This is a genomic window from Pseudogracilibacillus sp. SO10305, from assembly GCF_037072005.1.
Taxonomy (GTDB): domain Bacteria; phylum Bacillota; class Bacilli; order Bacillales; family Amphibacillaceae; genus Pseudogracilibacillus; species Pseudogracilibacillus intestinigallinarum.
On the sequence record NZ_JAXHDE010000004.1, the window covers coordinates 1 to 57671 of the forward strand.

Annotated in this window: 49 protein-coding genes and 1 pseudogene (1 of these 50 running past the window's edge); 20 read left to right on the top strand and 30 right to left on the bottom strand. The window is 35.9% G+C overall.

Translation table 11 applies throughout. The features are described from left to right. Positions 1 to 495: 495 nt before the first annotated feature. Positions 496 to 612, bottom strand: a pseudogene (locus SPD45_RS05030) (flagellin); the annotation flags it as partial. Positions 613 to 953: 341 nt separating this feature from the next. Next, complete coding sequence (locus SPD45_RS05035; protein ID WP_336266625.1) at positions 954 to 1955, bottom strand: flagellin N-terminal helical domain-containing protein; 1002 nt, start codon at positions 1953 to 1955, stop codon at positions 954 to 956. Positions 1956 to 2182: 227 nt separating this feature from the next. Here SPD45_RS05035 and SPD45_RS05040 point away from each other — a divergent pair, with 227 nt between their 5' ends. Then, positions 2183 to 4540 (top strand): YheC/YheD family protein, encoded by a 2358-nt coding sequence (locus SPD45_RS05040; protein WP_336266626.1) that lies wholly within the window; start codon positions 2183 to 2185, stop codon positions 4538 to 4540. 218 nt (positions 4541 to 4758) lie between these two features. Here SPD45_RS05040 and SPD45_RS05045 read toward each other — a convergent pair whose 3' ends face one another. From SPD45_RS05045 to SPD45_RS05065, 5 genes are all read right to left on the bottom strand, one after another. Next, a complete protein-coding gene (locus SPD45_RS05045) occupies positions 4759 to 5073 on the bottom strand; it encodes a hypothetical protein (protein WP_336266628.1) in 315 nt (104 codons plus the stop codon). Positions 5074 to 5249: 176 nt separating this feature from the next. Beyond that, the gene (locus tag SPD45_RS05050) at positions 5250 to 6524 is read right to left on the bottom strand and encodes a TIGR02679 family protein (RefSeq protein WP_336266629.1); all 1275 of its coding nucleotides are present in this window, start codon (positions 6522 to 6524) and stop codon (positions 5250 to 5252) included. 9 nt (positions 6525 to 6533) lie between these two features. Continuing rightward, complete coding sequence (locus tag SPD45_RS05055; RefSeq protein WP_336266630.1) at positions 6534 to 10643, bottom strand: TIGR02680 family protein; 4110 nt, start codon at positions 10641 to 10643, stop codon at positions 6534 to 6536. Then, positions 10636 to 11799: a TIGR02678 family protein gene (locus tag SPD45_RS05060; RefSeq protein WP_336266632.1), complete on the bottom strand. Its 1164-nt coding sequence runs from the start codon at positions 11797 to 11799 to the stop codon at positions 10636 to 10638. The genes SPD45_RS05055 and SPD45_RS05060 overlap by 8 nt, the downstream gene beginning before the upstream one ends. Before the next feature lie 18 nt (positions 11800 to 11817). Continuing rightward, a complete protein-coding gene (locus SPD45_RS05065) occupies positions 11818 to 13296 on the bottom strand; it encodes a TIGR02677 family protein (protein WP_336266633.1) in 1479 nt (492 codons plus the stop codon). A 238-nt stretch (positions 13297 to 13534) separates the two neighbouring features. On the opposite strand from SPD45_RS05065, the gene SPD45_RS05070 reads away from it, so the two are divergent. Beyond that, a complete protein-coding gene (locus tag SPD45_RS05070) occupies positions 13535 to 14506 on the top strand; it encodes a nuclease-related domain-containing protein (RefSeq protein WP_336266634.1) in 972 nt (323 codons plus the stop codon). Positions 14507 to 15078: 572 nt separating this feature from the next. On the opposite strand, the gene SPD45_RS05075 is transcribed toward SPD45_RS05070, so the two are convergent. Continuing rightward, positions 15079 to 15861 carry an ABC transporter ATP-binding protein gene (locus tag SPD45_RS05075; RefSeq protein ID WP_336266635.1) on the bottom strand — a complete coding sequence of 261 codons (783 nt, stop codon included), beginning with the start codon at positions 15859 to 15861 and terminating at the stop codon, positions 15079 to 15081. A 115-nt stretch (positions 15862 to 15976) separates the two neighbouring features. On the opposite strand from SPD45_RS05075, the gene SPD45_RS05080 reads away from it, so the two are divergent. Further along, the gene (locus SPD45_RS05080) at positions 15977 to 16336 is read left to right on the top strand and encodes a Lin0512 family protein (RefSeq protein WP_336266637.1); all 360 of its coding nucleotides are present in this window, start codon (positions 15977 to 15979) and stop codon (positions 16334 to 16336) included. Positions 16337 to 16381: 45 nt separating this feature from the next. On the opposite strand, the gene SPD45_RS05085 is transcribed toward SPD45_RS05080, so the two are convergent. Both SPD45_RS05085 and SPD45_RS05090 read right to left on the bottom strand, forming a co-directional pair. After that, positions 16382 to 18529 (bottom strand): DNA topoisomerase III, encoded by a 2148-nt coding sequence (locus SPD45_RS05085; RefSeq protein ID WP_336266638.1) that lies wholly within the window; start codon positions 18527 to 18529, stop codon positions 16382 to 16384. 271 nt (positions 18530 to 18800) lie between these two features. Then, positions 18801 to 18986, bottom strand: a complete 186-nt coding sequence (locus SPD45_RS05090; protein ID WP_336266639.1) for a hypothetical protein — start codon at positions 18984 to 18986, stop codon at positions 18801 to 18803. Positions 18987 to 19419: 433 nt separating this feature from the next. Here SPD45_RS05090 and SPD45_RS05095 point away from each other — a divergent pair, with 433 nt between their 5' ends. The 6 genes from SPD45_RS05095 (at position 19420) to SPD45_RS05120 (ending at position 25289) form a co-directional block, all read left to right on the top strand. Continuing rightward, the gene (locus SPD45_RS05095; RefSeq protein ID WP_336266641.1) at positions 19420 to 20904 is read left to right on the top strand and encodes an MDR family MFS transporter; all 1485 of its coding nucleotides are present in this window, start codon (positions 19420 to 19422) and stop codon (positions 20902 to 20904) included. A 131-nt stretch (positions 20905 to 21035) separates the two neighbouring features. Continuing rightward, positions 21036 to 21848 (top strand): gluconate 2-dehydrogenase subunit 3 family protein, encoded by an 813-nt coding sequence (locus SPD45_RS05100; RefSeq protein WP_336266643.1) that lies wholly within the window; start codon positions 21036 to 21038, stop codon positions 21846 to 21848. Positions 21849 to 21865: 17 nt separating this feature from the next. Next, on the top strand, positions 21866 to 23587 hold the full coding sequence (locus tag SPD45_RS05105; RefSeq protein ID WP_336266644.1) for a GMC family oxidoreductase: 1722 nt from the start codon (positions 21866 to 21868) through the stop codon (positions 23585 to 23587). A gap of 25 nt (positions 23588 to 23612) precedes the next feature. Then, positions 23613 to 23807 (top strand): twin-arginine translocase TatA/TatE family subunit, encoded by a 195-nt coding sequence (gene tatA, locus SPD45_RS05110; protein ID WP_336266646.1) that lies wholly within the window; start codon positions 23613 to 23615, stop codon positions 23805 to 23807. A 263-nt stretch (positions 23808 to 24070) separates the two neighbouring features. Then, positions 24071 to 24754 carry an HAD family hydrolase gene (locus SPD45_RS05115; RefSeq protein ID WP_336266647.1) on the top strand — a complete coding sequence of 228 codons (684 nt, stop codon included), beginning with the start codon at positions 24071 to 24073 and terminating at the stop codon, positions 24752 to 24754. Between the two features lie 394 nt (positions 24755 to 25148). Further along, positions 25149 to 25289: a hypothetical protein gene (locus SPD45_RS05120; RefSeq protein ID WP_336266648.1), complete on the top strand. Its 141-nt coding sequence runs from the start codon at positions 25149 to 25151 to the stop codon at positions 25287 to 25289. Positions 25290 to 25381: 92 nt separating this feature from the next. Here SPD45_RS05120 and SPD45_RS05125 read toward each other — a convergent pair whose 3' ends face one another. Together SPD45_RS05125 and SPD45_RS05130 are read right to left on the bottom strand one after the other, a co-directional pair. Continuing rightward, positions 25382 to 25621 carry an indolepyruvate ferredoxin oxidoreductase subunit alpha gene (locus SPD45_RS05125; RefSeq protein WP_336266650.1) on the bottom strand — a complete coding sequence of 80 codons (240 nt, stop codon included), beginning with the start codon at positions 25619 to 25621 and terminating at the stop codon, positions 25382 to 25384. A gap of 117 nt (positions 25622 to 25738) precedes the next feature. Next, positions 25739 to 27358 (bottom strand): methyl-accepting chemotaxis protein, encoded by a 1620-nt coding sequence (locus SPD45_RS05130; RefSeq protein WP_336266651.1) that lies wholly within the window; start codon positions 27356 to 27358, stop codon positions 25739 to 25741. Positions 27359 to 27530: 172 nt separating this feature from the next. Between SPD45_RS05130 and SPD45_RS05135 the strand changes: the two genes are divergently transcribed. Further along, positions 27531 to 28097, top strand: coding sequence for a manganese efflux pump (locus SPD45_RS05135; protein WP_336266652.1), 567 nt, complete (start codon positions 27531 to 27533; stop codon positions 28095 to 28097). A gap of 83 nt (positions 28098 to 28180) precedes the next feature. Here SPD45_RS05135 and SPD45_RS05140 read toward each other — a convergent pair whose 3' ends face one another. Continuing rightward, a complete protein-coding gene (locus tag SPD45_RS05140; RefSeq protein WP_336266654.1) occupies positions 28181 to 28972 on the bottom strand; it encodes an SDR family oxidoreductase in 792 nt (263 codons plus the stop codon). 107 nt (positions 28973 to 29079) lie between these two features. Between SPD45_RS05140 and SPD45_RS05145 the strand changes: the two genes are divergently transcribed. Beyond that, positions 29080 to 29964, top strand: a complete 885-nt coding sequence (locus SPD45_RS05145; protein ID WP_336266655.1) for a CPBP family intramembrane glutamic endopeptidase — start codon at positions 29080 to 29082, stop codon at positions 29962 to 29964. Positions 29965 to 30044: 80 nt separating this feature from the next. Continuing rightward, positions 30045 to 30896 carry a CvfB family protein gene (locus tag SPD45_RS05150; RefSeq protein WP_336266657.1) on the top strand — a complete coding sequence of 284 codons (852 nt, stop codon included), beginning with the start codon at positions 30045 to 30047 and terminating at the stop codon, positions 30894 to 30896. Between the two features lie 43 nt (positions 30897 to 30939). Here SPD45_RS05150 and SPD45_RS05155 read toward each other — a convergent pair whose 3' ends face one another. Then, on the bottom strand, positions 30940 to 31227 hold the full coding sequence (locus SPD45_RS05155) for a hypothetical protein (protein WP_336266659.1): 288 nt from the start codon (positions 31225 to 31227) through the stop codon (positions 30940 to 30942). A 96-nt stretch (positions 31228 to 31323) separates the two neighbouring features. After that, positions 31324 to 32217: a fumarylacetoacetate hydrolase family protein gene (locus SPD45_RS05160; protein WP_336266661.1), complete on the bottom strand. Its 894-nt coding sequence runs from the start codon at positions 32215 to 32217 to the stop codon at positions 31324 to 31326. Positions 32218 to 32439: 222 nt separating this feature from the next. On the opposite strand from SPD45_RS05160, the gene SPD45_RS05165 reads away from it, so the two are divergent. Continuing rightward, a complete protein-coding gene (locus SPD45_RS05165; protein ID WP_336266663.1) occupies positions 32440 to 33354 on the top strand; it encodes a cation diffusion facilitator family transporter in 915 nt (304 codons plus the stop codon). Positions 33355 to 33413: 59 nt separating this feature from the next. On the opposite strand, the gene SPD45_RS05170 is transcribed toward SPD45_RS05165, so the two are convergent. Further along, positions 33414 to 35117: a methyl-accepting chemotaxis protein gene (locus SPD45_RS05170; protein WP_336266664.1), complete on the bottom strand. Its 1704-nt coding sequence runs from the start codon at positions 35115 to 35117 to the stop codon at positions 33414 to 33416. Positions 35118 to 35458: 341 nt separating this feature from the next. Here SPD45_RS05170 and SPD45_RS05175 point away from each other — a divergent pair, with 341 nt between their 5' ends. The 3 genes from SPD45_RS05175 to SPD45_RS05185 are packed head-to-tail and all read left to right on the top strand — an operon-like array spanning position 35459 to position 38025. Then, entirely contained in the window at positions 35459 to 36202 is a 744-nt protein-coding gene (locus SPD45_RS05175) for a metal ABC transporter ATP-binding protein (protein ID WP_336266665.1), read from the top strand. Positions 36203 to 36222: 20 nt separating this feature from the next. Then, positions 36223 to 37053: a metal ABC transporter permease gene (locus SPD45_RS05180; protein ID WP_336266770.1), complete on the top strand. Its 831-nt coding sequence runs from the start codon at positions 36223 to 36225 to the stop codon at positions 37051 to 37053. Between the two features lie 18 nt (positions 37054 to 37071). Next, positions 37072 to 38025, top strand: a complete 954-nt coding sequence (locus tag SPD45_RS05185; protein ID WP_336266666.1) for a metal ABC transporter solute-binding protein, Zn/Mn family — start codon at positions 37072 to 37074, stop codon at positions 38023 to 38025. Between the two features lie 97 nt (positions 38026 to 38122). Here the strand turns inward: SPD45_RS05185 and SPD45_RS05190 are convergent, their stop codons facing one another. From SPD45_RS05190 to SPD45_RS05205, 4 genes are all read right to left on the bottom strand, one after another. After that, positions 38123 to 39289, bottom strand: a complete 1167-nt coding sequence (locus tag SPD45_RS05190) for an acyl-CoA dehydrogenase family protein (protein WP_336266667.1) — start codon at positions 39287 to 39289, stop codon at positions 38123 to 38125. Positions 39290 to 39330: 41 nt separating this feature from the next. Then, positions 39331 to 40614: a TRAP transporter large permease gene (locus SPD45_RS05195; RefSeq protein WP_336266668.1), complete on the bottom strand. Its 1284-nt coding sequence runs from the start codon at positions 40612 to 40614 to the stop codon at positions 39331 to 39333. Further along, the gene (locus tag SPD45_RS05200; RefSeq protein ID WP_336266669.1) at positions 40611 to 41105 is read right to left on the bottom strand and encodes a TRAP transporter small permease; all 495 of its coding nucleotides are present in this window, start codon (positions 41103 to 41105) and stop codon (positions 40611 to 40613) included. Before SPD45_RS05200 ends, SPD45_RS05195 begins: the two co-directional genes overlap by 4 nt. A 144-nt stretch (positions 41106 to 41249) precedes the next feature. Then, positions 41250 to 42284: a TRAP transporter substrate-binding protein gene (locus SPD45_RS05205; RefSeq protein WP_336266670.1), complete on the bottom strand. Its 1035-nt coding sequence runs from the start codon at positions 42282 to 42284 to the stop codon at positions 41250 to 41252. 216 nt (positions 42285 to 42500) lie between these two features. Between SPD45_RS05205 and SPD45_RS05210 the strand changes: the two genes are divergently transcribed. Both SPD45_RS05210 and mdh read left to right on the top strand, forming a co-directional pair. Beyond that, positions 42501 to 43571 (top strand): branched-chain amino acid aminotransferase, encoded by a 1071-nt coding sequence (locus SPD45_RS05210; RefSeq protein ID WP_336266671.1) that lies wholly within the window; start codon positions 42501 to 42503, stop codon positions 43569 to 43571. Positions 43572 to 43677: 106 nt separating this feature from the next. Continuing rightward, positions 43678 to 44607 carry a malate dehydrogenase gene (mdh, locus tag SPD45_RS05215; RefSeq protein ID WP_336266672.1) on the top strand — a complete coding sequence of 310 codons (930 nt, stop codon included), beginning with the start codon at positions 43678 to 43680 and terminating at the stop codon, positions 44605 to 44607. A gap of 145 nt (positions 44608 to 44752) precedes the next feature. Here the strand turns inward: mdh and SPD45_RS05220 are convergent, their stop codons facing one another. The 10 genes from SPD45_RS05220 to argC form a co-directional block, all read right to left on the bottom strand. Further along, the gene (locus SPD45_RS05220; protein ID WP_336266673.1) at positions 44753 to 45319 is read right to left on the bottom strand and encodes an NADPH-dependent FMN reductase; all 567 of its coding nucleotides are present in this window, start codon (positions 45317 to 45319) and stop codon (positions 44753 to 44755) included. A gap of 1 nt (position 45320) precedes the next feature. Continuing rightward, positions 45321 to 46391: an LLM class flavin-dependent oxidoreductase gene (locus SPD45_RS05225; protein ID WP_336266674.1), complete on the bottom strand. Its 1071-nt coding sequence runs from the start codon at positions 46389 to 46391 to the stop codon at positions 45321 to 45323. Positions 46392 to 46394: 3 nt separating this feature from the next. Next, the gene (locus SPD45_RS05230) at positions 46395 to 46841 is read right to left on the bottom strand and encodes a MarR family winged helix-turn-helix transcriptional regulator (RefSeq protein WP_336266675.1); all 447 of its coding nucleotides are present in this window, start codon (positions 46839 to 46841) and stop codon (positions 46395 to 46397) included. Positions 46842 to 46955: 114 nt separating this feature from the next. After that, positions 46956 to 47153, bottom strand: a complete 198-nt coding sequence (locus tag SPD45_RS05235; RefSeq protein WP_336266676.1) for a hypothetical protein — start codon at positions 47151 to 47153, stop codon at positions 46956 to 46958. Positions 47154 to 47352: 199 nt separating this feature from the next. Continuing rightward, on the bottom strand, positions 47353 to 48312 hold the full coding sequence (argF, locus tag SPD45_RS05240) for an ornithine carbamoyltransferase (protein WP_336266677.1): 960 nt from the start codon (positions 48310 to 48312) through the stop codon (positions 47353 to 47355). Next, positions 48309 to 51458 carry a carbamoyl phosphate synthase large subunit gene (locus SPD45_RS05245; protein ID WP_336266678.1) on the bottom strand — a complete coding sequence of 1050 codons (3150 nt, stop codon included), beginning with the start codon at positions 51456 to 51458 and terminating at the stop codon, positions 48309 to 48311. The genes argF and SPD45_RS05245 overlap by 4 nt, the downstream gene beginning before the upstream one ends. Positions 51459 to 51491: 33 nt before the next feature. Then, the gene (locus SPD45_RS05250) at positions 51492 to 52631 is read right to left on the bottom strand and encodes an acetylornithine transaminase (protein ID WP_336266679.1); all 1140 of its coding nucleotides are present in this window, start codon (positions 52629 to 52631) and stop codon (positions 51492 to 51494) included. Positions 52632 to 52642: 11 nt separating this feature from the next. Then, entirely contained in the window at positions 52643 to 53428 is a 786-nt protein-coding gene (gene argB, locus SPD45_RS05255; protein ID WP_336266771.1) for an acetylglutamate kinase, read from the bottom strand. Positions 53429 to 53455: 27 nt separating this feature from the next. Continuing rightward, positions 53456 to 54661: a bifunctional ornithine acetyltransferase/N-acetylglutamate synthase gene (argJ, locus tag SPD45_RS05260; protein WP_336266680.1), complete on the bottom strand. Its 1206-nt coding sequence runs from the start codon at positions 54659 to 54661 to the stop codon at positions 53456 to 53458. 15 nt (positions 54662 to 54676) lie between these two features. Then, positions 54677 to 55711, bottom strand: coding sequence for an N-acetyl-gamma-glutamyl-phosphate reductase (gene argC / locus SPD45_RS05265; RefSeq protein ID WP_336266681.1), 1035 nt, complete (start codon positions 55709 to 55711; stop codon positions 54677 to 54679). A 407-nt stretch (positions 55712 to 56118) separates the two neighbouring features. Between argC and SPD45_RS05270 the strand changes: the two genes are divergently transcribed. Next, a complete protein-coding gene (locus SPD45_RS05270; RefSeq protein WP_336266682.1) occupies positions 56119 to 57060 on the top strand; it encodes an alpha/beta hydrolase in 942 nt (313 codons plus the stop codon). Positions 57061 to 57071: 11 nt separating this feature from the next. Next, positions 57072 to 57671 carry the 5' portion of an asparaginase gene (locus SPD45_RS05275; protein ID WP_336266683.1) on the top strand. It continues 384 nt past the right edge of the window, so 600 of the gene's 984 nt are visible here — the first part of the coding sequence; it begins with the start codon at positions 57072 to 57074; its stop codon lies beyond the right edge, outside the window.

Here is a 57671-nt window from a genome sequence, read left to right on the forward strand (position 1 = left end):
GTGTCTGGACACCCTGATGGACACAGAAGTTTATTAAAATTGAATAAGGTATCTGAAGCGACACACTTACTTAATTTAATTAAACCACATGTTAGAATGTCAACACTAAACTATGGTAGATGTTTTTATAATAGTTGCATATGCATAATATTCACCTCAGAAATATTATGCAATACCAATCATATCTTGTACATTCTTATCCAATCGTTTTGGGCATGCGGACAAAATCTTAGAGTATCATTTATAATTATCTCTACTTCTTCTATACATTTATGAGGAAGTAGCCACTGTTAAAAGAATAATTCAAAAGTTTTCTAATATAATCTGGATTAAGTATTTTTTATTCTTCTCTATTTTTCGTCAGTGATTCTATCGCATGATTCCAAATTTGCTCTCTAGCTACATTCTTAACTTCTTTTTTATAGCCATCGGAATTCCTCCATATAGGTTAAATAAAAAATCCCCTAGCATAAAGCCAGAGGATTTTAAAATCAATTAACGTAATAACTGTAGTACACCTTGTGGTACTTGATTTGCTTGAGCTAACATTGCTTGTGCTGCTTGAGTTAAGATGTTGTTCTTAGTGAACTCCATCATTTCTTTCGCCATCGTGCGAACATGTACTCTCATACATGACTAGACTATATCTTCACCCTCTAATGTTAGTAGGGGCTGGGCACTTCGGATTCACAAGGTACTCATGCTTGCGTTTCCTATGGATTTCATCATCATTGCGTTAAGCTTTAGATGGTCTATCCTAGTCGTTGAACCTTCGCCAGACTTTCGTCACAGGCGCTTGGCTGCTGATTGCCCAATCTCATCTTTTTTCAAACATTCACGCTGATCGTTTCCGATTACGTTGTAGTAAGATAAGCTCTCAGGGTTTTCCAGCAATTCACCCAGTCGTACTCACTAACCGTTACCAGTTAGGACGACTATACTCTTTTTTCGCATTAAGCTACTTGAGCATGATCAGTGTCACGGATACGTGATTCTGCTGCTGTTAAGTTCTCAGCTGAAGCACCTAAGTTGTTAATAGTGTGCTCTAAGCGGTTTTGGATTGCTCCAAGGTCTGCACGTTGAGTTGATACAACATTGATTGCATCATTAATGATAGTAATTGATGCATCTGCAGCTTCTCGACTACTAATGTCTACACCATTAAAAGTATTCGATTCAGTATTAGTTGCTTCAAGAGCTTCAGCATCTGCCACAAGCCTAGGTGTTGCCCCATCTTCAAGTTGATTTAGTGCATAATAATCATTTCCAACTTGGTAACCTACAATATTATCAGTTGCTTCACCATCAACATCTAATTCATAAGCTACATTTATAACAGCATCCTCTGCAAAACCCTTAGCTATAAGATCTATGTCTTCATTAGTTACAGTATGTGTCCCAGTAGCATATGCCGGAGATTCAACGTCTACTGTAATTGAATCATCTAATCCAATACCTGCTGCATTCATTGCAGAAATTGATACTGTGATGTTTTGCCCTTGGTTTGCTCCAATGTGGAATACTTTATTTTTGAAGTCTCCATCTAGTAAGTTTTGCGTGTTAAACTCAGTTCTTGACGCTGTTTGGTTAATTTCTTCTACTAACTGCTCAAGTTCAGCTTGCATTGCTTTACGGTCAACAGTACTTTCGTTTGTGTCACTCGCTGACTGTGTTGCTAATTCACGCATTCTTTGTAAGATTGCATGTGTTTCTGTTAAAGCGCCTTCTGCTGTTTGGATTAAGCTAATTCCGTCTTGTGCGTTTTTCGTAGCCATGTCTAATCCACGTATTTGTGCACGCATTTTTTCTGAAATTGCTAATCCTGCTGCATCGTCTCCAGCTCGGTTAATTTTTAATCCAGAAGATAATTTTTCTAATGAACCTTGTACTGCATTGTTGTTTGCACCTAATTGACGATGTGTGTTAAGTGCTGAAATATTGTGATTGATAATCATAACCAATCTACCTCCATGTAATATATTTTAGGTCACATCCTTGTGACCTACTACATATATCGACATGTTTTGAAAATGTTTAATATTTCACCGAAAATAATTTGTGAATAATTTGTGAACTTCGCATTTTTATATTCCATTTAATACATCCTACTTTACTTTTATAATTCATTCTTTGAAAATTAACCCGATATATAAATAAATGAATATTATATTGAGGTGAAAGTATGACAGAGGTAAAACAACTACAACAAGTAAACCATATTTTAAATACATTACTAGAAGCAACAGATCATTTAGTGCTTTTAATAAAAGAAGGTAACTCGACACATAGTTTTTATATGTTCTCTTCTATAGTGGAAGGAACACAGGCTGTTTTTAATACTTTAGAACAAAATGATTCTATTTTTTCGGATCAATCAGATAAGGTTGTACAATATTTAACGATGATTGCCGAACAACTAGAAAAGAATAACTATACAAAGGTATTTGAAATAATCCAATTTTCATTACGGCCTTTATACGTTCAAATGCAAGAGCAATTAAACGAAGTATTACCGAAACATAAAGAAAATATTTCCATTGGTATTTATCATCGTACACATCAACCACAAGAAATTATTCCTGAAGAAAGGTTGAAGGTAACACTTAATGAAGCAGCAAAACAAGAGGTTAACGTATATTTTTTCACATTAGAAAATGTAGACTTTTCTAAACAAACGATTGATGCAGTTGTATATGAAAACGAAACATGGGTGCCTATTACGATTCCTTACCCTGATGTCATAAGTAATATGGGGGTTGGACAATTTAATAAGGAAGAACGTCAATTACAAAGAATCATTCCTTTTACAAATACGTCTTATGTTGGGAATAAATTTACCTTACCGAGAAAAATGTTACATAACAGAAAATATGCAGAACTTCTTGTTCCATTTATCATTTGCATTTCAATAGATAAAATCACCTCCTTTATGCACCAAAATGAACATGTCGTTTTTAAAGCATTAGGTAGTAATCGTGGCGAAAATATATATTTCGTTCGTAAAAAAGGGGCTCGATACATTATTTTAGATCAAATTAAAGAACGTATTTTATCCGAAGAAGAATTTCAGTCGTTCCTAAACAACGTTATTTTAGCTGAAAAAGGAAGTTACATTATACAACGATATGTCCATACAAGAACGAAGGACGATGAACCATATCATTTTCGTTCTCATGTTCAGAAAAACCGTGGAGGTAAATGGCAAATTACACACATATATCCACGTATCGGAAATAAACGCAGCAATTTAAGTAATATTAGCACAGAAGGTCGTGTCGAAAATTTTCCAACCTTTTTACGTGAGCAATTTGGTGAAAAGGAAGGCAGTAGATATGAGGAAGAAATTTTACGTTTAAGTTTGGATGTCACGCAACATTTAGATAAGTTATATGGTTTATCATTAAATGAGCTCGGTTTAGATTTCGCTATCGATGATACAGGTAGAATTTGGATGCATGAGGCGAATAACGGACCACAAACTGCTTATCATGAAGAGAAACGGGCCATTGAATATATTGGCTATGCAACATACATTGCAAAAAATGGTATTATGCATCAAACGAGTTATGATAAAAAGCGTATCGCAAAAGGAGCATTTGTCGCTAAACAAAGCGACTTACCAATTGTAGAAATTAATAAAAACGAACAATGGATTGGGATTTTAATTACGAAGCAAACGAAACTTTCTCTTTTAGAGGCTTTTGCCCGAACTGCAATAGAGAAAAATGTAAATATATTTACTTTTAAACCATTAGATGTAGATGGAGACTTTGAACTTATTCGTGGTTCGTTCTATATAAATGGGGCATGGGTGCAAAAAATCACCCCATATCCTGCAGTTGTTATTGATTTAATAAAAGGAAGAAATAAGAAAGAACAACCAATTGTATATGAAGAATTGAGTGAACTAGTCTTTACGAATGAATGGGATAAACATGCTACAATTCGTTCGCAAATATTAATGCAACTTAATGAACAATTCAGCACAAATATTTCACCATTTCATTTAGTCAAAAAACCTTTACACGTGTTTAAATGTTTTGAACAGACGGATAGTGTCTTACTGAAGCCGAATAAACTAAACTCGAACTATGAACATTTTGATATTACTTATGAGCAAGCAAGTCGTCGTTACATGATTAAAAATAAAAAAGGAACTGTAAAAACCTATACGGAAAATGCATTACGTCATTATTTAAATTATTTAATTGAAAAAGAAAGTTATATAGTTTTAGAAAATGCTAACAGTAAGGATATCTTACATTCTAGTTCTGTTGCGGCAGTAAGAATTGATGAAAATAATTGGGAGTTATTATCAAATGACGATGCATTACAAGATTGCAAGTTGAAAATTTCTTCCATTGCTTCCGCTATAGAAAAGGCATTTCAAACAAACCTTTCTGAATTAAAGATTGAATATACTATCTTAAAAAATGGTGAAGTCATCATTCATGAGGTTAACCCTTTTGGGCCTGCAAAAATCGATGATGAGATGAAGTATGCGAAACATATGTTAACATATGCAAATAAAATGTTATAAAAGAAACATCCAGTCCTACTGTGGATTGGATGTTTTCTCATTTTAGTTAAAATAATGGTCATATTTGTACATACCCAATTTTTCTTTGATTTCTTCCGTTTCTCCGTCATGCACGACATCTTTGAATGTTAATCTTTGTAGCACATATTCCTGTGTATCCGCTCTTTTTCTACACGTTTAAAATACCTTCGCATTTCTATCGTCACATTATCTAATTTTTACTCAAGAGTATCAAAACGACTATCTGGCTTGTCAAAACGTTCATCCATAGATTTTAATTGATGCTCTATAGATTCAAAGCGACTATCCATATGCTCTAAATGAACATCGACTGTTTCAAAGTGGTTATCTATTTCATTGAAACGAACGTCGACTGATTCAAAGCGCTTGTCTACTTCATCCAAACGAGCGTCGACCGATTTAAAACGTTTGTTTACGTCTAATTTAAACTCCACTATGTCTGCTTGTACACCGTCAATTTTTTCTGTTAAAGTGCCGACATCTTGCTTCATTTCTTTGAGCATTTCAAACATTTAATCAAGCTTTTCTTCCATCGCTGAACTCCTTTCATTCTTTTACAAATTATACGATAAAAACGACAACACAAGATCGTATATTCCGTCCATTTATATTAAAATCACCCAGATAATATGTCTTCAAATTTCCATATTTCCCGCGTGGCTTTTTTCTAAAACTATATTAATTTCGATTATTTTTTGGACAAATCTTGAATCATTTTATCAATCAACGCTTCTTGATATCCTGCAGTTTTCTTCTCTGCCATTTGTATCCCGACCTCTACTAGCATTGGAGTTTCTAATCTTTTTAGTTTTTCTAATCTTTCTGCTGTCAAAACTTTTTGTGGGTTCGCATGGACATATGCATCTATATCCATTTGCCATAAATGTACATGTTCTGAATAACGCAACTTATATCTGTCTGCCATACGTAGTCCCTCAGGATCAAAATCACCTGCATAGTAGATATCATAGCCACCTGCAACAATAAGATCGAATAATAGCAATGTAGCAAGGGTTGCTTGTCCGTTCGTTGCAATTATAGGAATCGAAGGATCATAATCGAGTAACGCTGCACAAACACCGGAGTTTTCAACTGCCCAAACCTTTTTTCCTTCCCTTGGTTGCACATATGTTAACTTCGTCATTTCTCGTAATGGGACAAGTTGGACGGTGTGCCTTTTGGCTGCTGCTTCCCAGACTGGGTGTGGATTTTCTCCTTCAAAACCTATAAGATTTGCACAAGTTACAAAGTTTAACAAATCATCTCGATAAATATAAAACGATGCGAGTAATTCATTAATTTCCTCTGTATCGGCTGGCATTGTTTCCTCTCTGTTACGTGTAACATTTAATAAATGTAAAAACATTCTTCCTAAATCTGTTTGAATGTCAAAAGCATGTGGATCCCCTGTAATCCTTTGGCTAAATAATGGGATTCGTTCGGGTGCTTTAGGTAATGCTACATACGCTTTCGCTAGCACTGCAACATATCGTTCAAATTGTTCGCTATATTGTTTAGCAAATCGCACCATCCATCTTGCATCTATCGCTTTTTCAGCAATTACTTCTAACCAAAATGCTATATGCGAATATTGTTCAATCAGTTGATGAATCAATTGCTGAAAAGCCTGTTCTTCTTGTAGAGCGAATTCTTTTTTTGATATGATTTCTTCTCCAAAATAGGCATCGAGCAATGATTTTAGGTCGATTCCTTCAAATCTTGTTTGCTGGATTTGTGCTTCGAAGTTTTGCAATGAAATGTTTCCTTTTTGTTTTAACTGTTCAATTGTTACTCCAAAAAACTCAGCTACATATAATAATGTTTTTTCATGTAAATCAGTCGTAGCAATATTGCCTCCGATTCTTCCTAATGATTCATATTTTTTTCGGAACAATTCGAATAACCGATCATACGCTTTTTCGCCTTTAAAATATTGTATAGCGTACTGTATTTTTTCTTCCAAAAAATTCACCTACACTTCTACTTGTTGCCTTACTTTTCCATCCCAATGATAAGGAATTAATGATACGAAATTTGCATTTTTCGGCCGAATTAATTCATATATAGATAAATTGGAAACTGTTGGATAATCCCCCCATAAAATTTGGGAGTTCATAATATAATCAAAATCTAGTTGTTCCACAATATTAAACATCGTACTAATATTTTCGTCATCAACCCCTGCGAATGCTTCATCAAGGGAAATAATATATGGTGCGGATGGGTCCGCTTCCTTATAACGAGAATAACATGCTGTAAAAAGTGGGATATACATAGCCATCGCTTTTTCTCCACCGCTAAATTGATAAAAACGATTATTCGTTAGCTCTCGTTTTGGTTCCCCTAATCGCTCAAATGAAAGGACGAATGAGAACCAGTAACGATAGTCGAGTACCTCTTTTAACACTTGGAGTAATGTATTCCCTTCGCCTTCATACTGTGACAGTTCTTTTGCTCGATCAATTTTTGAACGGAAGTGGTTTGATACTGCATGTAAATCATCTTCTTTCAATAAACGTGGATCTCTCCGTAGTAATTGGACTAAATCTTTCGTATCTAATTGCTCCTCCGATTCAGCTGTACGTGGTTTCCACTGAATTGAAAATGTAATGCCAGATCCTGAATCACTTTCTTTCATTAATGCATTCATCTGTTTCGTCCAATTTTCGGCACGTTGAATGCGACTACGTAATTTTTTCCCAACCGATTCAAATAAAATTTCCTCATACAATTGTTCATCTTTTTCATTCAGATATGTTTGCTGACGCGTGTAATCTTCTGTTAATTTCTTGTGAACAGCATATGGACTTAATCGTTTCCCTTCAAAGTCTAATTGAATGATTCTTCTCTTCGCTCGCTCTAACCAATGATGGTAGACGATAGTTTGATCATTCGTCCAAAATTCTGAAGGCTCAAACATATGTTGTATTGTTGTGATCTGTTCTGTCATACGGTATTCTAGTAAATTACTTCGTTCTTCATAAAATACTTTTGCTAATTGACTTTCAATTTTGCTTCCATCATTTTGTGCATCTCGCCAAGTCGATATAATCCATTTTGCAAGTTTTTCTTCATTGTCTTCTTCCGGAAGTTTAATAAATTGATTCGTTTTTTCCTCTTCAAATGTACTTTTCCACGCTTCTAACATCTTCTGTTCGAAATGTAGCTTTTTTATCATTTCTTGAATCGCAGTTTCGATTTGCGCATACGCTGCTTCTTTATGTGGCAAAATTTGGTTGTTATCTGTGATTTCTGTTTTAATCGATGTTAATTTGCTCATCACTTGTTGAATTTCTTCACGAATATTTTCCGCTTCTTCACTTTGTAATTGTTCCTCTATCATTGCAATGTTTTTATTCATCGTTGAAACACGGCCTTGTAGCATGTTTATTTCGCCTTTTATGTCATCAATTTCATCTGATATATCTTCCAAATAGGCTCTCGTTTGCCGCTCATTTTGCGATTCATTTTGAATATTCATATGTGTATTTGCTAATGTATGCAATGTACGCTCATATATTAGCTGATTATTTTTCGCTTCATAATACGCTTCTCGATTTTCATCGATAGGCATGTTTCTCGTTTTCGAATGGATTTCTCGTTTTAATGTATGAAAATCTGTTAACTTATTTGATAGTTTCGTGTTTTCTTGTTGCATTTGATTATCGTAAGAACGAATTTCCGTGTCATATTGCTGAATATATTGAAACGCTGTTTGTAGATCGGTATCATCTGGAAATTGCTCCATCATTTTACGCGCCCCTGCAATATCTGATTCTAAAGTTTGTCGCGTATGATAGATTGAATTTATTTCTTCATTTATTTTTGATATTTCTTCTGTTAATAAAGCAATTTGTTCTAATCGGTATCGTTTTCTAGCATTTTCCCCAATAAAACGCACCGCCTCTACTGGAACAGCATGTCCTTTCAGTAAACCAATTGTATATGTGCCGTCTGTTCGAATGACTGTCGATTCTCCCATTCCGATTTCATCAACAATAATACTTTGCAAAACTTCCTCAATATGTGCTTGTGAGACGCTTTGTGACTCATCCACATCTGGTTGTAAATAATCTGCTAATGTATGTGCCATTAGCTGTGGATTTGGCTGAATAACCTTATCATGTGTCACGTCAAGTGGAACATCTGTAACAAGTGCTTGAATCAATCCTGCATCAATTAAAGCTGCTTCGATATGCTTTTTTGTCGCTTCATCAACATGTGCTTGGAACTCGACTGCTTCATAAAAAGGCACAAATGCAATATTATTTTTCAATAAATGTGTTCGTGCTTCTATCGTTGCTTCTTGCATATAAGGGGGCTCCGGATCTTTTGCCTCTTTCCATTGCTCTAATAATAATTCTCGTTCTTTTTTCTCGGTATTTTTTATGTTTAAACTATGTGTTTGTTCTGCAATTACTTCATTTATTTTTCGTTCAAAATTATTCGTCGCACGATAATAAGGCGTTCGAATATCATCATACGTCCCTTTCTCATACAAGTTTTCCAGTTGTCTAGATGTTTCTTGTAGCAATGCTTCATCCATCGTCATATACGGATGTTCTTTTACCCAGTGATGGATTTCAGACATTTGCGTTTGCTTATCACGTTCAAATATTCGTTCCCAATCAGCCTTCTCGTTTTCCTTTTTGTCAATTGTTCGTTGTAGTGTAGCAATATGACCTTCTAAAACAGTAATCGCTTCTTTTTCTTGTTCGTATTGGCGAAAAATAGCCTCTATTTGTTCTAACAATGAATAATGTGTATTAGCTTCCTTATGCCATACCGAAAAATCAAATTTATTTGTTTTATTTCGCTTAAAATCATCTTCATTCAATCCGTGTTGCTCAAATGCTGTCATTTCTGCAATGTCAGCTAATTCCTCAAGTTGGTCTGCTAAAGTTCTTTCTAATGTATAAATATTTGTTTCAATTTGATCCAGTTGTTCTTTGTTACGTAATTCTTGCTTCACTTTTTGTGTTAAAGTGGTATCCTTACGCTGGATATCTGCTTGAACGAGTTGTAATGCGTTTTCCTCTTTTATTTTTTCTTCTTCTAAATTCCACACTTCATGCTTTTCTAATCGTTCTTTCTGTTTTTCTAACACTTCCTCCTCTTCCGAAAGCACCTTATTTCTTTGGTGCAAAATCGTAATTTCCTCCGTCAAACTTTGTGCGTGCTTCTTTTCATCTTTTAGTTTCGCATCCATTTCTGTCACTTGCTTTTGCGTTTTTATATAATGTTGTGCCGTTTCTATGAGACGATGTGTATTGTATAGATCATATTTTTCAATTATCCGTTGTAAAGATGTTTGTTCTCTTTCCAATTGTTCTATTTGTTGTTTCGTCTGGTCCATATGTTCAATTGTATCAGATAAATGACGTAAGTCTTCATCTGTTAATGGTGGCAATGCCGCTTCCAAAATTTCATAAATGACGGTTGGTCGAAAATCTTTTGATAATTTTGGACTCCTTAACTGAATGAGCAATTTAATTAAATCTTCATATGCCTCATTCGTTTCAAAACCAAAAATATATTTATTCACTAACGCACGATATTCACCGCGTGTTTTCACAACATGCCCACCATTACCAATTCTATTTTCTAGTTGTACACGGGATAAGGGAAGTTGTTGTTTTTCCCCCGCATTATACGCTTCTTCATATAAATAAAAGTCTTTATTAATACGACGGTTATCCGTAATAACAAATCCCCAGAAGTTTAAATTTTTATAACGACGGGCTTGTAAGCCAATACCGACTGTTATATATTGATCAAGATCTTTTTGTTTAAATTCCAAAAAAAGATACCCTGTTCGTTCTTCGCGATCGACGATTTCCTTTTCGCCTAATAAGTAGTCTTCGATTTTCCTTGCACGTGAGCCGAATGGATCTAGTCTATCTGATGAAGTTCGCCCATCTAATAAGACTGGTAAAATACTCTGCATTGTAACGGATTTACCTGAACCATTACTACCACGTAAAAGCAATTTACCATCTGCAAAATTAAAAATTTCATCTGAATAATACCAAAAGTTTAATAAACCAGCTCGATTCATTTGCCATTTATTTATTTTATCCATTATTATCGCCTCCATTTTCTAAAAAGTCTTTCGGATAATACGCCGCAACCCGCCCTAATAATGGACGGATAACATATGTACCTCCGTCAAGTTCCGTAATCATTTCCCAATCTTTTAACAGCTGGATAGCTTCTCTTGTTGTTCCTTGTATGGAACCTTCTCTATACTGTTTACTCCAGCCCTTCCCGTATTGTTCATGTACGATTTGCACCGTTTGTTCGAGATGTTGATATGTCATATAAATTTGATCAAATTCATCTTTAGGAAAAGTTTCCTCATTTTCACGGATATAGGTTGCTAAATGGAGGACGACATCCATGATCGCTTTTTGATCTGGAAACAATGTCAATGTTTGTTTTCTTTCTTCTGATACAAGTAACGCATTATTTTTAAATACTTCTAATCGTAATAAAGCATGTGCTTCAAAATCATCTCGCAATCGATTGCGATAATTTCGTATATAGGCAAAATCCAAATCTTCTTCATTTTTTCGGTAGATTGCTGGTGAAATCATCAATTGGCGATACACACGCTTTCTTCGTCCATCACTATCCTGGATTTCCCATTCACTTTGAAGAATATCTTCTTTCGTTTCGTATTCAAATAAATCTTTCGGATAAGATCGCATGAAATATTGTGCATATACAGTCGTTTCATACAACACTTCTTGCTCTTCATCCATTGTAAACTGTTCAATTTCACCTTCCACAATATGAAGTAGATGCATGTTTTCCATAAATTTAATGACGCGAACGAGAGAGCGCCGATGATTATAATTTGTCCAATCGAGTGAAATATCTCCCGGATAAAGTTCTTTTATTTCTTCACAAATATCTGATAATAAAAATTGCTCCTCTACTGTCCGACTATCTGTAAATGCAAGTGCACAACAAAAAATAGCGTAATCCCGTTGTTCTTGAAAATCGGTAATCCCCATCCAACTCATTGGTTCGACTGGAGTTTTCTCTAATTTAATAAAGTGTTGATGAAAAATAAGCGTATAACCAAATTTCTCATCTATATAATTTTTTAATATTTTTTCTCGTTCTCGAATTTGTTGGTATAATGCCGGTTCTTTACTACGCAATATCCAAAATTGATTAAATAAAATTCGTAATGCTTCTTGTGCTTGTTCATCGAAGGATGGATTTGCCAATCGTTATGAACCCCCTTTTTATTTCTGAAAATGAAATATAATACTTGGCATCGTCATATCGCCATCTTCTGCTCGTAAAATCATTTTTTTCGTATCGTCGAGAACCATTTTCACTTTATGCCCATGTTCTGTTTGAAAAGTGTGATCTTTATGGCTCATCGCTTTTCCTACCCAGTTAAGGAGCATCTTTCGTACAAATACAGGAACAGTCGGTAATGTCTGTATATCCAGCACATTGTTTTGCATATAAGTTGCTATCATTTCTTTTTCTAATGCAAGTTGCGCCAAATGAGCTTGCTTCGCTTCTTCCTGTTTTTCTTTTTGGATAATGATTGCACCTGGACGAGTTTTCTCTCGATATTGTCGAATTCTTGGAGTCGTTCTATGGAGAATTGGTTTTTCTTCCCATACCGACGTATAAATATTTTCCGTTGGCACATGATCACTAAATAATTTTTTCGTATGAAAAAGTCCAAAAACGACCGCTGATAATTCATGTGCTTCGTCAATGGAATCGCGACTTTCAAACCAACTTGCTAAATGAAGATAATCTTTTTTTCGGCTTTTTGTGAAATGATGTCTCTCTCCAAGTCGTTGCACGATTCTTGTAATTTTTCTAATTTGTTCATTTGTTCGAATTTCAAGCATTTCCAGTTCACTTTCCCCATATTCGTTACCGAGGAACCATACTTTTATACTTTGCCATTTATCTAATTCAGCTTGGATTACTTCTTTCTCACTTTTTTCTTTGAATTCAAAACGTGGTGTTTTCTTTTCATAATTAAGCACTCCTTGGATAAATGGTTGTAGTTTTTCTCGTGTAATTGTTTGTAATATGTGTTGAATTTTTAATGCTGTTTGTTGTAATTCAATAATGAAATCACGTAAATATGTCGTAAACTGATCTTTAAATACGAGAAATGCCTCTGTGTGCATCCTTTCTTCGGCTTCTTCACTATTAATATGTGCGATATAGTCAGACGTATTTTTTGTAATTGATTTAAAACTTTGAAATACATCTTTCCAAATATGTGCACAATTCTCATCTGATGGCATCATATTCTCTCGTAATATTCGCTCAAGTTTGTACAAATTTTCGTACAATCGTTCAAATTCCTTTTTCTCAAGTGACCCGCCAAATATCTCCCCATCTTGTTCCATTGCTGTTAACATTCGTTCGAATTCCACCGTATATGCTGTGCATTGATAGCGGAATCGTTTTTTCTTAAATTCCTCAATTGTTCGTGCTCGCCCAGTTTCTTGTCTCGCAATCAGATTATTCCAACGCACGAGTTGGTCTAAATCCTGGTTCAACTGTTCTTCCGTATAGTCTGTCCATTCTAATTCTGTCACCATATGTGCTAAAATTTCTTCTGGAAATAAAAACTCACGCATTTTTTCATGTTGAATATAAAAATATCTTAAAATCGCCCGATAACTCCATGACTTTTCTGCTGTTAAATAAGATGCTTCCATCACTTTTTTGTATGTTTGCATTGTATTAGTGTCACCGTCACTTTCTTATGTTCATTTTAAAGTCCGTTATCTGAATTGTCTAACATTGTTTAGAGATTTCTCTAAATTTATAAATTGGTGTTTATTTTTATGCAGTATTGCAAATTTGTGAGTTATTTTGTAGATGAAATACAAATTTAAGTTAATAACTAACATTAGCTTGATTTGACTACTTTCTTTTACTAGCATGATAGTAAAAACTGTAGAAAGGATGGATGTGATGAATCATACATTTATCGAACCTGTTGCTCCCTCCTCACTCTTGTTATATGAACTATTGCGGCACCGCATCGAATTGTCCCCTAAAGAGAAAAATCGTTATGAACGCTTGGTGAAAGGCTATATCGGTGAAAGAACTTTCGGAAGAATTTTACATGAAAAGCAACTAACAAATGTTCTCCCATTATTTGGACTTTTATTTGAAGTAGGCGACACAGAGTGCCAAATTGATTCAATCCTCTTAACAAATGATATGATTTTTTTAATAGAGATTAAAAACAATAGTGGGGATTTTTACGTCCAAAACGATAAAATTTACTCCTTACGAACAAAAAATGAAATTAGAGATCCTTTCGCACAACTCGAACGTGCCACTTTTTTATGTAAATCATTATTGAAAAGTATTGGAGTTGAAATGGAAGTCCGTAGTTATGTAGTTTTTCCAAATGATGAGTTCATGCTTTATGAGGCACCACTTCACTTGCCAATGATAATGCCAACACAAGTGAAGCGATTTTTGCGAAAAATTAATGCAAATGCTGGTAGGCTGGATGGCCGACATGAAAAGCTTGCGCAACAGTTAGTTTCTCTTCATAAAGAAAAGTCATTTTATGAACGAGTGCCTAGTTACGAGTTAGATGCACTGCGTCGTGGCATCTTTTGTTGGAAATGTGGCGGTGAATTTGTGCGTCCGAATCGATTTTCATTTTGTTGTGAGAATTGTCGAGCCCAATTCCATATGAACGATGTGCTCCTTCATGTTATCGCTGAATTTCATTTCCTTTTTCCAAAGGAGAAGATAACAGTGAAAAATATGCTTGATTGGTGCGGCGAAAGTTTTTCTAAAAACTTTATTAGAGGAATATTAAATGATCATTTAAGGACAAAGCCAAACGGACGGCACACCCACTATTCGTTTCAAGACCCAAAAGAGCATATTAAAATACTTTATCGTCATTGCTTTAATGAATAAGCGCTAGTCCACGGTTATTGGATATTTATTGGGGATGCTTGGGAGAAACTTGATCATTTGGTGTTTGAGTGTTTGAGTGTTGGGTGTTGGTGATTTTAAGGATAGTAGATAGGGAAGCCTTGCGTCCTTGAGATTTGAGTTTTCGTGATTTCGAGGACGATAGAATGACCCAGCGTCCTTGAGATTGGGATTTTCGTGATTTCGAGGACGATAGAATGACCCAGCGTCCTTGAGTTTTGAGTTTTCACGATTTCAAGGACGGTAGAGCGACCCAGCGTCCTTGAGATTGGGATTTTTGCGATTTCAAGGACGGTAGAGCGACCCAGCGTCCTTGAGATTCAGATTTTCGTGATTTCGAGGACGGTAGAGCGACCCAGCGTCCTTGAGATTCAGATTTTCGTGATTTCGAGGACGGTAAAGCAACCCAGCGTCCTTGAGATTCAGATTTTCGTGATTTCGAGGACGGTAGAGCGACCCAGCGTCCTTGAGATTTGAGTTTTCGTGATTTCGAGGACGGTAGAACAACCGAACCCAGCCCACTTAAAATTCAGATTTACAATATTTTAAAGACATTAAACCAACGTTAGCCAGGCGCGATCGGATTTCCAAGCGACATCAATATTTGCGCCATACATGGCGGACATGCGCTCGCTTGTGAGGACCTCTTTTCGAGTGCCATTCGCAAATACAGTACCATCTTTCAATAAGAGAACGTGTGAAAATATTGGGAGTACCTCCTCAATATGGTGCGAGACGAACACGATTGTTGGTGCGTTGTCGGCGACAGCAAGGCGTTCGATTGTTTGTAGTAGTTCTTCACGTGCAACGAAATCGAGGCCATTTGTTGGTTCATCTAGGATGAGCAATTGTGGTGAAGCCATTAATCCTCGGGCGATTAAGATTTTTTGCTTTTCACCTTGGGAACATTTTTCATAATGTTTGCCATATGTATGAGAGACACCAAGGTGTTCCATCCATTCCCGAGCAGTTTCAAAATCTGCAGGAGTAGGTTCTGCGAATACTAAGCCGACCGAAGCAAATTTTCCACTAACGACGATGTCTTCTGCCATATGTCTTCCATTGATACGTTCACCTAAGGAAGAACTGACCCATCCGATAGAGCGGCGAAGTTTATGTATATCAGTTTGTCCAAAAGTTTCGCCTAATACTGAAACCGTTCCTGTCGTTGGCCAAATATAACCATTAACCATATTGAGCAATGTCGTTTTACCAGCACCATTTAACCCTAATACAGCCCAGTGCTCTCCAGAGTTCACTTCCCAGTCAATATCTTGAATGATTGTTTTTCCTTCTCTTTTCCATGATACATTATTCATGTCGATTACATGTTTCATCTCTATCACCTCTTCTTTATAGTGTAATCGGATACAATTATTGTGTCTATTAAAAGACAAGCAAAAATAATTATGATAACTTTAAATTAAACGATCATGCGAAAGGAAGATTTTCTTGGAAAAAATAATGTTTATTGAAACAGGTTATGGGATTGATTTACACGGACAAGATATAAATGAAGCAGCTAGTCGGGCGGTGAAAAACGCTATTCATTATAATTCGATGCCTGGGATTCGAACGGTACTGCCAGGAAATGATTTGAAAAATATGCGGGTTAATATAAAACTAGCAGTTCCAATAGACAAGGAAAAATTAGATGAAGCATATATAAAAAGTCTTCTACCGTATGGTGAAGTTACTATTGAGGTAATGGATGGTGGTATGGCGACGACGAGTGGTATTTTCTTAGAAGATCAACAAGATAAAAATGACCTCATGTATATCGTCAATGCTGTTGTAGAAGTTGGTTATTAAAATAGTCGAGTGTGGAGCAATTTTAACTCCATACTCGACTTTCTTTTATTTTTTGAAATTTTTCAACGCATCTGCAAATGGATTATTCGTAAAATCATCCTGTTTTTTCATGTAGTTTTGTACATCTTTTTTGGAAACACGTTGATTTTTATTTTGCTTGCGACGTTTTTCAAATGTGTTCATTTTTTCACGATGTCCACAAACACATGTAAACATCTGTCCGTCGCCTTCCCCGTATAATTTCATTTTTTTCTTACATTCAGGACAGCGTGCATTTGTGTTTTTATACACATTCTTTTTGTAATTACAAGAACGGTCTTTACAACGAAGCATTTTTCCGTGACGATTTTCGATTTCTAGCATAAAACTGTCACATTGCGGACATTTTGTTCCCGTAATATTATCATGTTTAAAAGTTGCATCAGCTGTTTTAATTTCATGCACAATTTCTTTCGTATACGCCTTAATGTCTGTCATAAAGGCATCTTTTTTTAATGTTCCCCGTTCGATTGCCATCAATTTCTGTTCCCACTCCGCTGTCAATTTAGGAGAACGAAGTGCTTCTGGCGCAAGATCGAGTAATTGTTTTCCGGTCGGTGTGACATGTAAATATTTTCCTCGCAATTCCATATACTGTCCGTCGATCAGTTTTTCAATAATATCTGCGCGTGTTGCAACCGTTCCGATTCCACCGGCTTCATGCAATGTTTGGACGAGGTCTTTTTCACGAACATCCATAAATTTCACAGGGTTTTCCATCGCTTTTAAAAGCGCTCCCTCAGTTAGCCTTTCTGGTGGAGAAGTTTCCCCGGTTTTCACCGTAACAGTTACATGTGAAAAAGTTCGTCCTTTCGTAAAGATAGTTGCCTCTGCCTCCACTATTTTTTCTCCGTACACTGTTTTCCAACCTGGAGATAATACTTTCGTCTCTTTTCGAACAAAATTTTCGCCAAGCATACGAACTGCAATCATCGTTTCTTCATATACATAAGGGTCAGATAATACCGCTAAAAATCGTTTTACGACGAGGTCATAAATTTTACGTTCATTACTTCCTAGTGCGGTAAGATCTACAGGTTCCTCTGTCGGAATGATTGCATGGTGGTCTGACACTTGTGCATCATTTACGATTGATTTAGGGAAATTAAATTTTTTACGTTTCAATGTACTTGCAATATTCGCATATTCATCAACTCCACAAGCATCTAGACGATCTTTCAATGTCGGGACGATGTCCGTCGTAATCACACGGGAATCTGTGCGTGGATATGTTAATACTTTATGACGCTCATATAGGTTTTGCATCGCTTGTAATGTCTGTTTTCCTGATAAATGAAAAATTTTATTCGCATCACGTTGTAATTCTGTTAAATCATATAATTGTGGTGCAAATTGTTTTTTCTCTTTCCTTTCAACATGCTCAACAATCGCTTCTGCTCCGGTTAATTTCTCCTGTAGTTGTTTGGCATTAGCTTCATCGAATATACGACTATTGTTTTTCGCGTCACGCCATGTAAAATTCTTTCCACCTATATTTGCTTGCATTTCATAAAAAATCGCCGGTTTAAAATGACGAATTTCTTCTTCTCGCGCATGTACGATACCGAGTGTTGGTGTTTGTACACGGCCACTCGATAATTGTGCATCATATTTTGTCGTTAATGCTCTCGTTGCGTTCAAGCCGACATACCAGTCTGCCTCTGAACGTGCAACAGCCGCTTCATATAATGTTTCGTATTTCTTTCCTGGTTGTAATTTTTTGAAACCGTCTCGAATAGCTTTATCAGTAACAGAAGAAATCCAAAGACGGCTAACACGCTTTTTCACACGTGCTTGCTTTAAAATCCAGCGAGCAACGAGTTCTCCTTCTCTTCCTGCGTCTGTCGCAATAATAATTTCATCGACGTCATTTCTCGTTAACTGTCTTTTCACGGCGTTAAATTGTTTTCCAGTCTTTTTAATGACGACGGTCTTTAAGTCATTTGGTAACATCGGTAAATCTTCCATACGCCAAGTTTTATATTTTGCATCATATTGATCTGGCGTCGCCAATGTCACTAAATGACCGAGCGCCCATGTCACAATATAGTTATTTCCTTCTAAATATCCGTCCCCTTTTTTATTGCAACCTAACACTCGCGCAATATCACGGGCAACAGATGGTTTTTCTGCTAACACTACTTTTTTGCTCATTTCAGTATTCCTCTCATTCGTATTACATTTAGTTTAGCATACATTTATCATCATGTACGAAACAGAAATAGCGTTATAATATATTTACATCCATCTTGCATCATTTTCTATTACATCTTGTAAACGATATGTCGCTATTTGTTGAATTAATTGTAACGGTAAAGGTTCCTTATACGGTAACTGTCATGCACTTTTTGTTGTCGAGTACGATGTCAACTCTTCCTCGAACGTACGAAGCGCTGTAGGAGTAGGATAAAAATTAATAGGCTGTTCAAACGCAGCAATTGTAAACAATACTCTGCGATACGTAAATGCAGAGGTTGCCCCATTTTAAACTTATTTCCGCTTCTGGTACGACTTCTTTTAAACAAGCTAATACTTCTTGCAGTTTTTGTTGCATCTTATTCGGGAATTGTGCAATATATGCTTTCACATTTTCAGGCTTTTCTTTCGTCACATAAGTCCCTTCTACTCACTCTTATTTTATCAAACTTTTCTCTCATTCTCTTTTATTGTTCACTTCTTTTTACCTCAAACCTATTTTGTTATTGACATCCCTTCTTATGAAGTGTAAAATGACAATCATCATATAGTAGAAAGGTGAATGAATTTAGATGATTTTATAATCCTATTTTTTGAAAAACTTCCGTTATAAAGAGCTTTTAATAGAACAAACTACATGTATATTGTTGCTTTTGTATGCAATAATTTTGTTCATGCTTTTATAACGAGCCTTTTCTAAATAGGATTTGCATCTCATTTATTCCCGATAAGCGACCAGAGTATCTTTGTGTGCTTTTATCGATATGACTTGCCTCCTGTTCAGAATTGGATAGGAGTTTTTTTATGTGTAAAAACGATAATCATTATATATAGAAAGAGGTTTTTTTATGGATGAAACATCTACAAAAAAATATGAATATTTAGCAGAGGATCCTAATGTAAAGACATTGCCAATAATGCTTTCGCTCATTATTGGGGCATTTTTTGCTGTATTAAATGAAACATTATTAAATATTGCTTTAACGACATTGATGAAAGAATTTGACATTACATTGCCAACTGTTCAATGGATGGCGACTGGATTCATGCTAGTAATGGGAATTGTCATCCCGATTTCTGCTTTATTTGTACAATGGTTCACAACGAGACAATTATTTTTAAGTGTCATGGTTATTTTCACTATCGGTACGACGATAAGTGCGATGGCACCGAATTTCACCATTTTACTCGTTGGACGATTAATACAAGCAGTTGGAACAGGTCTTCTTATGCCGATTATTTTCAATGTATTTTTACTAATTTACCCTCCACATAAACGTGGAAAAATTATGGGGATCGTTGGATTAGTCATAATGTTTGCACCTGCAATTGGACCGTCTTTATCTGGTGTTATTGTGGAATATTTAGGATGGAGATATTTATTTATCACTGTCATCCCATTCGCATTATTCTCTATTGCTTTTGCCTATAAATATTTAATTAATGTTGGAGAAGTAACAAAACCAAAAATTGACTTTCCATCTGTCATCTTTTCTTCCATCGGATTTGGTGCTGTGATTTACGGGTTTAGTTCTGCCGGAGAAAGTAAAGATGGATTTTTAACGCCGATTGTTTTATTGATAATTTTAGTCGGAATTATAAGTCTCGTTCTATTCTCTTTAAGACAATTTAAATTGGATGCACCGATGATGGATTTACGTGTTTTTAAATATCCGATGTATACACATGGCGTACTAATGTTTTTAATTATCATTATGGCAATGTTTGCATCAGAGCTTATTTTACCTATTTTCATGCAAGGGCCTTTAGCATTATCGGCCGCAACTGCTGGGTTAGTTTTATTACCTGGAAGTATTTTAAACGGTGCAATGTCCCCTGTGATGGGACATATGTTTGATAAATTCGGACCACGCGTCCTCATGATCCCAGCAACAATCGTGCTAGCAACTACGATGTTTATGATGAGTCGCCTTACAGCAACGACTCCTGTTTGGTTCATCATCATCGGCTATATTTTACTTATGTTAAGTGTATCTGCGATTATGATGCCGGCAGAAACGAACGGTTTAAACCAATTACCGAAAAAATTGTATCCACACGGAACAGCAGTGATGACTACATTGCAACCTGTTGCTGGAGCAATCGGGGTATCTATTTTTATTAGTATTATGAACGCCAGACAATTACATTTTCTAAATAATGCTAGCGACCCAAATGACCCGATTACAATTAGTGATGCGATGGTTGCGGGTGTGGAACTCGTCTATTTTATTGCATTTATTATCGCTGTCATTGCAGTGATTTTGGCATTTAGAGTATATCGAGCAACACCAATGGAAGATGAAGATAGTCATGAAACTGAAACAGAATAAACGATGAGGGAAGACGAATTTTTCGTCCTTCCCTCTTTTTTATTGCGAATTTTTCCCAAATACACATAAAATCTACTTTATTTGGCAATAATGAAGTGTATCATAACACGTTTGATAGGAGTGGCTTCAATATGACCGAAGAAGATGGAAAAACAGTAAACAGACGGACGTTTATTAAAAATAGTAGTATGGTTGCTGGTGGAATTGTTGGTGGTACGGTGCTTGGTGGACTTTTAACGAATCAGTGGATAGACAAAAAAGAAACCCCAACAAAAGATGCAAAACTGCCAATCGATGAGGCACGGGTCTTTTTTAGCAGAAAAAAAGATTTTGATGTTTTATCTGCCGCTACAGAACGAATATTTCCGGAAGATGAATTAGGGCCTGGTGCTGTAGCCCTTGGTGTTCCCTACTTTATTGACCGCCAACTTGCTAGTGCCTGGGGAACGAATGCGAAAGAATATATGCGTGACCCATTTTGGCAAGATGATCGTGCAAGAGATTATGAGCATAAAGATACTCCACAAAATAAAAGTGGTCCGAATACATCGACGAAAGCACCGACGAGGACACCACGATATCAAACACGGATGAATCGTGGCGAGATGATGCTAGAAGGCGTGCGAACGATTGATAAAGTTAGTATGGAAAAACTTTCGGATTCTTTTACGAAATTAGAGGAAGAAGATCAAAATGCTGTCTTAACAATGTTTGAAAATGGTGAAATTGACATGGAAGGGGTGGCAGCTGTTACCTTTTTCAACTTACTCGTACAACTAACACTAGAAGGTGCTTATGCTGACCCCGCTTATGGTGGAAATAAAGATATGATGGGCTGGAAAATGAAAGAATATCCTGGCCCACGTATGGCGTATATTGACGATATTGAAGCAGAAGAGTTTATCGTCATGGAACAAAAAAGTTTACGTGATTATCAAGGATAAGGATTGGTGGAAATAATATGGTAATAAAACATGATAAAGTTGATGTCGTCATCATTGGAACTGGTTGGGCTGGTGGCGTGATGGCGGCAGAATTAGGAAAGGCTGGCAAAAAAGTCGTCATTATTGAGCGAGGAGAGTTTCGTGAAACACAAGATTATGTCGGTGTAAAAGATGAATTACGATTTACGAATCGATTTGATATGATGCAAAATTTATCTCACGAAACGATTACATCCCGTAATACTTTAGATGAAGATGCATTACCAGTCCGTACGCAAGATGAAATGATGGTCGGAACAGATGCTGGTGGTGGTAGTGTTCATTGGGCTGGTGCGACTTATCGCTGGCTTCCATACGATTTTGAAATTTACAGTCAAACAGTAGAACGATATGGTAAAAATAAAATACCGGATGGGATGACGATTCAAGATTGGGGCATTACGTATGATGAGATGGAACGGTATTATGATAAATGGGAAAAAACAGCTGGAACATCAGGAGAGGAAGATCCATTAGGTCCTCCTCGAACAAATGATTATCCGAACCCACCATTAAAAGCGTCCCCACCGATCAAACTTTTTAATAAAGCGACGAAGAAACTAGGGTATCATCCATATCAAGTTGCTTCATGTAATGTATCCCAAGTGTACGAAAACCCTGACGGTGAAACGTTGAACCAATGCCAATATTGTGCATTTTGTACACAATACGGTTGTGATTTCGGTGCAAAATCTGATCCGATTGTAACAGTACTTCCGACAGCGAGCAAAACTGGAAATGTCGATTTTCGTTATGACGCTTATGCGAGACGTATTTTACATAAAAACGGTAAAGCGACAGGCATTTTATATGTCGATACGAAAACTGGTGAAGAACATGAACAACCTGCTGATGTCGTAGCATTAGGAGCTTTCACATTTACCAATAATCGACTTCTTTTACTGTCTGAAATTGGAGAACCATACGACCCGAAAACGAGAAAAGGCGTTATTGGCCGCAATTTCAATGGTCAATTTAATATTACTTTTTTAGGTGCCCGTGGATTTTTCGAAAAGGAAAAGTTTAATTTGTATATGGGTGCAGGCGCACTCGGTGGTACAATGAGTGATTTTGCTGGAGATAATTTTGATCATAAAGATCTCCCGTTTCTCCATGGAGGTGCGATTGAACTGAGGCAATATGGTGATGGAGCAATCGCTAGTAACCATGTTCCAAAAGGCACGCCTCATTGGGGGAAAGAATTTAAGAAAAATTCGATCCATTATGCAAATCGAACATTACAAGTATGGTACACATCAGCGAATATGGCATGGTGGCATAATTATATGGATCTTGATCCGACATATAAGGATGATTTCGGTGACCCTTTACTACGTATTACAAATAAATATACGGACCAAGATAGAGAAATCGCGAAATTCGGTGTTGAAAAATGTACAGAAATTATGGAAGAGATGGGCGCGGATATCGTAGATCCTGATGATGTTCCAGAGGAATTCGACCATATTTATCAAGGTGGACACTATGCTGGTGGAGTTATTATGGGAAGTGATCCGACAACATCTGCGGTAAATAATTATTTACAATTATGGGATATGGAAAACGTGTTCGTCGTTGGGGCTTCTGCATTTCCACAATTCGGCGGTCATCACCCGACAGCGACAGTTGGGGCATTAGGCTATCGTGCAGCAGAGGGAATTGAAAAATATCTAAATGAAGGTGGCGGCATGCTTGCTTAATAGATGCTTGAGGGGAGGTTAAAGCATGGGGTTTGCAAATATCGGCTTTCCAAGTTTAATTTTAATCTTACTCATCGCTTTACTAATTTTTGGTCCGAAAAAATTGCCCGAAATTGGCAAAGCTACTGGACAAACATTAGCAGAATTTAAAAAAACGACGAATGATTTAATGTCAATGAACGAGGAAGAAAAAGATCATAAAGATGATTCTTCTTTGTAAAAGACGTTACGATAGCGATAAAAAACATATGCGATATATATGACGGTCATGTTTATTAGAAAAAGATAACCATGACCGTTTTTTAAGTAAATTCTAAAAGCGACCTCCCCCGATACATTTCCTCATATGTAAAATATCTTTAGGAACGAATAATTGATTCCCCTTCTCTTTTCGTAAATTAAATGTAAATTATTGAAAATTCCCTTGTACTATCTTTCTATGAGGTTTATGGTAAAGATACATTCAAATAAAGGAGGATGTATATGGTAAAAGCATTTGTTTTTGATTTAGACGGTACAATTGTCGATACGGAAAAAGCAATTTTCCAAGCATACAAAGAGGCACTTAAGTTGTATGACTTTGAGTTGACAGAGGATGTATGGGCAAAATATGTCGGTGGTGTTGGAACACCAACTTTTATCTGTGAACATGTTGAAAACGTCACAGGAAAAGAAGTTGACATAGAAAAAACGATCGCATATGGTGAGACGGTTTTACGAGATTTAATTAAAAAAGAACGCCCGCTCCCAGGTGTCATCGAACTGTTGGAAGAGGCTAAACGTGAAGGGATTAAAATCGCTCTTGCAACAAACTCAAATAAAAAATGGGCGACGACACATTTGACGAATTTACATTTGCTCGATTATTTCGATGAACTACTTACGGTAGACCAAGTATTACGTCCAAAACCACATCCAGAAATTTATGTAAAAGCAGTGCATTCATTAGGTGTTGCACCAATTGAAGCAATCGCATTTGAAGATTCCGTGATCGGTTCAAAAGCTGCCGTAGCTGCCGGACTTCACACAGTAGCTATTCCAAGTACACTAATGAAAGAAGAAAATTTCGCTCATACACATTTGCAACTTCCATCATTAGCTAATACAGATGTAAAACAATTAACAAATTTGTTCCAATCGGCTAAATATAAACGAAAAATTAGCTAATGACTCGGGGGCATCCCCTACTTTTCTTCCCCGTTCAAGGATCACTATCGTGTATCTCCTTTTACATATTTATAACTTCCCCCCTATTCATATATATGTGACGCTAACAATCGGCATAAATAGTGCACGATTTTTTGTTTTTTCACATACATTTATCTCAAAATACTTACCATTCTGTTTTACTTTTCAACATTTCATATGAGTGAATCTATTTTAAGAGGAAAATGCACAGCCACAACCTATACAAATAAAGGCACAAAACTAAGCAATGTACAACTTTCGGTCTATCTTCACAAATGATCGAAAGCTTTTTCTATACGTAATGTTACTTCCTTCGCATTATTTCATCATGTATAATAGTGTTAATTGGAAAAAGTGGGAGCGTGGAAATAGAATGATGAAAGTAAAAATGAATGTCCAAACGATGTATAAAGGTGATTTATTTCGCGCGGGCAAAGTGTATGAAGTAAATAGTGAAACCGCCGAACGTTGGATTATTAGCGGTATTGCTGTAAAATTTGATGCGGAAGTTTAAAAAAGACCTCGAAGCTATAAATCTATTTAGATGAACAAAATCCCATTATAAAGATAGCTAGCAACATCTTTATAATGGGATTTCTTATATATTTATTTGTTAGCGAAAAACTCTTCCGCTTTAGTTAAATAAATCTCATCTTCTGGTCGTAAATCATATTCTTCTACGATTGCGTCAACTGGACAAACAGCGACACATGCACCACAGTCGATACAAATATCTGGATCTATATAAAATTGATCTGGTCCTTCTTCGATACAATCGACTGGACAGACACTAACACACTCAGCTGCTTTTTCTGGACCACATGGTTCTAAAATAACGAATGCCATTCATGTACCCTCCTTCACTTCAATTCGCTTTCTTTCTCCATCATACACGAAAAAAGCCTATTTCGTAAACTATTTACGTTGAATTTCGGAAAGTTTTCATACATTGAGGCACAATTCTTAATGTAATGTAAATTTATGGACAGTACGGTCTAAAGTTGTCGCTTGCTCTGTTAACTCCTGGGCATCTTCTGCCAATCGGTGGACTCCTTCGACTTGTTCTTCTAGGTTTGCGACCGTTTTAATAACTTGTTCTGTAAAACTTTCTGCAATCGTATTAATATCTTCAATAATTTCTTCTAAATGTGCGCCATCTTTCGTTAACTCTTCCGCATAGGCACTATTTTTCATGACCGCTTCATTGGATTGATTGGACGCTTTATTTAACTGTTCAATCGAACGACCAGCAATTTGTACAATTTCTATTCCTTCTTGGAACGCATCTTTATTCGCCGTCACCTGATGTACAGCATCTTTCATTTCTTCCCGTGTTTTCTCTAATTGTACGAAAATATCTTTGGCAAATTCATTCGTATCTTCTGCTAATTTCCGTACTTCCGTTGCTACAACAGAAAATCCACTACCAGCCTCTCCAGCTCTTGCCGCTTCAATCGACGCATTTAAAGCTAATAAATTCGTCTGTTCCGCAATTTGTGTAATTAATGACACTTTTTGAATGACTTGATCGACATCTTCCGCAACCGCACTAATTGTCTCAGCTGATTGTAAAATCGATTGTTCTAATTGTAACATCGTTTTTTCAGATTGTTGGATAGCCCCATGCCCTTCTTCTGCAGCTTGATTCGCTTCTTTAGAAATAGACAATGTATCTTCGATTTGTTCATCCATATTTTTCACACCACGAATCATCGTTTGTACCATAGCACTAGCAGACTGTAAGGAAGCAAGTTGATTTTCCGCCCCACCCTGAAATGATTGCATCGTCTCTGCAATTTGTTTAAATGTTTCAGATAAATTAGTCGCCTCGTCTCGTTGATCTCTACTAACATTTGTAATTATTTCAGATGATTGTGCTAAATCTTCCACCATTCGTTTCATTCCAATGACCATTTTATTAATTTCGAAACCGATTTGATGAAATTCATTCCGGGATTGATTTTGAATTTCCCTCGTTAAATTTCCAGCCGAAATATCCCTCGTAATCGTTTGCCATTTTTGATGTGCGCGCATTACATATGTGTACATACTATAAGTCACGACAAACCCACCAATTAAAACGCTTACACTAATGGCAACACTTGGTCCTGTATCTACTTGTAACAACCATGCTAAACCATAAATAAGTATTGCTGGTACTATTGCACACATGGCAAGCATAGGAAGTAATACATGTTGGTGCACAATTCGCCCTATTCGTAAATTATATTGTTTTCCATTTATTGTAACAAGTGGGCACGATCCATCAATTAACACTTCTCCAGTTAATCGTTCATACACTTGTAAAAGACCTTTAGATGTATTTGCAGCTTGTAAACCGACAGCATCTGAAAAGACCGTTCCTTCTAATAAACGGTTCGTATGAATATAACTTTTTCCGGTTGCATCAACAATCACAAAATATTCATCTCGTCCTAATGCTCGGTCTAATTCATCATGTAATGCTACGTAATTTTTTTCAAAATCTGCTTCTTGTTGTATGAGGTGTTCAATTTGCTTTGCAGTTTCTTCTACTTTCATTAATGCCTGTCTAGCTTTAGACGTTTTAATTAACTTCTCCAATGTAGATCCCCCCATATATCGAATATTACAACTATTATAATACTACATTTGTACTACAAAGTCATTACACTTCATCGTTTTAAATAGGGGCAAATACCTAATTGTATTGGAACATTTTTTATTACGCTACATAAGTTATAAGGACAGTCGTTATAAAAAGGACTTGATATGTATGATAAATATCCAATTATTATTCATTGTGCTTGCTGTAAGTTTTGATAGTTTCATGATTGGCTTAAGTTTTGGGATGAAAAAAATTAACGTGCCAATTCGTGCATATATCGTTATTTTTCTTTTATCATGTACAGTCGTTTTTACGGCAATGCAAATGGGCGACTTATTCGGTTTATTTCTACCTGAAAAATGGACCGATGTAATTGGCAGTTTTATTTTTATTAGTTTAGGATTATTGTTATTACGTTCTAATCATCGTTCTACGTCTGAAGCGACCTTTGACAAAGATCAATCTAAACATATTTCTTTAAAAGAAGCTTTCTTTCTCGGAATGTTTTTAACGATGGATGCATTTGGTGCCGGATTTGGGGCGGCGTTTTTAGCTTTTTCACCAATTTTTCTAGCTTCTATGATCGCTTTTGCGACTGTTTTATTGCTCTTTGGTGGGATCACTTTGGGGAAAATTTCCACAAAAAACAAAACAATTGCATCTTTGTCATACTTGCCACCATTCTTGTTAATGTCTATCGGCCTATATCATTTACTAACAACATTATTTGAATAAACATGAAAAATCGTTAAAAAAGTGACACAGTACAAATATCGAGTACTGTGTCACCTTTCATTCCAATAAAATGATGGAATAATTTATAATGCTTTTATAGATGCACCGTCGACAATTAATTGTTGTCCGGTAATATATGTATTAGCAAAGGATGCTAAGAACACTACTGCTGTTGCAAATTCCTCTGGCGTCCCGAGACGACCGAGCGGAATTTCTTTTAATGCTTCCGCTTCTACTTCTGCAAAAGATTTCCCTGTTGTCTCAGCTGTATTTTCTAACAATTGTGTCATACGGTCTGTACCAATTTTTCCCGGACCGACCGTGTTCACTAATATATTTTCATCAGCAAATTCTTGTGCTAAGCTTTTCGTTAAGCCATATACACCTGGACGTAATGTATTTGAAACGATTAAATTATCAATCGATTGCTTGATTGATGAAGAAGTAATATTTACGATACGACCTGCTTGCTGTTTCTGCATATGAGGTAACACATGTCTCGTTGCACGAACGACGCTAAGTAAATTTTGTTCAACAGATTTCATCCAAATATCGTCTGTCATATCTAAAAACTTGCCTGCCGGTGGTCCGCCAGCATTATTAATAAGAACATCAATTGTTCCTGCTTGATTCACAACCGTATCCACTAATTGTTCGATTTGTGCTGCATCACTCATATCACAAGGAATTACATAGATTTCATGATGATTCGTTTCCTCGATAATTGCTTGTTTTGCCTGTTCCAATTTTTCTTTGCTTCGACTACTTATAAAAACTGTTGCCCCCTCCTTTGCGAAAAGAGTTGCTACAGCTTTTCCTAATCCTTGACTTGCCCCAGTTACAAGGACAACTTTTTGTTGCAACAATAGATCCACGTCTAATTCCTCCTTCTCTTCTTTCGTCTCATTGTACCATATTCCTATATGTCATACGGTTCCATGCTATAATAAGATTGTACTATGTATAGATGAGGGTAGATAATATGTTTAAAAATGAATGGAATGAAGTAAGATCAGGATGGCTTATTTTAGCTGCTTTTGTCGTCGTTCTCGTCGGACAAATTATGTTTACATTGCCAGGCGTAACATTTTTAAATTTAATAGAAATGGCTGGACGTCATAATGATACACCTAATGTATTTTTACAAAGCCCGTTTACTATTTTATTAACTCAAGGAGCAGGAACATTTGGTGGAATTGCTGCTACCTTTATTGCTTATCGAACGATTAATAAGAAAAATCCGAATAAAATGTATGTCCAAGGCCGTGCTACTGATTTATGGACTGGACTTATCCTTGGAGCATTATCGATCACCATCTTATTCGTTTTCTTGTACAGTACGAATCAAATCGTCTTAAAAAATCCGCTAAGTGATCCGAATATTACAAGTGCTCTCCTCGTTTATTTCATCTTGTTCATTCTCGTTAGCTTATTTGAGGAGATTTTATTCCGTGGCTATGTAATGAATACGATGCGTGCAAAACATAATAAAAAGTCCGTCATGTACATCGTATCTGCATTGCTATTTACATTTGCGCACGTATTCAATCCAAATCTCGCTATACTCGGTCTTATAAATATCTTTTTCATTGGATTGTTATTCGCTTATATGTTTGACCGAACGAGGAGTTTACTTATGCCAATCGGCTTTCATTTTACATGGAATTTTTTCCAAGGATCGATTTTTGGGTTTCCTGTAAGTGGATTAGACCCCCACGGATTATATAAGATCGACGTAACAACTAATGTCCCGTTGTTAACTGGAGGGACATTTGGTTTAGAAGCGAGTATATTAACGACGATTATAATTGGCATTAACTTTATGATCGTAAAAATGTACACGAAACAACATATACGTTCATTATAAATGCATATTTGCGAAACTGATTCAATTATGAGAAAATAAACGAAGTATCATGGTACGTGTGAAAGAAAGAAGGTTATATAATGGAAAAATTAAACGTTGGAACGATCCATGCAATGCATGTGCTCGGTCAATTAGAAAACGATGATAAATATGTCGTTCAAAAAGGGCGCACAGAAGCATTGTTACAAACAGAAAAATCGTATGATCCAGGTGATTTAGTCGATGTGTTTGTATACAAAAATGAACAAAAAAAATTCATGGCAACAGATCAAATTCCACCAGTAATCGTCGGCACATATGGTTGGGTGGATGTTGTCGATGTGATCCCACATTTAGGTGCGTTTATCTCTATCGGAGTAGGAGAAGATATTCTTGTATTTAAAGAAGACTTACCAGCATTGAAATCGGTATGGCCTGAACGTGAAGATAAGCTTTTTGTGACATTAAAAGCAGATAGTAAAGATCGTCTTTTAGCTATTCCGGCGAAAGAATCTTACTTCCAAGATATGTTTCAATTTGCCAACGATGTTGATTTAAATGAACAAGTAACAGGAAGGGTCATCCGGGTAGATCGTGAAGGAGCAGTTATTTATACCGATGATGGTTATCGTGGTTTCATCCACAATACAGAACGAGAAAAAGAACCACGTCTCGGTCAAGATGTGACAGGACGTATCATCGAAGTAAAGGAAGACGGTTCGTTAAATATTTCGCTACTTCCGATGAAACATGAACGGTTAGATGATGATGCGGAGAAAATATTAGCTTACTTAATAGAAGTCGGCGGAGAGATGGACTTTTGGGACAAAAGCGATGCCGAAGCTATTAAACGTACTTTCCATATGAGTAAATCCGCTTTTAAACGAGCACTCGGTCGTTTAATGAAACACGGAAAAATTACACAGCAAGATGGAAAAACAAAATTAAATTAAAAAAAGCTTGCAGACGAAGCGTCGTCTCAAGCTTTTTTCTTTATTACGCAACTTGTCTATATGCGTCCACAACTGTTGCAACCATAATACTAACAGCTGCAGCAAAAAGACATGCGATTCCTAATCCACCTAGACCAGCGCCACCGTAAACAGTTACTTTCGCGTCTAAGATTGTAGCAAATAATAATAAAATTAGTCCTGCTGCAAAGAAAAGAAATCCCGGGTAATACGCAACATAGCTCGTTTTCGGTGTAGCTTTTACTAAGATAAGGCTTACGATAAGTAAAGCAGCACTTAGAATAGCACCGAGTGTCAATGTAGCTGTAATCATTTCTTCACCTCATATATCCGTCGATATTTTATATACAATAATAGTTTACATATCGTCGTGTAAAAAGTCAATCAAACAACTGTTGTACTTAAGTTGTTATTCACTTTCCGGTGCGATAAATTTCGTCGTCAATGCACCTAATTTTTCCACTTCGACCGTTACTTCATCTCCTGCTGTCATGTATACTCTTTTTTCTTTGGGCCAACCTAAAATTACGCCTTCAGGTGTCCCTGTTAAAATAATATCCCCAGGCTGTAATGTCATATGTGCAGAAATGTAAGAAATTAATTCCTCACAATTAAAAATCATATCAGAAGTATTGGAATCCTGATGTACTTTTCCATTTACTTTTGCAGTTACACGTAAATTGTTCGGATTTTCTATTTCGTCCTTTGTCACTAAATACGGACCGACTGGTGCAAATCCATCAAATGTTTTACCAGTCATCCATTGAACACCATGTTTTTGTACGTCTCGTGCAGATAAGTCGTTTGTCGTACAGTAACCAAATACATAATCTAGTGCCTCTTCTTCTGTAACATCTTTCGCCGTTTTCCCGATAACGATGCCTAGTTCTACTTCATGGTCTAATCTTTCTGTCTGTCGAGGGACGACTACTTCATTTAAATGACCGGATAAAGCATTTTCAAATTTATTAAATAAAATAGGTATTTTCGGATATGGTGATTTCGTTTCATCTGCATGTTTTTTATAGTTTAGCCCGACACAAATAATCTTTTTCGGTTCTGTGACAGCAGGTGCCCATTCTATGCCCTCTTCCTCGGAAAAAAACGCCGCAACACGTGGGTCTTCGACAAATGTTTGCAACACCTTTTCTGTCTCTTCCCCGTCACAAATAACATCCATTATATTTGTCGGGATATGTTCTTCATTTAACGACTCAGCCGCACTTCTTACATCTAAAATACCTTTATCTGTTTTTATACCTAAATGTACGTTGCCACTTTTTCGAAAATTCAATAATTTCATTTTATATGTACTCCCCTCTTTCTTGTATATGTATAGTGTAACAGAATATCCCATTATTTTTCATATAAAAATGATTTTATATTTGTTCCAATAATCGTTTTTACTATAGGCAACATTGTTTCTTTCATCTCGTCGTTGTTCCTCTTTGCAACATCATTGCTATAGACTCACACGATGTTTACCTGTTACGATAGAATCATTAGAAAGAAGGGATGAACATGTATGCAACAAAATAGAGTTAAGCCAATCGTTTTTGCCACTTGGATTGGTATCATCGTAAACTTATTATTATCTATATTAAAGGCCGTTGGGGGAGTTCTGTCTGGAAGTCGTGCATTACTTGCTGATGCACTTCACTCTGCTTCTGACGTACTTAGTTCCTTCGTTATTTTATTCGGGGTAAAAATTGCGAATAAACCGCCAGATGAGGAACATCCTTACGGTCATGGAAAAGCCGAAAATATTGCATCGATTATCGTAGCAATTTTATTAATTGTTGTTGGAATTGAAATTAGTATTTCTTCCATCAAAGTATTTTACGGTATCGTTCCACCAGCACCATCCATATTAGCATTATTTATTCTTTTAATTTCTATCGGGGTGAAGGAAGGATTGTATCATTACAAATCCCGTCTCGGAAAGAAGCTTAATAGTACTGCACTAATTGCAGATGCATGGCATCATCGATCAGACTCCTTATCATCTGTTGCAGCATTAATCGGGGTTGGATTATCTATTCTTGGGGAAAAACTCCACTTATCTTATTTCATTTATGGAGATGCAGTTGCAGGGATTGTTGTTTCCATCATCGTAATGAAGGTCGGTTATGATTTAATTAAAGCATCGGCAACCGTCATTTTAGAAAAAGTATTATCAAAAGAAGAAATCCAACATTATAAAGAAACAGTTTTTAAAATAGACCGCGTGAAAAGAATTGACCAATTATTTGCACGTACACACGGTAGTTATATAATCATTGACATTAAAATTAGTGTGGATCAGCATATAACTGTAAAAGAAGGTCATGATATCGCTCGTGAAGTGAAAACTATATTAATGGATTCACATGTAGAAATTGAAGATGTGCTCGTACATATTAATCCATATTTCGATAATGAAGACGATACAAATAATTAAATACGATTGTAAAAAATCCGGAAATGCATAAAGTTTTTATGCACATCCGGATTTTTTCTTTAAATTTTAAATGTGTTCGTATGTTCTTGTAAGGTATGTGATATTTCAACTAAATCTGTAATTAATTCCGTCATTTCATGTGTTGCTGCTGTTTGCTCTTCCGATTGTTCTACCACTTGATTCGTCTCCGTCGCATTCACTGTTGCGATTTTTGTTATTTGGCCAAATTGACTATTAATACGCTCGATTTCCTGTTGAATTACGTTAATACTTTCTGTAATTACATGAATATAATGGTCCTCTTCTTCAATAGCATTATTAATTTCTTGGAATGTTTGTCCAACTTGATACATTTTTTCTGTACCTTTTTTCACATATTCATTATTTTCATTTGATTCCTTCACAGCTATCGTCATGTCCGCTTGCACTTCACGAATAAGTGTACTAATTTCATCTGTTGCATTTGCTGATTGTTCCGCTAATAATCGTACTTCATTTGCTACTACCGCAAACCCTTTACCATTTTCTCCTGCACGTGCCGCTTCAATGCTCGCATTTAATGCAAGTAAATTCGTCTGATCGGATATATCTGTAATCATCGTCACAATATTATTAATTTCAATCGACTTTTGATGCAATACATCCATTTTTTCCGCAAGAGTGATCGATTGATGTTCAACTTGTTCCATCATTTGAACAGATTCTTGGATCAATGTGGCACCAATGCTTGATTTCTCATTTGTATTTTGTGAAACAGTTGCTAATTGATGTGACTGGTCCTGAATATGTTCACTATTTTCACCGATATGTTGTAATAACGTATTCGCTTCTTCCACAATTTGTACTTGTTCATTAGAAGAACTTTCTACTTGTTCTAATGAAAGCATATTTCTTTCTGCCGATGAAGCAATTTGTTCACTATTCGCTTGTAATTCTTCCGAAAAATTTGCTAGTTGTGTGGAATTTTCTTGTATATCTGTCACAATTTCTTTAAAATTATTTGCTAATACGTATAAGTCTTCTGCCAAACGCCCTACTTCATCATTACTTTTAATATTCAGTCGTTCCATATTTAACTCACCATTTGCAATGTTGTTGGCATATTCACTAATCTGTTGCAATGGTGCTGTCGTACGCTTAATTAAAAATATCGTGACAATTCCTGCAAATAACAGTGGAATCGTCGCAAATAAAAAACTTCCTTTAATCATATCAAATGTTCGCTCATGTACGATCGATGCTTCAAAATCGATAGCACTAATGGCGATAACTTCTTTCGTTTCATCGTGATCTTCAAAAATAGGTGCATAACCTGTTAAACGTTTCATCCCACCATAATTATACACATCAGAAAATGTTGGTGCTTTCGTTACTAATAATGTTTCTAATACTTCCTCATCTATAAAAAAAGTTTCTCCTGTTTCAAATCCTTGTTCCATTAAATTTTCATCGACGGCTAACAACTTCCCATCTAAATCCATCACATACTGTCCTTCGAATATACCTTTATGTTGGATTGTCCAACTAATATCCTCCCCTACTTGTTTTGCGACAGCTTCGTCCCCTGCTTTAATTTTATCAATATCGCTCGGATTAATTAGTGCTGTCGTAATGTTTGCACAACCGAATGCTTCGACACCAGCCGCTTTTTTCACTTCTTTATAATTTACTGAATACATTGATATGAATAATACGATAATACAAAAGAGCATAATAGCAGCAATAATCGTTCCTAACTTAATTGTAATAGTATTTTTCTTCATAATGGCTTCCTTTCTGTCTTACATCATATTTTCTTTATAAATAGTTCTATATAACTATAAAATTGGTATTTTATAAATTACCTACATGAAAATAGGCTATAAAATAAGAACTTTTTACTACTTACTATCATACAATATTGTATTGAAAATATGGAAAAGAAAACACTATTTTAAGAAAGTTTTTTTGATTTATAAAATTATTCAATCATTTTTAACATTTCGATTTACAAACTTTAAAATATGTATTATGATGAAATCACCAAATGTTGCACGAGGTAAAAACTTTAGTTCATAGCTAAGTTAATATGACATACACAACATATATTGAGAAGGTGAAACAAATGAGAAAGAGTATAGATGTCCAAGATTTAACCGTCTCATATGACGGAAATGAAGTGTTACAACATATTTCATTTTCAATAAAAAGTGGACAGTTGATCGGTATTATCGGACCTAACGGGGCAGGCAAATCTACTTTAATTAAAGGGATGCTTGATCTTATCCACCGGGACCGCGGGGATGTTCGAATCGACGGGAAAAAAATTACGAAAATGAGAAAACAAATTGCCTATGTTCCCCAAAGAAGTAATATTGACTGGGATTTTCCAATCTTAGTACGTGACACGGTATTACTTGGCACGTATCCAAGACTAGGTTTATTTAAACGACCAACAAAGACAGATAAAAAATGGGCGGACGAATGCCTTGATAAAGTGAATATGTTGGATTATCGCGATCGACAAATTGGGGAACTGTCTGGTGGACAGCAACAACGAGTCTTCTTAGCACGTGCGCTTGCTCAGCAAGCAAATTATTTCTTTTTAGATGAACCATTTGTTGGAATTGATGTGACAAGTGAAAACACCATTATCGCCATTTTAAAAGCATTACGTGATGAAGGTAAAACGGTGTTTGTCGTTCATCACGATTTAACAAAGGTAGAACAATATTTCGACCAATTATTATTAATTAACAAAAAACTAATGAAATATGGCGATGTTAAAGAAGTAATGCAAAAAGAACTAATGTCCTCTGCATACAATATTGATTTCAATATCATTCAATCGATGGGAGGCGAAGCATAGTGGATTTCATCAATGATTTAATGAACTATGAATTTTTACAACGTGCTTTCGTCACTTCCGTTGTTGTAGGGATTATTTGTGGTATTATCGGTTCATTTATTATCTTGCGAGGAATGGCTTTAATGGGGGATGCCATCTCACATGCTATTTTACCAGGTGTGGCGATTTCTTATATGTTGGGCATTAATTATTTTTATGGTGCTGTCTTTTTTGGAATTTTAACTGCCGTCGGAATTGGAGTTGTAAGCCAACATAGTCGAATTAAAAATGATGCATCTATCGGTATCGTTTTTACAGCATTTTTTGCACTTGGAATTATTTTAATTGGAAAAGCGCAAACGGCAACAGATTTAACACAAATTTTATTCGGTAATGTGTTATCTGTTCGATCTTCCGATATGGTCATTACGATCATTATCGGCATCATAATTATTATGTGTGTCATCATTTTTTATAAAGAATTACTCGTCAGTACATTTGATGAAACATTAGCGGCATCGTATGGCTTACCAACAAAATGGATCCATTACGGAATAATGCTACTACTTACACTTGCAACGGTCGCATCCTTACAAACTGTTGGGGTAGTACTTGTCGTAGCGATGCTTATTACACCAGCATCTACCGCCTATTTATTAACAAACCGCTTCTCAATCATGATTGTACTATCATCGTTTTTTGGTGCATTATCATCTGTCATCGGATTGTATATTAGTTTCAAGTACAATTTATCTTCCGGTGCAGTCATCGTGATAGCGGCGACGATTATCTTTATGATTGTCTTTATTTTCTCACCAAAACAAGGTGTTTTATTCAAAGCTTTACGTACGAGAAAAATACGTATAAATTAATTGAAAGAAGGGGAAAAATTGAAACAAAAATTAAAAAAAATTACTTTACTAACAGCAATGATGGTATTATCTGCAATATTAGTTGCATGTGGTGGAAACAAAAGTGAGAAAGAAACAGCTACTACAAATGGAGAAATAAAAGTTGTCACATCATTTACGATTTTAACAGATATGGTAGAAGCAATCGGTGGGGAGAATGTTGCAGTTCACAACTTAGTACCAACAGGGACAGATCCACATGAATACGAACCTTTACCAGAGGATATTAAAGCTGCAACAGATGCAGATGTGCTATTTTATAATGGACTTAACTTAGAAGGTGGAAAAAATGGTTGGTTTGGGAAAATGATGGATGCAACAGGACAAGATTGGGATAACGCATATGAACTAACAGAAGGGGTAGAACCTGAATATGTTGTTAGTGGAGATGGAAGAGATGAAGAAATTAATCCACACGCATTTCTAGACCCACATGTCGGAATAAAAATGGCTGAAAATACGATCGATGCACTCATTGAAATTGATCCGGACAATGAAGACTATTACAAAGAAAATGGAGAAGCATATGTCGCACAACTCCAAGAAATTGCCGATGAATATGAAGAAAAGCTCGGAGAAATTCCAGAAGAAAACCGTGTACTTGTTACAAGTGAGCAAGCATATCAATATATGACAAAACGATACGGGCTTGAAGAAGGATTTATTTGGGCAATTGATACAGAGGAAAATGGTTCACCAGAACAAATTAAATCATTGCTTGCATTTATTAAAGAACATGAACCACCAGTTTTATTCGTGGAAACGAATGTAGATACACGTCCAATGGAAACTGTTGCAGCGGAATCGGGTGTTGAGATATTCGGTGAATTATATTCAGATGAAATTGGAGAAAAAGGTTCGGAAGTCGATACGTATGTGAAATTTTTACAATACAATATCGATATGTTACATGAAGGTTTAATAGGAGAATAAACCATCATTATTGGCTCTAATGATGATTTATTATAAGTAAATGTTGACGAAAAAGACTTGCGATAATTATCGCAAGTCTTTTTCAATCTTATTCATATTATTGTGGTCGTTCTTTAAATTGAGCGATAGATTGATCCGCTAACACGACAAGTGTCATATCATCCATCGGTGGATTGTGTAATCCTGCACGGACGTCACGATAATACCTTTGTAATGGATTTTTCGCCGATAAACTTCTTGCCCCAACAATTCTCATTGCAAGATCTACCACTTTATTTGCTTTATTGACGACAGATACTTTTACAGCACCAAGCTCCGCCTTCATCGTCTGACGTACATTATCATCACTTTCATCCCATTTCCTTGCAACACGATATAAAATAGATTCCATTTCTAATAATAGCAATTCAATTTCACCAATTTTATGTTTGACAGTCGGAATATCTGAAATCGTTCCTTCTATATTCGCTGGAGAATACGTCGTTGCAAATTGCAATGCTTCTCTCATTGCCCCTTTTGCAATTCCTAAATAACAAGCAGGAATATGAAGCAACCAACCTTGTGCTCCCTTATCCCCTGGCGTTAAATAATGTAGTAAATCATCTTTAGCCACTTGTACATCTTGCAATACAATATCATGACTTCCTGTTGCCTGCATGCCGACCGAATCCCATGTTTCCACTACTTCTAAACCAGGTGTATGACGAGGTACTAAAAAATTCCCTACCTCATCTGTTCCTTCTATTGACGCCGTTACAGCAAAATAATCTAAGATTGGGGATAATGTCGTAAACGCTTTTCGTCCATTTAACACCCATCCATCCTCTCTTTCAACCGCATATGTTTGCGGGCGATTGCCACGTGTTGGACTCCCTGTTGCGAGTTCTGTTGCTGCACTATTTAATAGAACATTTTTTTCGACAACTTCTTTAGCATAGGAAGCATATTTTTCCTTTTCCCATACATTCAATTCAGCAATATTTTTCGTAATTCCCATATGCCACCCAATCGATAGACCTGTTGAACCGTCATAGGAAGCAATAATTTCTTGGGCCTTCAACATTTCTACTAAACTAATTTCTAAGCCACCATATTTTTTAGGTACGGTTGCAGCTGGATAACGAATTGCTTTTAAATCTTCATAGTTTTCATAAGGGAAGGTTCCCTCTATATCATGCTTATATGCTCTTTCTTTAAATGCCTTTGCAGTCTCTTCTATTAATGCCAATCTTTCCTCTTTTGTTTGTGCTTCAAATATCGTCATTTGAATCCCTCCTGTAAATAAATAGTATCATAAGTACGTTTTTATGCATCAGGCATTAACCAATTTGGTAAAAATAAAAATAAATCAGGAACGAAAACTCCAATTAAAATAATTCCAATTGTAATAAGTAAAATTGGCATAATACTTACAAACGCACGTGCCGTTGAAATTTTCCCAATTTGTGTCGCAATTAATAAACAAATTCCATATGGTGGTGTTACCATCCCACACGCTAAAACAAGACATGTAATAATGCCAAGATGCACTGGATCTAAATTGGCCAAATCACCTAATTTAGTAATAATCGGTAAGAAAATTATAATAGCCTCTAATGGACTTAAAAACGTTCCGATAATAAGTAAAAATAAAATTAATAATAAAAAGATTCCAGTAGAAGATGTTGTAATTCCCATAATGAAATTAGCAACTAATTCAGGTGCATGTAAATACCCAATAAGCCAGCCCATAATTCCCGCACAAGCTACCGCAAACATTGGCAATGAATATTGCACCATCGTCTCTTTCAATAATTTTGGTAGATCTCTCACTTTCAACGTTTTATAAAAAAACATTAAAAGTAATGCATAAAAAACAGCTATAGCAGCCGCCTCCGTTGCAGTAAAAATTCCTGTCGTAATCCCACCGATAATAATGACTGGGAGGAGCAATGTTGGAATCGCCTTTCTAAACGAAACAGTAACCTCCTTCGCTGTTGGCTTTGGATAAGCAGGATAATCATGTTTTTTTGCTAAAAAATATGTATAAGACATCTGTCCAAAGGCAATTAACACACCAGGTACAATCCCGGCTAAAAATAATTTCCCAATGGATACTTGAGCCATCGCTCCATAAACGACCATCATAATACTCGGTGGAATAATTACACCAAGTGTCGAGGAACATGCTGTAATTGCTACACTAAAACCTGCATCATATTTTTCTTTTTTCATCGCAGGAATGAGAACAGGTCCAATTGCCGCTGTATCTGCTGCAGCTGAACCAGATAGTCCCGCCATAATCATACTAACAAAGACATTAATATGTGCCAGCCCACCACGAATATGCCCGACAATTACACGCGAAAATTGTAACAATCGTTCTGTAATTCCTCCATCGTTCATTAGTCCACCTAATAGTAAAAAGAATGGAACAGCAAGCAATGTAAAATTATCAATCCCCGTATAAAACTGGTTAATGACACTTGTAAATGGTAAGTCTAAATAAATAATAGTAATAATAGATGAAATCCCTAAAGCAAAGGCAATCGGTACACGAATGAATACAAGAATAAAAAACGTCATTAATAATAAAACGAGTGGATTCATACTTGTTCCCCCTTATGCCTGCGTAATCTTTGTAATGTTTTCCAATCATTGATAAATTGTTCAATTGTAAAAAGGAACATGAAACATCCACTTACTGGAATAGCAACAAATGTGTAGGAAAGTGGAATCGTTAATACCGTTGAAAATCTTGATAGTCCCATCTTCGTAAAAGAATATCCATGAACGATCATGACATAAATAAGGGACAAAACGATAATATGTGCGAACAAATCAAAAACTAAGTTCATTTTTATTTTATTTGGTGCTAAATCAACGGTGTAATGTATTTTTCTTCTTACAGCAATTGCAGCTCCTAAAAATACTGTCCAAATAAAACAAAGAACCGCAACTTCATCTGCCCACATCATTGGTACGTGGAAGAAGTTACGAATCACTACTTTTAATAGTACGACGACAATAAATGTCCCTAATAATAAAAATCCTATTGTTAATAATAATTGTTCGATTTGATCATTTACCTTTTTTAGCATTTCAAAACTCCTTTAAAAGAAGATGAGGTGGAGATATATAATCATATGTTGTAGAACATGAAATGTGACACGAAAGAATCAATTTCTATTATCGCGTCACTTTTCACAGTTTCATATTGTAAAATCTCCGACCTCATGAAACATTTATTCTTTCAATTCACGTACAATCTCTACTAACTCTTCAGCATCTAGTTGGGCTGCTAAGTCATCATGTAACGGTTCTAAAATTTCGACGAATTTATCGCGCTCAACTTCTGTAATCGTCACTTCCCGTTCTTCTAACTCTTTGAACAATTCTTCATCAAATTCGATCCCTTTTTCTGTCCCTAACTTCGCAGCTTCTTTTGCTACTTCATCTACAATCTCTTGATACTCTTCTGGTAATTTATTAAATGTTAAATCACTCATCGTAAAATGAGTTGCCATATATAAATGCTCTGTCAAACTAACATATGGTGCTACTTCATATAATTTGCTCCCTGTATATCCACTTAATGTACTTTCAAATCCTTCTACGACACCTGTTTGAATGCCAGAATATACTTCATTCCAAGATAAAGATGAAGGTAATGCACCTAACGCAGACCAAATGTCATTTTCAATCGGTGAGCCTGGTAGACGTAATTTTAATCCTTTTAAATCATCTGGATTTTTTATTTCTTTTTTATTATTCGATAAATAACGTGTTCCCCCACCAGATAGCGCAAGTAATTTTACATCTAAATTTTTATCGACAAATTCTTGCTCAAAGTATTCGAATAATAGGCTATTTTCATCAATCGCACGTTCGAAATGATCCATATCTTCAAATAAATATGCTAACCCAAAAATTTGTAAACGTGGTACGAATGAAGCAGCATTTTGTGTTCCGCCAATAACAAAGTCAATTGTCCCTAGTCGCATTTCATCGATAGTCGTTTCATCGTCTCCTAAAGAACCACTATGGTGAATACTAATCGTTACATTTCCATCTGTTCGTTTTTCTACTTCTTCTTTAAAATATTCTGCTGCATCTAACCACGGATGTGGAGCAGATACGACAGTCGCTAAACGAAGGTCAAATTTCTCACCTGCTTTTGCTTCCCCACTATTTTCACCTTTCGATGCATTTTCATTACTACATGCCGCCATAACTCCTAAAACGATAACTAAAATAAAGGCTAAAACATGCTTTTTCACTAAACCTTCCCCCATTCAATATTATTCATATGAAATAACTACGAATTAATATATCATTAATACAACCAACTTACAAGGAATTATCGATAAATTTCATTATTTTATGAAAAAATGGAATTATCTCTCTATTCTTTCTCTTTTTTGAACAAAAAATTGTCTGAATGTTATATAATAGAGAGGAAAGATTTTTGTTATTTTTTTTAAGGGGATAGTATGATGAGTAAACAAGAAATTAACGTACAACTAAGAGAAACATTAAAAGAGAAGCCTACTGGCGAATTGCAATTCGGCCATAACTTTACAGACCATATGTTCATTATGGACTATGAAGGTGAGAAAGGATGGCATGACCCAAGAATCGTCCCTTATCAACCGATTACATTAGATCCAGCCTCCATCGTCTTTCATTACGGACAAACGGTGTTTGAAGGATTAAAAGCATATGTTGCAAAAGACGGTTCCATTCAATTATTCCGTCCTGAGAAAAACTTTGCGCGCTTAAATCATTCCAATGACCGTATGGTTATTCCACATATCGATGAAGAATTTGCTTTGGAAGCTTTAAAAAAGTTAATGGAAATTGAAAAAGATTGGGTACCAACAGATGAAGGTACATCTTTATATATTCGCCCATTTATTATTGCTACAGAAGCATACTTAGGTGTCAATCCTTCTAATGAGTATAAATTTATGATTATTTTATCACCAGTTGGTGCGTATTATAAAGAAGGAATGAATCCTGTTAAAATCGCTGTCGAAAATCAATATGTTCGTGCAGTTAAAGGTGGAACTGGTGAAGCAAAAACAGCTGGAAACTATGCTTCTAGCCTAATGGCACAAGAAGTCGTAAGTAAAGATGGGTTTGCGCAAGTTTTATGGTTAGATGGTGTAGAGAAAAAATATATTGAAGAAGTAGGAAGTATGAACGTTTTCTTTAAAATAAACGGGGAAGTAGTAACACCTGCATTAAACGGAAGTATTCTACCAGGAATTACTCGTGATTCTGTGCTTGAAATGTTACGCCACTGGAATGTTCCAGTAACAGAACGACGTATTTCGATGGCAGAAATTGCTGAAGCACATGAGAACGGGACGTTAGAAGAAGTTTTCGGAACAGGGACGGCCGCGGTTATTTCCCCTGTTGGACAATTAACATGGGAAGGGAAAGATTATATCGTCAACAATGGCGAAACCGGTCCAATTGCGAAAAAATTATTTGATACATTAACAGGAATTCAATACGGTAGGATAGAAGATCCTTTTAATTGGATCGTGAAAATCGACTAAAGTAGTGTTGTAAAACATGCTTGAAATGGCGCATACATATTGTACGTTATTTCATGCATGTTTTTTTATCATATTGGAAGGTTAAAATTATGAGGAGGAAAAAATAATGTCACGTGCAAAAATTGCTGTTATCGGATCAGGATTTACTGGTGCCACTACTGCATTATTTCTAGCCCAAAAAGAACTCGGAGATATCATATTAATCGATATTCCTGACATGGAGAAGCCAACGAAAGGAAAAGCTTTGGACATGTTAGAGGCAAGCCCTATTCAATCATTCGATAGTAACATTACTGGCTCTTCCAACTACGAAGAAATACAAGATGCAAAATTAGTTATCATCACTGCTGGAATTGCGCGTAAACCTGGGATGAGTCGGGATGATTTAGTTTCTACAAATGCAAAAATTATGAAATCCATCGCAAATGAAATAAAGACATATGCGCCCGATGCTTTTGTTTTAGTATTAAGTAATCCTGTTGATGCAATGACTTATACATTACTTAAGGAAACAGGCTTTCCTAAAGAGCGAATTATTGGACAATCTGGAATTCTAGATACTGGAAGATTCCGTACTTTCGTTGCGGAAGAGTTAAATCTATCTGTAAAAGATATTACTGTATTCGTGCTCGGTGGACATGGAGATGATATGGTACCACTTATCCGTTATTCATACGCTGGAGGGATTCCTTTAGAAAATCTAATTTCTAAAGATAAACTAGACGAGATCATTCAACGTACACGTAAAGGTGGTGCGGAAATCGTCGAACTCCTCGGTAATGGTAGTGCATACTACGCACCCGCCGCAGCATTAACCGAAATGGCCGAAGTAATTTTAAAAGGGCAACGCCGCATATTACCTGCAATTGCTTATTTAGAAGGTGAGTATGGTTTGAACGATCTTTGCCTCGGTGTTCCGGTCATCCTAAGTGATAAAGGAATAGAAAAAGTGATTGAACTGGATTTATTAGAAGATGAAAAAGATGCATTACAAAAATCAGCACAATCCGTTCAGAAAGTGATTGATATTTTATAAAAAGAACACACTCTAATCAAGGGACAGTAATAACACAAGTAAAATCAAAAAGCAGGTCATGTTTATCTTTTTTCCATAAACATGACCTGCTTTTTATAATTTGAATCTAGTTATGCCCTAGTCTTTCGTTTTGCACTATTTTATATTAAAAATCATACATCGCATCTTGTTTTTCGATTAAAAATTGTGTTGCTTCAACATGGTGCACAGTATCTTCCACTAAACGTTCAAGACGGAATAAAATATCATCGTTCACAATGTCCGTACGAAGGAAATCTTTTTCCTCAATAAAAACATAAGTTGGAACAATCGTCGCTTTCATATAAGCTAGGATTGGTTTTAATTGTTGTTCCGCAATTAAATAATGTTTCGGTGATCCAGCAGTTACGATGATACTTACAACCTTATTTAAAAATGCGTTCACCGGTAACATATCGAATATATTTTTTAATGTCGCTGGCATAGATGCTTGGAATACAGGCATTCCAATAACGAGAGCATCTGCGGCCATGATTGTTTCTGTTACATACTTCGCATCGCCTTCATATTCAAAATAATTTCTCCCATCACTAAATGGCAAATCATATTGTGCCAAATCAATTAATGTTACTTCATATGCTGCATATTTTTCTTCAAAAAATTGCACGGTCTTTTCTAACGCAATTTTTGTTTTCGTACCAACGATCGAACTTGAAAGTACAACAATCTTCATTTTATTCGTCCCCTTCCTTCTGTGCTGTATGTTTTTTAATGGCTGGAATAATATCATTTCCGATGATTTCGATATTTTTCATTAATTTATCAAATGGAACGCCACCAAAATCAATTTGTGCCAAGAAACGTTGCATGCCAAATAATTCATATTGGTATAACATTTTCTCAATAATTTGTTCTTTGCTTCCAACCATTAATGAATCACGGTGATCTGGCGCTTGAGCGAATTGTTGCTTCGGATATCCCATTCCACGAATCGCCTTAAAACCGATATCAATATGTGGATACATTCCTTGTAACGCTTCTTGCGTCGTATCAGCCACATAGAAAAGACTCGTTGTCGCTACTGGTAACGTCGCTGGATCAAATCCATACTCATGTGCAACACTCCGATACAAATCAACAGATTCTTTAAAGTTAATTGCCGGTCCGCCTAAGGTCGTTAATGTCATTGGGATTCCCATTGCTCCTGCTTTTATCGCACTCGCAGGAGGACCACCAACTGCACGCCATAATGGTAAAGTATTATTTAATGGGCGAGGTAAAATTTCTGCATTATCTAATGGGGCACGAAACTTCCCTTCCCATGTAACCGTATCTTGTTCATTGATCATTTTTAATAACTCTAATTTCTCTTCATAAATTTCTTCATAATCTTGTAAATCTACACCGAGTAATTGGTGTGCTCCTACTCGTGAACCACGTCCAGCAATGATTTCTACACGGCCATTAGAAATAAGGTCAATTGTTGCAAAGTCCTCATAAACTCGAACCGGATCATGCACACTTAGTACTGTTGAGGAACTTGCTAACTTTATTTTTTTCGTAGCTTGTGCAATTGCTGATAAAATAACCGTATGTGCTTGCGTCGTAAAAAATGTTTGATGGCTCTCACCAACACTAAATATATCTAAACCGGCTTGTTCCGCTAGTTTTGCCATTTCAATTATTTGTTTGATTCGCTGTTCTGCAGAAATTCTTTGCCCATCTAATGGATTAAAAATGTGATCCCCTAATGTGTAAAGGCCAATTTCCATTCCTTTTGTTTGATCAATTCGATATTGTTTCATCATTTATCCTCTTTTCTTTTGTAGTTTTGCATTACTGTTTTTTTGTACCTTTGACACGAGTTGTAATAATTTTTTTTGTTCTTCTTTCGTTAAAGATTCTTCAAAAAAAGATGATTGAAATGCAATTTGTTTCTCCATTACACTACTTAATTTTTGTTCCCCTTTATTCGTTAAGCAAATCATTTTTGTTTTCCAATCTTGTTCACGTATAATATATCCTTCTTTTTCTAGCCGAGCTAACATGCGTGACATCCCACCTTGTGTAATCGTCACTTTTTCAGCTAATGCTGTTTGCGAAATTGGTGCATATGTGGCAATTTGCATGAGTACATCAAACTGTGCACTCGTCAATCCGTCTTCTTTTAAAAATTCGTTCGTCAATAAATTACTCTGATGTGTGAAGCGCACCATACGAAGCCATATCAACGTACCCAATGTATTTTTTTCCATCTGTTACATCACCTCTTATTTATCACTTTACTAGTCAACTGATAAAAGTACAATTTATATGCTCACAAAAATTTGTACTAAATTTAAAAGATGTTTTTGTAATACAACGATGTTTTATGGAGCCAATAGGTTTAGCTGTAAAGGTGGGAACATAACATAACGAACTGTAAAAGGGAATGTCAGTAAATTCATTTCTACTAGCATTCCCTTTTTCATTTTATTTGTTCGGCCACATCGTTCCATAAATTTACTGCGTGTTCCACGGACGACCTTAACCAACAAGGAAAGAATTTTATTTTCTTTCTCCTTCATATAAAGTAAAAAATCCTCCTCCCTTGCAGCTTAAGCTACAAAGGAGAAGGTAATTAGCATTATGAAACGTAGACTCCTGCGTGAGGAAAGACCTAAATAAGACAAATGAAGGCAAAGCCTAAGCTTGGCTTAGCAGGCGCAAACGGAAAGTGGAGTACATTTCCTACGTTTAGTCAAGGCTTTTTATTTTTATATTTGATTAAACGATCGCAGCTAAAATAGCCTTTTGTGCATGAAGCCGATTTTCAGCTTGGTCAAAAACGATAGAATTTTTGCCATCGATGACTGAAGCAGTTACTTCTTCTTCACGGATTGCTGGTAAACAATGCATGAATACATAATCGTCTTTCGCATGAGCGACAAGTGCATCATTTACTTGATAATTAGCAAACTCATTAACACGTGCTTTTTTATCACCTTCCCAGCCCATACTCGCCCAAACATCTGTGTAAATAATATCTGCATCCTTTACCGCTTCTACAGGATCATATGTTTGAACGACTGTCGCATTGCTATTTGAAGCTGTTTCTTTTGCTTCTTGTAACACTTTTTCACTTACTTCATTTCCTTTTGGTACAGCGACATAGCAGTCGATGCCCATCGTTGCACACCCCATCATTAAAGAATGTGTCATATTATTACCGTCCCCAACATAGGCAAATTTCAATCCAGAAAACGTACCTTTTTTCTCATAAATGGTCACTAAATCAGCTAATACTTGGCACGGATGTGCATCATCTGTTAAACCATTAATAATCGGAATCGATGCATGTTCAGCTAATTCATCTACGATATCATGACCGAAAGTACGAATCATCATACAATCCACAAATCTCGATAATACTTTTGCAGTGTCATGAATTGTTTCGCCGTTTCCTAGCTGCATATCACGCGAACTTAAAAATTGTGCGTGCCCACCTAATTGGAACATGCCTGTTTCAAAAGAGACACGCGTTCTCGTTGAGGACTTTTCAAAAATCATCGCTAACGTTTTTCCTTTTAAATAATGGTGTTCTTCGCCATTTTTTTGCGCAGTTTTTAATTCTAATGCGAATTCAATTAACGCAGTAAGTTCTTCCTTCGTAAAATCACTAATTTGTAAAAAATCTCTACCCTTTAATAGTTGAATTGTTTCTTTTGCTGTTTTCACTGCACTCATTGTAACACCACTTCCTTTACATTCGTTCCTTCTTCTTGTTGTAATGCCCACACATCTGGACAGTTATTTTCCATTTGCAAAAATGCTTCTAATGTTGCCTCACTGGATAACACGAGTACGTTATATTCAATTGCACGTTCACGTATGACACTGCTCTCTTCATTACTGAATAAAACGATAGATGTTTTTTCTTTCAACCAATTTTCAACTGTTTCAAAAGATACATCTTCATCAAATTCGATACTCGTCATTGGGACATTTTGTAGTAATGTTTCCATATCTATTGTTTCTGTTGGTGATGCGACATATAGTTCTTTTCCTGTTTGCTGGAATGTATTTTCTAACTGTTCATTCCAAATAAATGCCTTGTGTAAACTTTCACCATATGTTTTACCAATAGCAATAATTTCTCCTGTCGATTTCATTTCTGGTACGAGGACAGGATCCACCCCAGGTAACTTTTGTGATGAAAAAACAGGAGCTTTCACAGTGTAAAATTTATTTTCACGTAATATTTTTTCATCTCCAACGAGTGATTGTAAGGATGCACCTAGTAACAATTTTGTCGCTAGCTCGATCATATTCACTCCCGTTACTTTACTAATTACTGGAACGGTTCTTGATGCCCGTGGATTCACTTCTAACACATATAAAACACCATCATATAAAACAAATTGAATATTAAAAATCCCTTTAAATGCAATGTCTTGTGCAATTTTTTCTGCATATTGGACGACTAATTGTTTCGTTGTTTTATCTAATGTAATAGGTGGTGTCACTGCCATACTATCACCTGAATGGACACCTGCTTTTTCAATATGTTCAAAAATCGCTGGAATAAAGATATTTTCTCCATCTGTCACGACGTCCACTTCTATTTCTTTTCCTGGATAAAAGGCATCTATTAAAATCGGATATGATGTAGCTCCTTGTAAATAATAGTGGACATATTTTTTCAATGCTTTTTCATTTTCAATAGTTGCCATTCCTTGCCCACCAATTACATAAGATGGGCGAACTAAAACGGGGTAACCAATTTCAGCTGCCTTCTCATATAATTCTGTTTCATCTTTCGCAATCAACCCTGGAATATGTGGAACATCGAGTTGTTGCACATATTGATAAAATAAATCACGATCTTCTAACGTATCAATTGTTTTCATAGATGAACCGAGAATATGAACACCATATGCTTCTAGTCCTTCCACTAAATTAATCGCTGTTTGCCCTCCAAATTGAACGATTACCTTATTTGTTCCTTCTCGTTGCATTACCTGAAAAACATCTTCAGCTGTTAATGGTTCAATATACAATTTATCGGCAAATTCATAGTCTGTACTTACTGTCGAAGGGTTATTATTAATTAAAATCGTTTCATACCCTAGCATTTGCAAGGCTTTTACACCTTGTACAGAGCAATAATCAAATTCAACCCCTTGCCCGATCCGGATTGGGCCACTTCCAACGATAACGACCTTTTCTTTTTCGTCTTTAACTTCATCTATATTGTCTGCTTGCCATGTTGCATAATAATATAATGCTTCTTCATGTTCTTTTTCAGAAAATGCTTGCACAGCGTCATAAACAGAAGTAATCGCGAATTCTCTCCGTTTATTTGCAACTGCTTGAATCGGTACATCCCACCATGTTGCTAACTGTTCATCTAAAAATCCAGCTTGTTTCCATGCTAGCAATTGTTCTTTCTCCACCATGTCAATGGTGCTTCCTTTAACATTTTCCTCTAATACGACTAACGTTTCCATCGCTTTTAAGAAATATTCATCTATTTTTGTCGCTGCATGAATTGCCGTAATCGAAACACCACGACGAATTAGCTCTAACAGTACAAAAAAGCGACGATCATCCGTATGATGGACGAGTTTTTTTAATTGATTTGTATCATAATGTTGTATGCTTTGTAATGTTAACCCATCCATTTTTAATTCAAGTGAACGAATTGCTTTATGCAGGCTAGCAATAATTGTTTTTTCAATAGCCATGACTTCCCCTGTCGCTTTCATTTGTGTGCCTAGTTTACGATCTGCTGTGACAAATTTTTCAAATGGCCAGCTCGGGAATTTCACAACTGTATAATCTAATTTTGGTTCATATTTTTCTAATGTTACCTTTCTTTTTGCGTCAAAAATCTCATCTAATGTATAACCAACACTTAATTTCGTTGCAATTTTTGCAATTGGATAGCCTGTTGCCTTAGATGCAAGTGCACTTGAACGGCTTACACGTGGATTAATTTCAATGACAATATAATTTTTCGTTAATGGATCAAATGCTAATTGCACATTACATGCTCCGATAATACCAATTGCACGAACGATTTTTAATGATGCTGCTTTTAGTTTATCAATATCGCGTTGTTGCAATGTTTGAATCGGACTTACAACAATAGAATCGCCTGTATGAACTCCAACTGGATCAATATTTTCCATATGACATACGACAACCGCATGATCATTTTTATCACGAACGACTTCCATTTCAATCTCTTTCCAACCAGCAATGCTTTTTTCAATCAAACATTGTCCAATTGGACTTGCGCGCAGTCCACGTGTCATATATGTCGTAAATGCATTTTCACCTGTAGCGATTCCTCCACCAGAACCACCTAAAGTGTATGCTGGACGCACGATAATTGGATAGCCTACTTCATTTGTAAATGTTAAACCATCCTCTAACGTTTCAACAATTACACTTTCTGGAATTGGCTCGTCAATCTCCTGCATTAAGCTACGGAATTTTTCTCGGTCTTCCCCTTCCATAATTGCTTCAATAGGAGTACCTAGTACTTCGATTTGATATTTCTCAAAAATCTTTTGTTCGTATAAAGAAAAAGCTAAGTTTAATCCTGTTTGACCGCTAACAGACACGAGCATTGCGTCTGGCTGTTCCTTCTCGATGATTGCGACAATACTTTTTATCGTTAAAGGTTCGAAATATACTTTATGTGCAATATGTTCATCTGTCATAATTGTTGCTGGATTATTGTTAAGTAAAACGACTTCGTATCCCTCTTCCTTTAATGTTAAACAAGCTTGTGTCCCTGCATAATCAAATTCTGCTGCTTGCCCAATCGTAATAGGCCCAGAACCGATTACTAATATTTTGTTCATGTCTGTTTTTTTAGGCATAAAAATAGCCTCCCCATATTTTGAAACTATCTGTTAAAATGTCGCTAATGCTACTTTTAGTAATTCAATCGCTTCGTCTATTTGCGCTTCCGTCACAATCAATGGTGGCAATAGCCGAACGACCGTATCACCTGCACTTAAAACGAGCAATCCTTTTTCTAATAACTGTGTCACGATAGGAGCAACACTTTTATCGCAATCGATACCGACCATCATTCCTTTTTGACGGATTGCTTGAACAGATGCTAATGGTGCGATTTCTTTTTCCAATTTTTCTTGTAAGTAAGATGCCTTCGCTTCCACTTCATCTAAAAACGCATCTTCAAACACTATTTGTAGTACGGCATTTGCAGAAGCCATTGCGAGTGGATTTCCGCCAAAGGTAGAACCGTGTGATCCTGGACCGAAATGATCTTTATAAGCCGCTTTAGCAACCATTGCACCTACTGGTAATCCATTTCCTAACCCTTTTGCTAAAGTGAAAATATCTGGTTCAATTTGATAATGTTCAAAACCGAATTTCTTTCCAGTACGTCCAATTCCAGTTTGAATTTCATCGACGATAAGCAATATATTGTTTTCCTTACATAATGTTGCTACACCTTCGATAAATTCATGGTCTGCTGGGTGTACTCCACCTTCACCTTGCACGACTTCTACCATGACAGCAGCTGTATTTTCATCGATTAATTGTTCTACAGAAGCCAAATCATTAAAAGTTGCATATGAAAATTTTTCCAACATCGGGCCAAAACCTTCACGTACTTTCTCTTGTCCTGTCGCTGCCATTGTAGCAAACGTACGACCATGGAATGATTGTTGGAATGTAATAATTGTTTCTTTTCCTGTTACTTTACGTGCTAATTTAATTGCTGCTTCATTTGCTTCTGCACCACTATTACAGAAGAACACATAATCTCCATGACTATGTGTCGTAATTTGTGCTGCAACTTCTGATTGAATTGGGTTTTCATATAAATTAGATGTGTGCCAATATAAATGTAACTGTTTTTCAACTGCCTTTTGTACAATTGGATGACAATGACCTAAATTACATACTCCTATTCCGGAGCCAAAATCTACATACGTTTTCCCATTAATATCTGTTATTTCAGCACCTGTCGCACTTTGTACAGATAAAGGAAATCTATTATATGTCGGAAACAATACCATTTTTATCTCTCCTATACCGTCGCGACTGCTAATTTAGCATTTTTTATCGTCGTCCCTGCTAATGTTTTTTTATTTTTCATTTTCGATTTTTTCCCATTTACAATCATTACTTCTGAAACATTATGTTTTAATCCTTTCATTGCTGCTTTTACTTTCGGAATCATGCCACCGAAAATCGTATTATTTTGGATTAGTTTTTCTACCGTTTCTGTTGTCACTTCTTCTAATAATTCTCCATCTTGTAAAATACCTGGTACATCTGTCACAAAAATTAATTGTTTCGCATTTAATGCTGCTGCAACTGCACCTGCTGCTGTATCTGCATTAATATTATATTTATTTCCGTCTTTTCCAAATGCAATTGGCGAAATGACTGGAACGATATTTTGGTTAATTAAATCGTGGATCACTTCAACATTTACATGACTCACTTCACCAACTAACCCATACTTGTTATAATCTAGTGGTGTCGCTTCTAATAAATCCATATCTGCACCTGAAATACCGACTGCATTAATATGATGATCATTTAAACGGCGGGACAATGTTGGATTTACGCTACCTGTTAAAACCATTTCGACTACATCCATCATTTCGTCCGTCGTTTTTCGTAGTCCATCGATAAATTCAAATTGTACATTTAATTTTTCTAACATACCTTGAATTGCTGGGCCACCTCCATGAACGATTACTGGATGAATTCCTTGGTTGATTAACGATTGCACATTATCAAAAAAGCTATCTGATAGTTCATCGATAGAACTACCTCCACATTTTAATACGATAATATTATCCAACATTTTTATTTTTCCCCTTTCAACGTTTTACGTTCTATAACTTGCATTTATTTTCACGTAATCATAAGTGAGGTCACATCCCCACGCTTTTCCATTTGCATTTCCTTTATTAATATTTACTTGGATGACAATATGTTCATTTTGTAAATATGCTGTTGCCGCTTCCTCTGAAAATGGAAGTGGTACACTATTTTGTAATAATGGGATAGAACCGATTTTCATATCGATTGTCTCCGGATTAATCTCTACCCCACTATAGCCGACAGCTGCGATGACTCTTCCCCAGTTGGCATCATTTCCGTATACCATTGTTTTTACTAAAGAGGATCCGACAATCGCTTTTGCAATCTTCTTAGCATCGTTTTCTGACTCTGCACCTTGTACGTCTACTTCAATTAACTTAGTTGCCCCTTCTCCATCTTGAGCTATTTTTTTCGCTAAGTCTTCACATGTTTTCGTAAGTAATGTGACGAATGTTGACCAATCTTCATGTACATCTGTTAATGGTTCATTCTCTTGTAGTCCACTTGCTAATACGATTACCATATCATTTGTCGATGTGTCGCCATCCACTGTAATGCAATTAAATGTTTTATCTACGGCTTCTTTTAACGCTTTATCCAACCATTCCCCTGAAATGTTTGCATCTGTTGTAATGAAACCTAGCATCGTTCCCATATTAGGTTCAATCATTCCTGAACCTTTTGCAGCGCCTGCCATCGTAACCGTTTTTCCATCAATCGTTGTTTCATAACAAGTACTTTTTAAAAAAGTGTCAGTCGTTAAAATTGCTTCTTCAAAGTCTGTTGCACTTTCTATTTGATTATTTATGTGTAAATTCGGAATGTTCGTTGTAATTTTATCCATCGGTAAATATTCACCGATCACACCTGTTGACGCCACTGCTACATGTTCTTGTTGCACATTAAATGTGTCTGCTGTTACTTTTTGCATTTCATATGCATCTTGCATCCCTTGATTTCCTGTACAAGCATTTGCATTGCCACTGTTTACAATAACCGCTTGAATTTTATTCGCTTTTTTCACCGTTTCTTTCGTGACGGTAATCGGTGCTGCTTGGATTTGGTTTAATGTATAAACTGCTGCAGCATCAGCGACCGTTTCACAAACGATAACACCTAAATCTTTTCGTTTCCTTTTTAATCCCGCATGGATTCCAGCTGTTTGAAAACCTTTCGGTGTTGTAATATTTCCATCTTTCATATATTTCATTGTCATTACTCCTTATTACGGAAATAATGGCATAAAGTCTATTCCTTCATGTTCATCAAATCCGAGCATTTTATTCATATTTTGTACCGCTTGCCCTGAAGCACCTTTTACTAAATTATCGATGACAGAAACGACAGTAATTCGTTTCGTTCGTTCATCATATGCAACCGCAATGTCGCAAAAATTTGAGCCAGATACTTCCTTTGTACTCGGAAATCTTCCTTCTTGAATACGTATAAAATGATTATCTTTATATTGCTTCTGAAATAACTCTGTTAAATTTTTCGTTGTAGTTGACTCTTTCGCTGTTAAGTACATCGTCGCCATAATTCCTCTTGTCATCGGTGCTAAATGTGTTGTAAATGTTACTGGACCTATTTTTTCATTCCAGTTTTGTAATTGTTCTTCGATTTCTGGTGTATGTTGATGTGCATGTACTTTGTATATTTTCAAGTTATCATTCGTCTCTGGAAAATGGGTCCCCTGAGATGCACTTTTTCCTGCCCCACTTACACCTGTTTTCGCATCGATAATGATCATATTTTCATCAATGATTCCTTCTTTTACTAAAGGTGCTAAACCGAGAAGCACTGCTGTTGGAAAACATCCAGGGTTTGCGATGAGATTCGCTTTTTGTAAATCTTTCTCTACCCATTCAGTTAATCCATATACTGCTTGATCTAATTTCTCTTGTTCTGCTGCATTTATTTTGTACCATTCTTTATATGTTTCACGATTATTTATTCGGAAATCTCCTGATAAATCTATTACTTTCACACCTTTTTCTACTAATAATGGTGCAATATTTTTCGCTACCCCTGAAGGTGTTGCAGTAAATACAATATCTACTTCTTTCGCTAACTGATCTAAATCAGCTTCTTCTAATGTATCCTGTATAAGATGTTGCATATGAGGAAAAACCGTACTCAGTTTTTCTCCGTGCATACTTGTTGCATGAATCGAGTGAATAGATACTTTAGGATGTCGGTGTAAAATTCGTACTAATTCCGCTCCACCATATCCTGTTGCTCCGATAATTGCTACTTTCATTTCATATCCACTCTCCTAATTATTTTTCGTAACAATTACTATTATACAATGTATAAAAATAAAATCAATAGTATATTTATAAGTTTTTTCATTATTTATACTAATAATATAATTATTTATTTGAAAAATCATTTTTATTTATGCAATTAAACTGTATAAACATACCGATTTATTCATTTTCAATTTTGGCTGAATAGCTGTATGATAAAGATAATGAAAGAAATTGGTAATTTAAACGGAATAAACTATTGCAAACATAGTTAGTTGTAAAATTAGAAATCTGGGGAGTACTATCGGTGTATACTTGAAATGAGTTGCATATGACTTCACAAATATATTTAAAAGCTTTTCATCTTTTTAACATACTAACTACAATTATTGATCTTTCAAACGAGGAGGAAATCTGTATGATTCGTACAAATTATGATTTCATCACATCTGACGGTACATCTATTAACACGTTCAAATGGGAAAAAGAGCATCAGTCACCAAAAGCAATTGTGCAAATTGCCCATGGTATGGCTGAACATATTTTACGCTACGATCATTTCGCTACTTTTTTAACCGAAAATAACTATATCGTTTTTGGAAATGACCATCGTGGGCATGGCGGGAACATCATAGCTCCTGATGATAAAGGTTATTTTGCGGATGAAAATGGCTTCCATCGTGTTACATCAGATATGCATGAACTAACTCAAAAAATAAAACAGGACTATCCAAATGTACCAATCATTTTATTCGGTCATAGTATGGGGTCATTTTTATCAAGACGGTACATACAATTGTATGGAAATGAAATCGATGGAGTTATTTTATGTGGAACAGGTGGAGATCAAGGCGTTATCGGTAAAATTGGGGAAATCATCGCTAAATTTGAAAAACACAGAATTGGTCGCCGCACGCCAAGTAAATTAATGGATAAATTAATTTTTGGTAATTACAACAAACATTATAACAATCCTCAAACTTCATTCGATTTTTTAAGCCGTGATGAAACAGAGGTAAATAAATATATAGAAGATGAAAATTGTGGATTTATTTGTACTAGTGGGTTTTTCACGGATTTATTACACGGCATCAACACCATCCATAAAAGAAAAGAAATCGAAAAAACACCTAAAGACTTACCAATATACTTCATCGCTGGTGATGCAGATCCTGTTGGCAACCATGGAAAAGGCGTTAAAAAAACGTATGAATACTACAAATCTATCGGTTGTACAGATGTAAAATTAACATTATATAACGGGGCACGTCATGAATTAATTAACGAAACACATAAAGATGACGTATATGATGATGTGTTAACTTGGTTGGAACATACTGTTTCACAACATACTAAATAGGAGGCTCACGTATGAAAAAGATTAAAGTAATTGAATTAGGTGGAACGATTTCCGCTGCCGGTGAAGATCGATTGGATTTTAAAGATTATACGTCAGGAATATATACTGGCGAAACGTATTTAAAGGACATCCCAGAATTATCATCGATTGCTAACGTTTCTTTTGAATCTTTTCTTCGTGTAAGTAGTACGGCTATTCAAACAGAACATTGGATCCAACTTAGGAATAAAATACAGCGAGATATTCAATTATATGATGGAGTCGTTTTAACACATGGAACAAATACAATTGAGGAGACTGCTTATTTTCTACATTTAACTGTCAATACGGATAAACCAATTATCATTGTCGGCTCACAACGTCCTTACAGTGCTATTAGTTCTGATGCACATGCTAATTTATTACAAGCTATCCGTGTAGCGGCAAGTGATGAAGCAAAAGGATATGGAGTACTCGTCGTTTTAAACGATGAAATAAATTGCGCTCGGGAAGTAACGAAAACAAATACATATCGACTTGAAACCTTTCAATCTGGTCAATTAGGTTATTTAGGGTTTATCGATCCGGACAAAAAAGTGCATATGTACCGAAAGCCTGTAAAAAAACATACA

Bases quoted from the DNA above. Each gene is read 5' to 3' on its own strand.
- SPD45_RS05270 (WP_336266682.1), top strand. From the start codon at position 56,119: ATGATTCGTACAAATTATGATTTCATCACATCTGACGGTACATCTATT.
- SPD45_RS05135 (WP_336266652.1), top strand. From the start codon at position 27,531: ATGATAAATATCCAATTATTATTCATTGTGCTTGCTGTAAGTTTTGAT.
- SPD45_RS05075 (WP_336266635.1), bottom strand. From the start codon at position 15,861: ATGAAACATGTAATCGACATGAATAATGTATCATGGAAAAGAGAAGGA.
- SPD45_RS05145 (WP_336266655.1), top strand. From the start codon at position 29,080: ATGTTTAAAAATGAATGGAATGAAGTAAGATCAGGATGGCTTATTTTA.
- SPD45_RS05245 (WP_336266678.1), bottom strand. From the start codon at position 51,458: ATGCCTAAAAAAACAGACATGAACAAAATATTAGTAATCGGTTCTGGG.
- SPD45_RS05160 (WP_336266661.1), bottom strand. From the start codon at position 32,217: ATGAAATTATTGAATTTTCGAAAAAGTGGCAACGTACATTTAGGTATA.
- SPD45_RS05100 (WP_336266643.1), top strand. From the start codon at position 21,036: ATGACCGAAGAAGATGGAAAAACAGTAAACAGACGGACGTTTATTAAA.
- argC (WP_336266681.1), bottom strand. From the start codon at position 55,711: ATGAAAGTAGCAATTATCGGAGCAACAGGATATGGTGGAGCGGAATTA.
- SPD45_RS05115 (WP_336266647.1), top strand. From the start codon at position 24,071: ATGGTAAAAGCATTTGTTTTTGATTTAGACGGTACAATTGTCGATACG.
- SPD45_RS05210 (WP_336266671.1), top strand. From the start codon at position 42,501: ATGAGTAAACAAGAAATTAACGTACAACTAAGAGAAACATTAAAAGAG.
- SPD45_RS05040 (WP_336266626.1), top strand. From the start codon at position 2,183: ATGACAGAGGTAAAACAACTACAACAAGTAAACCATATTTTAAATACA.
- SPD45_RS05165 (WP_336266663.1), top strand. From the start codon at position 32,440: ATGCAACAAAATAGAGTTAAGCCAATCGTTTTTGCCACTTGGATTGGT.
- SPD45_RS05235 (WP_336266676.1), bottom strand. From the start codon at position 47,153: ATGAAGGAGAAAGAAAATAAAATTCTTTCCTTGTTGGTTAAGGTCGTC.
- SPD45_RS05200 (WP_336266669.1), bottom strand. From the start codon at position 41,105: ATGCTAAAAAAGGTAAATGATCAAATCGAACAATTATTATTAACAATA.
- tatA (WP_336266646.1), top strand. From the start codon at position 23,613: ATGGGGTTTGCAAATATCGGCTTTCCAAGTTTAATTTTAATCTTACTC.
- SPD45_RS05195 (WP_336266668.1), bottom strand. From the start codon at position 40,614: ATGAATCCACTCGTTTTATTATTAATGACGTTTTTTATTCTTGTATTC.
- SPD45_RS05095 (WP_336266641.1), top strand. From the start codon at position 19,420: ATGGATGAAACATCTACAAAAAAATATGAATATTTAGCAGAGGATCCT.
- argF (WP_336266677.1), bottom strand. From the start codon at position 48,312: ATGAGTGCAGTGAAAACAGCAAAAGAAACAATTCAACTATTAAAGGGT.
- SPD45_RS05225 (WP_336266674.1), bottom strand. From the start codon at position 46,391: ATGAAACAATATCGAATTGATCAAACAAAAGGAATGGAAATTGGCCTT.
- SPD45_RS05125 (WP_336266650.1), bottom strand. From the start codon at position 25,621: ATGGCATTCGTTATTTTAGAACCATGTGGTCCAGAAAAAGCAGCTGAG.
- SPD45_RS05070 (WP_336266634.1), top strand. From the start codon at position 13,535: ATGAATCATACATTTATCGAACCTGTTGCTCCCTCCTCACTCTTGTTA.
- SPD45_RS05085 (WP_336266638.1), bottom strand. From the start codon at position 18,529: ATGAGCAAAAAAGTAGTGTTAGCAGAAAAACCATCTGTTGCCCGTGAT.
- SPD45_RS05250 (WP_336266679.1), bottom strand. From the start codon at position 52,631: ATGGTATTGTTTCCGACATATAATAGATTTCCTTTATCTGTACAAAGT.
- SPD45_RS05105 (WP_336266644.1), top strand. From the start codon at position 21,866: ATGGTAATAAAACATGATAAAGTTGATGTCGTCATCATTGGAACTGGT.
- SPD45_RS05065 (WP_336266633.1), bottom strand. From the start codon at position 13,296: ATGCAAACATACAAAAAAGTGATGGAAGCATCTTATTTAACAGCAGAA.
- SPD45_RS05035 (WP_336266625.1), bottom strand. From the start codon at position 1,955: ATGATTATCAATCACAATATTTCAGCACTTAACACACATCGTCAATTA.
- SPD45_RS05230 (WP_336266675.1), bottom strand. From the start codon at position 46,841: ATGGAAAAAAATACATTGGGTACGTTGATATGGCTTCGTATGGTGCGC.
- SPD45_RS05190 (WP_336266667.1), bottom strand. From the start codon at position 39,289: ATGACGATATTTGAAGCACAAACAAAAGAGGAAAGATTGGCATTAATA.
- SPD45_RS05045 (WP_336266628.1), bottom strand. From the start codon at position 5,073: ATGTTTGAAATGCTCAAAGAAATGAAGCAAGATGTCGGCACTTTAACA.
- SPD45_RS05150 (WP_336266657.1), top strand. From the start codon at position 30,045: ATGGAAAAATTAAACGTTGGAACGATCCATGCAATGCATGTGCTCGGT.
- SPD45_RS05055 (WP_336266630.1), bottom strand. From the start codon at position 10,643: ATGGATAAAATAAATAAATGGCAAATGAATCGAGCTGGTTTATTAAAC.
- SPD45_RS05120 (WP_336266648.1), top strand. From the start codon at position 25,149: ATGATGAAAGTAAAAATGAATGTCCAAACGATGTATAAAGGTGATTTA.
- mdh (WP_336266672.1), top strand. From the start codon at position 43,678: ATGTCACGTGCAAAAATTGCTGTTATCGGATCAGGATTTACTGGTGCC.
- SPD45_RS05180 (WP_336266770.1), top strand. From the start codon at position 36,223: ATGAACTATGAATTTTTACAACGTGCTTTCGTCACTTCCGTTGTTGTA.
- SPD45_RS05155 (WP_336266659.1), bottom strand. From the start codon at position 31,227: ATGATTACAGCTACATTGACACTCGGTGCTATTCTAAGTGCTGCTTTA.
- argJ (WP_336266680.1), bottom strand. From the start codon at position 54,661: ATGAAATATATGAAAGATGGAAATATTACAACACCGAAAGGTTTTCAA.
- SPD45_RS05170 (WP_336266664.1), bottom strand. From the start codon at position 35,117: ATGAAGAAAAATACTATTACAATTAAGTTAGGAACGATTATTGCTGCT.
- SPD45_RS05220 (WP_336266673.1), bottom strand. From the start codon at position 45,319: ATGAAGATTGTTGTACTTTCAAGTTCGATCGTTGGTACGAAAACAAAA.
- SPD45_RS05175 (WP_336266665.1), top strand. From the start codon at position 35,459: ATGAGAAAGAGTATAGATGTCCAAGATTTAACCGTCTCATATGACGGA.